The 55,053-nt window shown below is 52.4% G+C and carries 67 protein-coding genes (1 of these 67 only partly in view); 38 read left to right on the top strand and 29 right to left on the bottom strand.

Annotated features, from left to right (window positions below; genetic code table 11):
* The 4 genes from ABI361_04380 to ABI361_04365 form a co-directional block, all read left to right on the top strand.
* Positions 1–130: the final stretch of a hypothetical protein gene (locus ABI361_04380; GenBank protein MEO9319890.1), read on the top strand. Its footprint begins 479 nt before the window's first position; only the last 130 of its 609 coding nucleotides appear in the window; its start codon lies beyond the left edge, outside the window; its stop codon occupies positions 128–130.
* A gap of 28 nt (positions 131–158) precedes the next feature.
* On the top strand, positions 159–686 hold the full coding sequence (locus ABI361_04375; GenBank protein ID MEO9319889.1) for a hypothetical protein: 528 nt from the start codon (positions 159–161) through the stop codon (positions 684–686).
* A 145-nt stretch (positions 687–831) separates the two neighbouring features.
* Positions 832–1,302 carry a ferritin-like domain-containing protein gene (locus tag ABI361_04370; GenBank protein ID MEO9319888.1) on the top strand — a complete coding sequence of 157 codons (471 nt, stop codon included), beginning with the start codon at positions 832–834 and terminating at the stop codon, positions 1,300–1,302.
* A 126-nt stretch (positions 1,303–1,428) separates the two neighbouring features.
* Complete coding sequence (locus ABI361_04365) at positions 1,429–2,265, top strand: hypothetical protein (protein MEO9319887.1); 837 nt, start codon at positions 1,429–1,431, stop codon at positions 2,263–2,265.
* 32 nt (positions 2,266–2,297) lie between these two features.
* Here ABI361_04365 and ABI361_04360 read toward each other — a convergent pair whose 3' ends face one another.
* Together ABI361_04360 and ABI361_04355 are read right to left on the bottom strand one after the other, a co-directional pair.
* Positions 2,298–3,404 (bottom strand): NAD(P)-dependent alcohol dehydrogenase, encoded by a 1,107-nt coding sequence (locus ABI361_04360; GenBank protein MEO9319886.1) that lies wholly within the window; start codon positions 3,402–3,404, stop codon positions 2,298–2,300.
* 63 nt (positions 3,405–3,467) lie between these two features.
* Positions 3,468–3,635 (bottom strand): hypothetical protein, encoded by a 168-nt coding sequence (locus tag ABI361_04355; GenBank protein ID MEO9319885.1) that lies wholly within the window; start codon positions 3,633–3,635, stop codon positions 3,468–3,470.
* A gap of 97 nt (positions 3,636–3,732) precedes the next feature.
* Between ABI361_04355 and ABI361_04350 the strand changes: the two genes are divergently transcribed.
* On the top strand, positions 3,733–3,978 hold the full coding sequence (locus ABI361_04350; GenBank protein ID MEO9319884.1) for a hypothetical protein: 246 nt from the start codon (positions 3,733–3,735) through the stop codon (positions 3,976–3,978).
* Between the two features lie 421 nt (positions 3,979–4,399).
* On the opposite strand, the gene ABI361_04345 is transcribed toward ABI361_04350, so the two are convergent.
* The 3 genes from ABI361_04345 to ABI361_04335 all read right to left on the bottom strand — a co-directional run bounded on the left by ABI361_04345 (position 4,400) and on the right by ABI361_04335 (position 6,863).
* A complete protein-coding gene (locus tag ABI361_04345) occupies positions 4,400–5,020 on the bottom strand; it encodes a cysteine hydrolase (GenBank protein MEO9319883.1) in 621 nt (206 codons plus the stop codon).
* A 58-nt stretch (positions 5,021–5,078) separates the two neighbouring features.
* On the bottom strand, positions 5,079–6,485 hold the full coding sequence (locus ABI361_04340) for a nicotinate phosphoribosyltransferase (GenBank protein ID MEO9319882.1): 1,407 nt from the start codon (positions 6,483–6,485) through the stop codon (positions 5,079–5,081).
* A gap of 66 nt (positions 6,486–6,551) precedes the next feature.
* Positions 6,552–6,863 carry a hypothetical protein gene (locus ABI361_04335; protein ID MEO9319881.1) on the bottom strand — a complete coding sequence of 104 codons (312 nt, stop codon included), beginning with the start codon at positions 6,861–6,863 and terminating at the stop codon, positions 6,552–6,554.
* A 182-nt stretch (positions 6,864–7,045) separates the two neighbouring features.
* On the opposite strand from ABI361_04335, the gene ABI361_04330 reads away from it, so the two are divergent.
* The 3 genes from ABI361_04330 to ABI361_04320 are packed head-to-tail and all read left to right on the top strand — an operon-like array spanning position 7,046 to position 10,166.
* On the top strand, positions 7,046–7,978 hold the full coding sequence (locus tag ABI361_04330; protein MEO9319880.1) for a 2-oxoacid:acceptor oxidoreductase family protein: 933 nt from the start codon (positions 7,046–7,048) through the stop codon (positions 7,976–7,978).
* Positions 7,975–9,237 carry a pyruvate synthase gene (locus tag ABI361_04325; protein MEO9319879.1) on the top strand — a complete coding sequence of 421 codons (1,263 nt, stop codon included), beginning with the start codon at positions 7,975–7,977 and terminating at the stop codon, positions 9,235–9,237. The genes ABI361_04330 and ABI361_04325 overlap by 4 nt, the downstream gene beginning before the upstream one ends.
* Positions 9,234–10,166 (top strand): thiamine pyrophosphate-dependent enzyme, encoded by a 933-nt coding sequence (locus tag ABI361_04320; GenBank protein MEO9319878.1) that lies wholly within the window; start codon positions 9,234–9,236, stop codon positions 10,164–10,166. The genes ABI361_04325 and ABI361_04320 overlap by 4 nt, the downstream gene beginning before the upstream one ends.
* Before the next feature lie 6 nt (positions 10,167–10,172).
* On the opposite strand, the gene ABI361_04315 is transcribed toward ABI361_04320, so the two are convergent.
* The gene (locus ABI361_04315; GenBank protein ID MEO9319877.1) at positions 10,173–11,228 is read right to left on the bottom strand and encodes a site-2 protease family protein; all 1,056 of its coding nucleotides are present in this window, start codon (positions 11,226–11,228) and stop codon (positions 10,173–10,175) included.
* A gap of 318 nt (positions 11,229–11,546) precedes the next feature.
* Between ABI361_04315 and ABI361_04310 the strand changes: the two genes are divergently transcribed.
* A complete protein-coding gene (locus ABI361_04310) occupies positions 11,547–12,203 on the top strand; it encodes a phosphoribosyltransferase family protein (GenBank protein MEO9319876.1) in 657 nt (218 codons plus the stop codon).
* Between the two features lie 18 nt (positions 12,204–12,221).
* Here the strand turns inward: ABI361_04310 and ABI361_04305 are convergent, their stop codons facing one another.
* Together ABI361_04305 and ABI361_04300 are read right to left on the bottom strand one after the other, a co-directional pair.
* Positions 12,222–12,872, bottom strand: a complete 651-nt coding sequence (locus tag ABI361_04305) for an alpha/beta hydrolase (GenBank protein MEO9319875.1) — start codon at positions 12,870–12,872, stop codon at positions 12,222–12,224.
* A gap of 7 nt (positions 12,873–12,879) precedes the next feature.
* Positions 12,880–13,083 carry a hypothetical protein gene (locus tag ABI361_04300; protein ID MEO9319874.1) on the bottom strand — a complete coding sequence of 68 codons (204 nt, stop codon included), beginning with the start codon at positions 13,081–13,083 and terminating at the stop codon, positions 12,880–12,882.
* Positions 13,084–13,315: 232 nt separating this feature from the next.
* Here ABI361_04300 and ABI361_04295 point away from each other — a divergent pair, with 232 nt between their 5' ends.
* From ABI361_04295 to ABI361_04285, 3 genes are all read left to right on the top strand, one after another.
* A complete protein-coding gene (locus ABI361_04295) occupies positions 13,316–13,531 on the top strand; it encodes a hypothetical protein (GenBank protein ID MEO9319873.1) in 216 nt (71 codons plus the stop codon).
* Between the two features lie 94 nt (positions 13,532–13,625).
* Complete coding sequence (locus ABI361_04290; protein MEO9319872.1) at positions 13,626–14,087, top strand: universal stress protein; 462 nt, start codon at positions 13,626–13,628, stop codon at positions 14,085–14,087.
* 100 nt (positions 14,088–14,187) lie between these two features.
* The gene (locus ABI361_04285; GenBank protein ID MEO9319871.1) at positions 14,188–14,658 is read left to right on the top strand and encodes a flavodoxin family protein; all 471 of its coding nucleotides are present in this window, start codon (positions 14,188–14,190) and stop codon (positions 14,656–14,658) included.
* Positions 14,659–14,709: 51 nt separating this feature from the next.
* On the opposite strand, the gene ABI361_04280 is transcribed toward ABI361_04285, so the two are convergent.
* From ABI361_04280 to ABI361_04260, 5 genes are all read right to left on the bottom strand, one after another.
* Positions 14,710–15,210, bottom strand: a complete 501-nt coding sequence (locus ABI361_04280) for a CBS domain-containing protein (GenBank protein ID MEO9319870.1) — start codon at positions 15,208–15,210, stop codon at positions 14,710–14,712.
* 76 nt (positions 15,211–15,286) lie between these two features.
* The gene (locus tag ABI361_04275) at positions 15,287–15,703 is read right to left on the bottom strand and encodes a hypothetical protein (protein MEO9319869.1); all 417 of its coding nucleotides are present in this window, start codon (positions 15,701–15,703) and stop codon (positions 15,287–15,289) included.
* A 109-nt stretch (positions 15,704–15,812) separates the two neighbouring features.
* On the bottom strand, positions 15,813–15,950 hold the full coding sequence (locus ABI361_04270) for a hypothetical protein (protein ID MEO9319868.1): 138 nt from the start codon (positions 15,948–15,950) through the stop codon (positions 15,813–15,815).
* Between the two features lie 33 nt (positions 15,951–15,983).
* Positions 15,984–16,325, bottom strand: a complete 342-nt coding sequence (locus tag ABI361_04265) for a DUF4342 domain-containing protein (protein MEO9319867.1) — start codon at positions 16,323–16,325, stop codon at positions 15,984–15,986.
* A 55-nt stretch (positions 16,326–16,380) separates the two neighbouring features.
* On the bottom strand, positions 16,381–16,830 hold the full coding sequence (locus tag ABI361_04260) for a hypothetical protein (GenBank protein ID MEO9319866.1): 450 nt from the start codon (positions 16,828–16,830) through the stop codon (positions 16,381–16,383).
* A gap of 142 nt (positions 16,831–16,972) precedes the next feature.
* Here ABI361_04260 and ABI361_04255 point away from each other — a divergent pair, with 142 nt between their 5' ends.
* Positions 16,973–17,452 carry a hypothetical protein gene (locus ABI361_04255; protein MEO9319865.1) on the top strand — a complete coding sequence of 160 codons (480 nt, stop codon included), beginning with the start codon at positions 16,973–16,975 and terminating at the stop codon, positions 17,450–17,452.
* A 36-nt stretch (positions 17,453–17,488) separates the two neighbouring features.
* On the opposite strand, the gene ABI361_04250 is transcribed toward ABI361_04255, so the two are convergent.
* Positions 17,489–17,878, bottom strand: coding sequence for a response regulator (locus ABI361_04250; GenBank protein MEO9319864.1), 390 nt, complete (start codon positions 17,876–17,878; stop codon positions 17,489–17,491).
* 182 nt (positions 17,879–18,060) lie between these two features.
* Between ABI361_04250 and ABI361_04245 the strand changes: the two genes are divergently transcribed.
* On the top strand, positions 18,061–19,176 hold the full coding sequence (locus tag ABI361_04245; protein ID MEO9319863.1) for a multicopper oxidase domain-containing protein: 1,116 nt from the start codon (positions 18,061–18,063) through the stop codon (positions 19,174–19,176).
* A 79-nt stretch (positions 19,177–19,255) separates the two neighbouring features.
* On the opposite strand, the gene ABI361_04240 is transcribed toward ABI361_04245, so the two are convergent.
* Entirely contained in the window at positions 19,256–19,729 is a 474-nt protein-coding gene (locus tag ABI361_04240; protein ID MEO9319862.1) for a CBS domain-containing protein, read from the bottom strand.
* Positions 19,730–19,970: 241 nt separating this feature from the next.
* Between ABI361_04240 and ABI361_04235 the strand changes: the two genes are divergently transcribed.
* Complete coding sequence (locus ABI361_04235; protein MEO9319861.1) at positions 19,971–20,891, top strand: PAC2 family protein; 921 nt, start codon at positions 19,971–19,973, stop codon at positions 20,889–20,891.
* Positions 20,892–20,929: 38 nt separating this feature from the next.
* Here ABI361_04235 and ABI361_04230 read toward each other — a convergent pair whose 3' ends face one another.
* Entirely contained in the window at positions 20,930–21,235 is a 306-nt protein-coding gene (locus ABI361_04230) for a hypothetical protein (GenBank protein MEO9319860.1), read from the bottom strand.
* A 168-nt stretch (positions 21,236–21,403) separates the two neighbouring features.
* Between ABI361_04230 and ABI361_04225 the strand changes: the two genes are divergently transcribed.
* The 3 genes from ABI361_04225 to ABI361_04215 are packed head-to-tail and all read left to right on the top strand — an operon-like array spanning position 21,404 to position 23,683.
* On the top strand, positions 21,404–22,204 hold the full coding sequence (locus ABI361_04225) for a CBS domain-containing protein (protein ID MEO9319859.1): 801 nt from the start codon (positions 21,404–21,406) through the stop codon (positions 22,202–22,204).
* 4 nt (positions 22,205–22,208) lie between these two features.
* Positions 22,209–22,679 (top strand): universal stress protein, encoded by a 471-nt coding sequence (locus ABI361_04220; GenBank protein MEO9319858.1) that lies wholly within the window; start codon positions 22,209–22,211, stop codon positions 22,677–22,679.
* A 53-nt stretch (positions 22,680–22,732) separates the two neighbouring features.
* The gene (locus tag ABI361_04215; protein MEO9319857.1) at positions 22,733–23,683 is read left to right on the top strand and encodes a nucleoside hydrolase; all 951 of its coding nucleotides are present in this window, start codon (positions 22,733–22,735) and stop codon (positions 23,681–23,683) included.
* Here ABI361_04215 and ABI361_04210 read toward each other — a convergent pair.
* Positions 23,676–24,689: a PfkB family carbohydrate kinase gene (locus ABI361_04210; protein ID MEO9319856.1), complete on the bottom strand. Its 1,014-nt coding sequence runs from the start codon at positions 24,687–24,689 to the stop codon at positions 23,676–23,678. The genes ABI361_04215 and ABI361_04210 overlap by 8 nt on opposite strands.
* 99 nt (positions 24,690–24,788) lie before the next feature.
* Between ABI361_04210 and ABI361_04205 the strand changes: the two genes are divergently transcribed.
* From ABI361_04205 to ABI361_04185, 5 genes are all read left to right on the top strand, one after another.
* Positions 24,789–25,253 carry a universal stress protein gene (locus ABI361_04205; GenBank protein MEO9319855.1) on the top strand — a complete coding sequence of 155 codons (465 nt, stop codon included), beginning with the start codon at positions 24,789–24,791 and terminating at the stop codon, positions 25,251–25,253.
* Between the two features lie 378 nt (positions 25,254–25,631).
* The gene (locus ABI361_04200) at positions 25,632–26,684 is read left to right on the top strand and encodes a PhoU domain-containing protein (protein MEO9319854.1); all 1,053 of its coding nucleotides are present in this window, start codon (positions 25,632–25,634) and stop codon (positions 26,682–26,684) included.
* Between the two features lie 37 nt (positions 26,685–26,721).
* Positions 26,722–28,815, top strand: a complete 2,094-nt coding sequence (locus ABI361_04195) for a type II/IV secretion system ATPase subunit (protein MEO9319853.1) — start codon at positions 26,722–26,724, stop codon at positions 28,813–28,815.
* Entirely contained in the window at positions 28,790–29,668 is an 879-nt protein-coding gene (locus tag ABI361_04190; GenBank protein MEO9319852.1) for a type II secretion system F family protein, read from the top strand. Before ABI361_04195 ends, ABI361_04190 begins: the two co-directional genes overlap by 26 nt.
* 271 nt (positions 29,669–29,939) lie before the next feature.
* Positions 29,940–31,166, top strand: a complete 1,227-nt coding sequence (locus tag ABI361_04185) for an ammonium transporter (GenBank protein MEO9319851.1) — start codon at positions 29,940–29,942, stop codon at positions 31,164–31,166.
* Positions 31,167–31,269: 103 nt separating this feature from the next.
* Here ABI361_04185 and ABI361_04180 read toward each other — a convergent pair whose 3' ends face one another.
* On the bottom strand, positions 31,270–32,382 hold the full coding sequence (locus tag ABI361_04180) for a DegT/DnrJ/EryC1/StrS family aminotransferase (GenBank protein ID MEO9319850.1): 1,113 nt from the start codon (positions 32,380–32,382) through the stop codon (positions 31,270–31,272).
* Between the two features lie 200 nt (positions 32,383–32,582).
* Between ABI361_04180 and ABI361_04175 the strand changes: the two genes are divergently transcribed.
* The 3 genes from ABI361_04175 (at position 32,583) to ABI361_04165 (ending at position 34,815) form a co-directional block, all read left to right on the top strand.
* On the top strand, positions 32,583–33,161 hold the full coding sequence (locus tag ABI361_04175; protein MEO9319849.1) for a hypothetical protein: 579 nt from the start codon (positions 32,583–32,585) through the stop codon (positions 33,159–33,161).
* Positions 33,162–33,224: 63 nt separating this feature from the next.
* Entirely contained in the window at positions 33,225–34,334 is a 1,110-nt protein-coding gene (locus ABI361_04170) for a site-specific DNA-methyltransferase (protein ID MEO9319848.1), read from the top strand.
* A gap of 22 nt (positions 34,335–34,356) precedes the next feature.
* On the top strand, positions 34,357–34,815 hold the full coding sequence (locus ABI361_04165) for a translation initiation factor IF-2 subunit beta (protein ID MEO9319847.1): 459 nt from the start codon (positions 34,357–34,359) through the stop codon (positions 34,813–34,815).
* On the opposite strand, the gene ABI361_04160 is transcribed toward ABI361_04165, so the two are convergent.
* Positions 34,806–35,036 carry a hypothetical protein gene (locus ABI361_04160; protein ID MEO9319846.1) on the bottom strand — a complete coding sequence of 77 codons (231 nt, stop codon included), beginning with the start codon at positions 35,034–35,036 and terminating at the stop codon, positions 34,806–34,808. The two genes, ABI361_04165 and ABI361_04160, sit on opposite strands and share 10 nt — an antisense overlap.
* 275 nt (positions 35,037–35,311) lie before the next feature.
* Between ABI361_04160 and ABI361_04155 the strand changes: the two genes are divergently transcribed.
* Both ABI361_04155 and ABI361_04150 read left to right on the top strand, forming a co-directional pair.
* A complete protein-coding gene (locus ABI361_04155) occupies positions 35,312–35,791 on the top strand; it encodes a hypothetical protein (protein ID MEO9319845.1) in 480 nt (159 codons plus the stop codon).
* Between the two features lie 143 nt (positions 35,792–35,934).
* Positions 35,935–37,002 carry a CAP domain-containing protein gene (locus ABI361_04150; protein ID MEO9319844.1) on the top strand — a complete coding sequence of 356 codons (1,068 nt, stop codon included), beginning with the start codon at positions 35,935–35,937 and terminating at the stop codon, positions 37,000–37,002.
* 3 nt (positions 37,003–37,005) lie between these two features.
* On the opposite strand, the gene ABI361_04145 is transcribed toward ABI361_04150, so the two are convergent.
* Complete coding sequence (locus tag ABI361_04145; GenBank protein MEO9319843.1) at positions 37,006–37,584, bottom strand: GNAT family protein; 579 nt, start codon at positions 37,582–37,584, stop codon at positions 37,006–37,008.
* A gap of 546 nt (positions 37,585–38,130) precedes the next feature.
* Between ABI361_04145 and ABI361_04140 the strand changes: the two genes are divergently transcribed.
* On the top strand, positions 38,131–38,463 hold the full coding sequence (locus ABI361_04140; GenBank protein ID MEO9319842.1) for a hypothetical protein: 333 nt from the start codon (positions 38,131–38,133) through the stop codon (positions 38,461–38,463).
* Here ABI361_04140 and ABI361_04135 read toward each other — a convergent pair.
* Positions 38,412–38,801 carry a restriction endonuclease gene (locus ABI361_04135; GenBank protein ID MEO9319841.1) on the bottom strand — a complete coding sequence of 130 codons (390 nt, stop codon included), beginning with the start codon at positions 38,799–38,801 and terminating at the stop codon, positions 38,412–38,414. The two genes, ABI361_04140 and ABI361_04135, sit on opposite strands and share 52 nt — an antisense overlap.
* 174 nt (positions 38,802–38,975) lie before the next feature.
* Here ABI361_04135 and ABI361_04130 point away from each other — a divergent pair, with 174 nt between their 5' ends.
* From ABI361_04130 to ABI361_04110, 5 genes are all read left to right on the top strand, one after another.
* Positions 38,976–40,790: a M3 family oligoendopeptidase gene (locus ABI361_04130; protein MEO9319840.1), complete on the top strand. Its 1,815-nt coding sequence runs from the start codon at positions 38,976–38,978 to the stop codon at positions 40,788–40,790.
* Positions 40,780–41,676, top strand: a complete 897-nt coding sequence (locus tag ABI361_04125) for an arsenic resistance protein (GenBank protein MEO9319839.1) — start codon at positions 40,780–40,782, stop codon at positions 41,674–41,676. Before ABI361_04130 ends, ABI361_04125 begins: the two co-directional genes overlap by 11 nt.
* Positions 41,677–41,736: 60 nt before the next feature.
* On the top strand, positions 41,737–42,693 hold the full coding sequence (locus ABI361_04120) for an ADP-ribosylglycohydrolase family protein (GenBank protein ID MEO9319838.1): 957 nt from the start codon (positions 41,737–41,739) through the stop codon (positions 42,691–42,693).
* A 92-nt stretch (positions 42,694–42,785) separates the two neighbouring features.
* Positions 42,786–44,087 carry an MFS transporter gene (locus tag ABI361_04115; protein ID MEO9319837.1) on the top strand — a complete coding sequence of 434 codons (1,302 nt, stop codon included), beginning with the start codon at positions 42,786–42,788 and terminating at the stop codon, positions 44,085–44,087.
* A gap of 687 nt (positions 44,088–44,774) precedes the next feature.
* Complete coding sequence (locus ABI361_04110; protein ID MEO9319836.1) at positions 44,775–46,073, top strand: hypothetical protein; 1,299 nt, start codon at positions 44,775–44,777, stop codon at positions 46,071–46,073.
* 28 nt (positions 46,074–46,101) lie between these two features.
* On the opposite strand, the gene ABI361_04105 is transcribed toward ABI361_04110, so the two are convergent.
* Entirely contained in the window at positions 46,102–47,265 is a 1,164-nt protein-coding gene (locus tag ABI361_04105) for a CAP domain-containing protein (GenBank protein MEO9319835.1), read from the bottom strand.
* A 146-nt stretch (positions 47,266–47,411) separates the two neighbouring features.
* On the opposite strand from ABI361_04105, the gene ABI361_04100 reads away from it, so the two are divergent.
* The 3 genes from ABI361_04100 to ABI361_04090 are packed head-to-tail and all read left to right on the top strand — an operon-like array spanning position 47,412 to position 48,836.
* A complete protein-coding gene (locus ABI361_04100; protein ID MEO9319834.1) occupies positions 47,412–47,546 on the top strand; it encodes a C2H2-type zinc finger protein in 135 nt (44 codons plus the stop codon).
* Between the two features lie 42 nt (positions 47,547–47,588).
* A complete protein-coding gene (locus tag ABI361_04095; GenBank protein ID MEO9319833.1) occupies positions 47,589–48,335 on the top strand; it encodes a DsbA family protein in 747 nt (248 codons plus the stop codon).
* A 12-nt stretch (positions 48,336–48,347) separates the two neighbouring features.
* Positions 48,348–48,836, top strand: coding sequence for a hypothetical protein (locus ABI361_04090; GenBank protein MEO9319832.1), 489 nt, complete (start codon positions 48,348–48,350; stop codon positions 48,834–48,836).
* On the opposite strand, the gene ABI361_04085 is transcribed toward ABI361_04090, so the two are convergent.
* From ABI361_04085 to ABI361_04070, 4 genes are all read right to left on the bottom strand, one after another.
* Entirely contained in the window at positions 48,833–49,717 is an 885-nt protein-coding gene (locus ABI361_04085) for a CoA ester lyase (protein ID MEO9319831.1), read from the bottom strand. The two genes, ABI361_04090 and ABI361_04085, sit on opposite strands and share 4 nt — an antisense overlap.
* 53 nt (positions 49,718–49,770) lie before the next feature.
* Entirely contained in the window at positions 49,771–50,820 is a 1,050-nt protein-coding gene (locus ABI361_04080; protein MEO9319830.1) for a zinc-binding dehydrogenase, read from the bottom strand.
* A 113-nt stretch (positions 50,821–50,933) separates the two neighbouring features.
* Positions 50,934–51,227 (bottom strand): DNA-binding protein, encoded by a 294-nt coding sequence (locus ABI361_04075; protein ID MEO9319829.1) that lies wholly within the window; start codon positions 51,225–51,227, stop codon positions 50,934–50,936.
* 12 nt (positions 51,228–51,239) lie between these two features.
* Positions 51,240–51,695, bottom strand: coding sequence for a 30S ribosomal protein S19e (locus tag ABI361_04070; protein MEO9319828.1), 456 nt, complete (start codon positions 51,693–51,695; stop codon positions 51,240–51,242).
* A 107-nt stretch (positions 51,696–51,802) separates the two neighbouring features.
* Here ABI361_04070 and ABI361_04065 point away from each other — a divergent pair, with 107 nt between their 5' ends.
* Positions 51,803–52,054, top strand: a complete 252-nt coding sequence (locus ABI361_04065) for a hypothetical protein (GenBank protein ID MEO9319827.1) — start codon at positions 51,803–51,805, stop codon at positions 52,052–52,054.
* Here ABI361_04065 and ABI361_04060 read toward each other — a convergent pair.
* The 3 genes from ABI361_04060 to thsB all read right to left on the bottom strand — a co-directional run.
* Entirely contained in the window at positions 52,051–52,329 is a 279-nt protein-coding gene (locus ABI361_04060; GenBank protein MEO9319826.1) for a hypothetical protein, read from the bottom strand. The genes ABI361_04065 and ABI361_04060 overlap by 4 nt on opposite strands.
* Positions 52,330–52,374: 45 nt before the next feature.
* On the bottom strand, positions 52,375–53,415 hold the full coding sequence (locus tag ABI361_04055; protein ID MEO9319825.1) for a carbohydrate kinase family protein: 1,041 nt from the start codon (positions 53,413–53,415) through the stop codon (positions 52,375–52,377).
* A 101-nt stretch (positions 53,416–53,516) separates the two neighbouring features.
* Positions 53,517–55,053: thermosome subunit beta (gene thsB / locus ABI361_04050; protein ID MEO9319824.1), on the bottom strand; the 1,537-nt coding region annotated here is incomplete at its 5' end.

Below are 55,053 nucleotides of genomic sequence, written 5' to 3'. Positions count from 1 at the left end.
AGGGGTGCTGAGCGCGGTCGGAGTCATGACGCTGATAGCAGGCGGGATAGTCCTAGCTGTTGATAGCCGAAGCAAAAGACCAGAGGGAGCCACCACTACTGAGGGCGGCATTACCTACAGGAAGGACTAGTACGACAGGGCTAGATGGCGGCAAGACCATGGACAGGGAATGCGCTACTCGGACGGAAAGGGCGGCTCGCCGCGATTTCATTCCAGCATACAAGAGAGTCGGAGTAGTTGGCTCAATCTTTGTCACTACCCTGGTCTTCCTGTTCTTTTATGCACATCAGGCATGGTCAACGGGCTTTTTCACTGAGTCATTTGGTCCGCTGGAGTATGCCTTTTACGGAGCGATTTTCTGCGGGCTTGTCGGACCGCTGGCGCGAGCAATAACGGGAAGGAGAAATACCTCCAGGATTCCAGAGATAGCGGCATCGATCTTTTGGATATTATGTTCAGTCTGGCTGCTTCAGGTATTCCCGTTTGACTTTAGCCATTTCGGCGACGTGCTCCCAAGCTTTATGCGGTTCATGGTCGCCTGGATTACGAATGACATTGCCAGGGTCTTTCTAGCAATCGGCATCGTTGCAACCAGCATTTTTGCGATTGTTAGCGCTGCTATCTACCTGAGCGTGCGAAAAATATTACTGTCATCGGAGGCCAAGAACCAAGGACAGGTTCCATAGACCTGGTGGTTGCGACACCAAGGCGTCCTCACAGCCAAACATCAAAAGGACGTCTGCAATCGTCAAACCACAAGGTCTAATAATTTTTCAAATAATGTAGTGGAATCCCGCTAATGGTTAAATTGATTAAGATCAGTTCATTGTCATGTCGAGAAACGAGAATTCCCAGCCAGCTGATGCTGCAAAGGCATCGCCGTCTGAAATCCAGGAAATTGTAAGAGGGCTAAATGAAGACCTTGCCAGAGAGTACAAAACCATTATCCAGTACGTGGTCTTTAGCAACACTCTCAAGGGGGCGGAATACGGGGACATTGCGGAGCAGCTAAAGGCTCATGCTTCAGAAGAACTTGCTCATGCACTTGAAGTTGCGCGTCAAATCGACTACCTTGGTGGCAAGCCTACGATGAAAAGCGCCGAGGCGCAGTTTTCCGAAGATTCGAGAAAGATGCTCGAGATTGACCTGCAGGCAGAGCAGGAGACGATCAGAAACTACAGAGAACGCATTAGGCAGGCCGAACGTGCTGGCGAGTTTGCCCTTTCGGAGAAACTCCGTGAAATCATTGCCGAGGAGCAAGACCATGAGATAGATCTAAAGGATGCACTGGGCCTGGATTAAGCTGACATTTTAGCTTGGACGTCTGCTAGAAGCGATTGGCTGGTGGCAAACGCGATCGACAGTTTAAATTGTCACTAGCCGGCCTTACTTGCTGACTCGAATGGCAGTATCAGTAGGAGAATGGCATTGAATCTGTCATCGCTGACAATAAACCAGGCGGCTCCGCAAATATTCCGCCGTCCAGTGCTTTCAGTCGGCCTCGACGATGAACTTCCGCTTGCAGCTACATTCATGGCAGTCGGCCCGCAGATCTACGTTGACGGCCTTGTTGTCTTGGACTCTTTTGGCAAGATTGCGGGTCGCATCGGCAACCAGTACATCATGTACCACATTCTTGATGCCGGCGGAAAATGGCTCAATACCAAGGTTTCAGAGTTGCTGAGCCTGGAGGACGCAATATCGCTCGAAGGCTCATCATATCTTAGCGAAGCGTTCGACCTCTTTGAATCGAGCCACTTTGCATTTGTCCCAGTCACGCTTGGCGGCAAAATCGCGGCGACTCTTTCGCTCCGCGACCTTCTTCCGCTTGTCTTTAGATCTAATGTCAACACCCCAGTGCGGGATGTCGGCTCGCCCATAATCACCATCCCGTCAAAGAGCAGTTTAGGCGATGTCTTTAGAACCATCACTGATCGGCAGATAAGAAACGTCGGCATCACTTTTGAAGGAGGAGGGAAAGGCGACATTAGCATTATCAACGACCGCAAGATTCTGGAATTCCTCTCAAGCCATGAGGGCCGCCAGGCACTCGCAGGGCATCAAGAAGACGGCATAAGGCCGTTAGACAAGATCCCTCTCGAGACTCTAAGCTTGCTTCAGCCCAAAAAGATTAGCTTTGAAACGGCAATCAGTTCTGCGGCGCCACTGCTCGAGGACGTAAGTGCGCCGTGCATTCTTTCCGACGGGCTGATAGTAACGCCCTGGGACCTTGTGATAAAGGGGCTGCGACGTACGTCGGTCTGAAGACGGCCGGGCCTCAAAAACCCCGAGGGCGCCTAGGGGACTATTACTGCCCGGCCCGTTATCTGTCCGTTCCTTAGCAGATCGATTGCCTCGTTGATTTTGCCAATGGGGTAAGTCCTGTATGCGTGCTTTACCTTGCGCTGCGAGGCAAGCTCGATTACTTCTCTCAATTCGTTGTAGTTGCCCCACAGAGATGGGATAACCTGGTTTTCATTTATGACTGACGCTACAAGCGGCATCTTTATCGTGCTGCTAAACAGACCGACTAGGACCAGCGCCCCTCCTTTGGCAAGTATCCGAAATGCCGCGTCAGCGGTACTCTCTGCGCCAACGGCATCCAGGACGACGTCCGCCCCTCTTCCCCCTGTCAATTGAAGGACTTCCTCCCTGATGTTTTTCGAAGTCGACATGTTTATCGTATAGTCGGCGCCAAAGTTTTCCGCAAGTGTGAGCTTTGACTCGCTTCTGTCAATTCCGATTACAGTGGAATGGGGGGCAAGCAGCCTTGCATACTGCACCCCGTAGGATCCAAGACCTCCTATGCCAATGACAGCTATGCTTGTGCCGGGCCCAAGCATGTGCCTAACCTTCTTCACAGCCCTGTAAGGCGTAAGGCCTGCGTCCGTCAGCGGCGCAAGCTCTTCAACAGTCAGCTTTTCCCTTCCGTCTGGATTTCCTTTTACAAGGAAGCGATATGACGGCACCATGATGTATTGGGCATAGCCTCCATCATAGGTTGAGAGACCCGGCCACTGACCAAGCGTGCACATCTGCTCGTCGCCTCGCTTGCAAAAAAGACAGATGCCGCATCCCCATCCGCCAAAGACTGCCACTAGCTCTCCCTTTGAGAAAATGTTCGGGGGTACAGACTCGCCCACTTCTTCCACCCAGCCCGCGACCTCGTGACCGGGCGTCTTTGGAAGGCTTATCGGTACCGCGTCCTTCCATTCTCCGCTTATCAGGTGAAGGTCACTGTGGCAAAGCCCTGCAGCGCCGACTCTGACTATAACCTGCTCGCCAGTTGGCCTGGCGGGCTTGGGCACGTCCTCAACGACCAGTGGCTTTTGATATTCGTGGAGTCTCGCAGAAACCATAGTTCCGCTTGATTGATATTTTTCTTCTTTCTGTTCGGAATACATCAGAAGGTGCGCTGTCACCGCAGTATATAGGAAGGCGGAATGCACTGGCGTGCATTGCAAACGCTATGGCGAATAAAACGTCGCTTGAGGGTCGCCACTGGACAGCCCAAGAATCTCTGCCACTTCCGGGTCTATACTGGCAACTTTCCTTCCGACGTCCGCAGAATTCGCTTCAGCTACTGTAAGGCTGACTTCAGTTGGCTGACTCTTTTGTTTTTGCCATTGTGTCATAACCTCGAGGCTGAAAAAGGTACACAAGTTCTCTGAATGCAGTGCAATGCACAACATTCCTCGTGTTATAATACCATGCGAACAGTATAGATGCTGTATGACACTGGAGGTCGCTGATGCTATCAAGTCAGGCAAGGCCAACAAGGCGGAAGAAGAAAGACCGGCTCTTGAGGCAGCTCCGAATGAAGCAGACTGGATGAAGTATTTCACAGACTGCACTATCGATATTGTAGTCCTGTCTTCGATATCGGTTATAGTATTCTTTTCCTACCTTGCTTCATTCAATCCGTTCATGTGGAGCTGGCCTGCCTCAAAGCAAGGGCAGTCCAGATCTTGCAAGTAATCGAAATTTGTCTTAGTAAGCTGAAATTTCTCGATGATCATATTTGTGTGATCGTCGCTTCAGGTGATGCTAGCTATTCTTAGTTTCTGAAAACGAAGCAGCGCTTAGGAGAGCAAGACAAGAGTGCACAGCGTTGCAATGCGGACATAGATGCTAAATAGCACGGAGACGATGTGTCTGGTAGGAAGTCGCAATATGGACGGGCGGCGATTGCCTGGTCAGCGTCGCGAATCGGGTAGTGACTCGATTCGTAGCCGAAGAACGAACGGACGCTGGCATGCCTGGAGTGACGCAGGGAAAGTTGAAGCAATGCAAGGCATGAGACGCAGGCAAACGCGATCGGTGTCTGTAAGCCTACTCAGGACATCTTACGCCAAAGCCGCCAAGTTGCGACTTCCTTCTCCCCGCAAGGCAACCGCGATTATTGGCCGCCAAGTTCTTTCACAATTTCCGAGACTGTCCTTATCTTCGCGCCATATACCCGCTTAAGGTAATCCAGGCCTGACACGTGGTCGCCTTCGGTAAAAGCCTCGACCGCGTCCTCGGGCACAACAATGTCCAAGTTCCGGACGAAAGCGTCGTATGCCGTGTGCCTGTCGCAAATGTTGGTGTGAAGACCGGTGATTATCACGGTGTTGGCGCCCTTACCGTCGTAGACTCCCTGCAAAGCCTTGTCAAGCCCGGTCCCATCAAAGGCGCTGTAAGTGCGCTTTGGTATCACATAATCAGACTTGTGCGGTTTTAGACTATCAATCACCATGGCTCCCTTTGTCCCCTTCATTGCATGCTTGCCCCAAAGCTTCATTTCGTAGGAATCAATGGGAAGGTGTTCGTCGTTGCAGTAAAAGACGGGAACGTTATTCTTGCGAGCAACGCCACGAAGCGTCTTGATGTTTGGAATTATCCTTGCTGCCCTCTCGCACTTGAGCTTGCCATAGACAAAATCGTTTAGCATGTCAAGGATAAGTACGGCGTACCGCCTTTGGTCCTGACCAAAAGAGTGAATGCGTCCGGACTCCGGCATCTGCGCGGCTGATGACATGACAGTTTTTCAGGCCAGCCACTAATAAAACAATACCAATAGCTAGGCAAAATGAGCACTAGAAAATGCCGAGCTTTTCTGCAAGCGTGCGCAGCTTTGCACTGAGCTGGACCGGGAATTTGTCAACTGTCATGTCAATCCGCCTGAACTCTGCTGGCAATGCCTGCACCTGAAAGGCATGCTGTTTCTGAATGTCCTGAAGTGTCGGAATAGTCGTGCAGAGCCTGCCTCTCTGGACGTACCTTTGCAGAAGTGGGCTGGAATTTTCTGGAGGGATTTCGTCATCCAGGGCGACAGTGTCAAGCTTGATCGTTCCGCTGCTCTGGTCAACTGTGCGGTAAACCTGCTTTGGCCCAGGATACGTTGCCTTTCCCTGGCTGGTCTTGGATTTGTAAATGACTTCACCGGCTTCGCCTACTCGATGCGACCTTATCGCGACTAGTTTGTAAACGCCGTTCAGGGCCGGGTCGTCTCTTGATGTCACGAGTTCGGTTCCAACCCCGAAAACGTCTATCGGTGCCCCCCTTCTTACGAGGTCGCTGATGATGTATTCATTCAAGTCGCCGCTTGCCATTATTAATGTCGAACTGTAGCCCGCCTCGTCAAGGATCCCTCTTGACTTTACGCTCAAGTCGTAGAGGTCTCCGCTGTCAAGCCTTATTCCACTGACCTTTATGCCGCTTCTGACAATGCTTCCAACTGCCGCAAGGGTGTCATAGGTGTCGACCAATAGCATCCCCTCAGGGAACACCTTGACAAACTCCTTGAACGCTTCAAGCTCAGTTTGAAAGTTCATGACAAAAGAGTGCGCCATTGTCCCGAATGCCGGTATGCCGAGCCTGTTGCTTGCAAGGATGTTCGAAGTTCCCACGCAGCCGCCGATATAGCTGGCCCGAGCGGCCAAAAGCGCGGCCTGCGGTCCGTGGGCGCGCCTTGACCCAAACTCGACAATGGCCTTGCCCTTGGCGGCGTTAGTGACCCTTGATGCCTTGCTTGCTATGAGGCCTTCAAAGTTTATTATTGAAAGAAGGAAGGTCTCTATTATTTGGGCCTCGATAATGGGAGCCTCGATCCTTATGATAGGCTCGTTTGGGAAAAGAACGGTTCCTTCCGGTACCGCCCAGACATCGCCGGTGAACCTAAAGTCCTGAAGATATCTGAAAAAGTCTTTCGCTGCAGCATTTTGGAAGGCCTCGTTTAATTTCAGAGACTCAATCTGGGCATCTGTGAATTTGAGATTGATAAGGAAGTGTACAACCTGTTCCAGGCCGGCACACACCAGATACGAGCGGTTGTGGGGCAGCTTTCTGATGAATGCTTCAAAGACGGCGATGCGGTCTGCCTGCCCTGACGCCAGATAAGCGGCTGCCATTGTCAGCTCGTACAGGTCTGTGGCAAGCGCAGTGTCGTTTTCTGAAATGAGCAGTCCCTGAGGCTTGACACTGTTTTTCACCTTGTCGTTCATACTCTGGCTACGAGATATCTCCATTATGTATCGATAAAAATTTTCTTTGGGAGTTCGTGGCCGACCTCACTTCGAATCAGGCTCTTTCAGCCGATGGTTGACCGCAGCGAGGTTATGCTCCAGGAACTTTTTGTACGCCAAAAGGAGCTTCTTCTGGTTCGCTCTTGAAACGTCGTCTATTCTCGAAAGCATTGACTCAGTTTCGTGGGATAAGTGGTTAATCTGGTCCTCAATTGCGATCTTGTTCTCTATGTTCATCCCGATCGACATTATCAGATCCTTGACCGAATCGGCGGCAGCTCTTGCCTTTCTGGCTATTGCCTCACGGTCATAGTCCTTGGACGTTGAAAAATCGGTTTCCTTTTGGCTCTGTACCATAGGCATGGGGTGCCCGCTCGAATAATTAACTTGGATGCATTTTCTGCAATGCAGTGCATTCATGTCTATAGCCCCAGAGATGGTGAAAACGCTCTTTCGAAATGCGAGCCTGAAAGAGTGCAATGCAATGCACAGCATTCGTCCTGAATTAATGCTTCTTGCTGCCTACGCTCCATGCTGTAATGATTACCCGAGTTTCCTTGATAGGCAGGGGAGGTCAGGGCATCAAGTCTGCCGCTCATATCATAGGCACCGCTGCCTTTCTTGCAGGATATGCAGTTCAGGATCAACCTTTATACGGCGCAGAAAGGCGGGGCGCTCCGATAACGGCGTTCATACGCATTTCCGACGAGCCCGTCATCCTTGAAAGAGGTCACGCAATCGACCCAGCAATATTGGTTATCGCCGACGAATCACTTCTTGACGATACTCTGGCGGGGTCAGTCGAAACCATGTTATCTTCTGAAACTGTTCTATTTGTAAGCACCGACAAGACAGCCGCGGAGCTTCAGGCAAAGTATAGTTTCCTTGGGACCCTGGCCGCCGGAAATATCATTTCGGCAAACCTTGCCAGACGTTCAGAAGAGATTCTGGGAGCCGGGGGCTTGGTTGCCTCTGCCGTCTCCGGCGTCACTGCAAAGCTTCTTGGACTCGGCTATGCCGAGCTCGAGAAGGCTGTCAGATTCGAGCTCTCAAAGCTGGGTGTTTCAGGCGAGAGGCTCGAGGGAAATGTGAATCTGGCCAGAGCCACCTACCAGTCTGTCCAGACTTTGCCCGAGGTCACAGGATTGCAGCCGCCTCGCCGTTCGGCACGGCCAGAAGAAATCATAGCGCTTGGATATCAGGGTCCAGCCCTTTCGGCCTGCACCATAACCGCGCCTGGAAATACCGCGTCAAGAAAAGTGGGAAACTGGAGCCTCTACAAGCCGCTGATAGATTATGACCGATGCACCAAGTGCATGATTTGTTTTGTGTACTGCCCAGACAGCGCGATTTCAATCAGGCCTGCGGACAGGCTTCCAAGCGTAAACTACAATGCATGCAAGGGATGCGACATCTGCTATACTGAGTGCCCCGTCAAGGCGATCTCGCTAGTCCGGAGGGAGAACGCTTGACTTTTGAAAAGGAACTCCTCACAGGAAACGCCGCGGTCGCGACCGCGGTCAGGCTTGCCGGCGTCGAGTATATCCCGGCGTATCCTATAACCCCCCAGACGGAAATAATCGAGCTTCTCTCGAAATGGATAGACGAGGGGAAAATGCAAAGCCGAATAGTGCTCATGGATTCGGAGCACTCGATGATGTCTGCTGCAGGCGCCGCCGCGGTAACCGGCGTGAGGACTTTTACTGCAAGCTCCAGCCAGGGGCTGCTGTACGCGTTTGAGATGCTGTACAACGTGGCCGGCTGGAGAGCGCCTATCGTACTCGCAAACGTCTCACGGGCATTGGCAGCTCCGATAACGCTCGAGCCTGATCACAACGACGTGTTATCTGCCAGGGGCAGCGGGTTTATACAAATCCACTGCGAGACATGCCAGGAAGTTATCGACTCAATCCTTATGGCATACAGAATAGCAGAAGACGGCAGGGTCAGGCTGCCCGCAATAGTAAACCTTGACGGCTTTTACCTTTCCTATACTCGAGAGCCGGTCCAAGTGCCGGACCAAAAGTTGGTCGAAGAGTTTCTTCCAGAATATTCGCCGCCGGAAGGCTACATTTGCGCCTCGAATCCCATGTCCGTGGCTTCCGCGGTTCTGGACGGCAGGGCATATTCGTATTTCAAGTACCAGATGCATCTTGCTTCACTCAATGCGCTGGAGGTGCACGAACGGGCTGCATCTGATTTTGAGAGGCTCTTTGGAAGGAAATATGGCCTAGCCGAAGAGTTTATGCTGCAGGACGCCGACTATGTCCTGGTCACAACAAACTCGTTCTCGACGATGGCCAAGGCGGCCGCTGTGGATCTTAGAAAGGCCGGCAAAAAGGTCGGCATACTCCGCATAAGGATGGTCCGCCCTTTCCCAAGGGCTGCAATCGCAAGAATGCTGGCCGGCAAAAAGGGTGTCGCCGTTTTTGACCAGAACATCTCGGTGGGAAGCGGGGGGATACTCTATCCGGAAATCCTTGCCGCACTCTACCACCAAAGCGACAGGCCCAAGCGGATACTTTCGTTCATTGGAGGACTGGGCGGCAAGCGGCTGAGCTCTGCGGAATTTCGCCACATGCTCAGCGCGGTAGCCTCTGAAGCCGAGCAGGACTATTTGCACATGCAAAGCGTCCTTCTTTTTACGGACCAGGACTGGGGGTCAGTAAAGGGGATGCTCCGGATCGCCGGCAAAGCTGTCCCAGAAGAAACCAAGGAGGATGCACATTGAGCATCAAACAGCACAGGACTATAAGGGACATCCCGCTGGAGGAAAGCCTTACCGCCGGCACGATGCTGTGCGCGGGCTGCGGTGGCGTCCTGCTTGTGCGAATTCTTGAAAAGATGCTTGGGCCTGCAGTCGTCACCGTGAACGCAGCTGGCTGCATGAGCATGATTTCGGTGTATCCATACACGCCGTTCAAGTCCTCCTGGTTCTATGTGGCAATGCCAAGTGCCCCTGCGGCGGCGCAGGGTATTCGCGATGCCCTCGACATCCTGATTGAGAAGAAAAGGATCTCTCGGGAGCAAGACCTTAAAGTGCTTGTGGTTACAGGCGACGGAGCTGCCGCGGACATTGGCCTTCAGTCCACCTCCGGGGCACTCCATAGAAAGCTTGACTTTTACTATCTGGTCTATGACAACGAGGCTTACTCGAACACCGGCTTTCAGGCATCAGGGTCGTCTCCATACGGGTCAAACACCAAGACCACTTCGCCGGGCTCGATGGCCCCGCAGGGGCTGTCTCTCGATAAAAAGGACCTGTTTGAGATATGGCGTGCCCACAGGCCGCCATATATCGCAACGGTCTCCCCGGCCCATATTGCAGACATGATGCAGAAGATAGAGACAGCATCTCAGTTCCGCGGACCCAAGCTGTTCATTGCACTGTCTCCCTGCCCTCCAGGCTGGTCAATCGACTCCGACAAGGTGATCAGGGTCTCTAAAATGGCCGTCGAAACGGGCGTCTGGCCGCTCAAGGAGGCTATTGACGGGAGGGTAAAGCACACTGTTATGATGCGCAGTAACCGAAGGCCCCTAGAAGAATACCTAAGGATGCAGGGCAGGTTTGAACACCTCTTTGAGCCAGTCCTCCAGGAAAACGTGCTAAAGGAACTTCAAAAGAAGGTTGACGACTACTGGGCTTCGGTGTCCGGATAAAGCGCCCTATCTCTTGAGCTCATGTGCCAGCTCCTGCCTTTCCATCTCCACTCCCAGTATGTCGGTCTTGCTTACAAGGCCAATCAAGGAGCCGTTCTCGTCACACACAAAGATTTTGCCAGCCTTGCTCTTTGACATTAGGGCAAGGGCTTTGTCAGCAGGCATGTCCGAGGTTGCAACTGCAAGATCCTCTAGCGGGATCATTATGTCAGAAGCGGTGACTGTCGGTCTGTTGTGCTCAGGTACATCCTGAGCCCTCTTGAGCGTCACCATCCCAAGCAGCTTGTTTTTGTCAGCGCCATCAACCACCGGAAATGCGCTCTTAAAGTAGACCGCGAAATATCGGCTAATAAGCGCATCAACACGTACAATGGGGCTCACCCAGACTACGTTGGTGTTCATGATGTCACGCAGCTTTATCGCACCAAGGGTCGCAGAAATCTGCATCTGAGAGAGGTATGACTGAGCGCCGCTCATCATGAACCAGCCTAGAAGCAATATCCAAAGCCCGCCCACAAAGTCGCCTCCAAACATTGCAAGAAAGCCAACCGCAATCAGCCCATACGAGATGGCAACGCCTACGTGAACTGCCGTCTCGGTAGCCTTCATGTAGTCCTTCTTTGTCCGGACAAGCATCGCTCTTAGGATTCTGCCGCCATCGGATGGAAAGGCAGGGATGAGGTTGAAAGCGCCAAGGACCAAGTTTACGAGCGCGCTGTAAAATAACACCCCTTGCGCCATTTTGGATACCACGCCACCGTTCATTCCCCACGTGGTTAGGAAAAGAAATCCTAGGCCAAATAGGCCTGCAAGTACAAAGCTGGTAAGAGGTCCCGCAAAGGCCATCTTGGCTTCTTTCTTGTAGTCTTTGATCTCCTCGGAAATGTCCGATACGCCTCCAAAAAGAAACAACACTATCTGTCGGATCTGGACGCCATATCTTTTGGCAAGTCTGGAATGGGCGAGCTCGTGCACGAGGACGGACACGAAAAGAATCGCAGCTCCGATGCCTCCCATAATCCAGTATTCGAGTGTGGACAGACCTGGAAGGTATTCCGGCATAAAACTTGCCGCAAGGCTCCATGAAATAAGCAGAAAAGCAATTAGCAAAGTGAAATGAAGACGAATCGGAATCCCATCTATTCGGCCGATCTGGACAGACATCTTTCTATTCGGCTTGACTTTTCAGCTCTCTGCTAATAAGAAGGGCGAATGCAGTGCAATGCTTTGCAAATCCAACCGCCGCCTGCTTGCCAGCCATTGGCAAGAGCCGGCCATACAATTGCGCTCTTGATTGTAGTGCACTACAGTGCAAACCTGAAGCACAAATAGGCTAGGGTCAAACACAGTTCATTGGGATTGCTCGACCGAGACCGAAGATTGCTATTTTCTGACAGACGGGAGGCAGGACTTGAGCTTGCAAATATGCTCGAGCAGCGCTTCGGAAGCGCGCTTGTGAACAACAGCGAATCGGTCGTGATCGCCATCCCAAGGGGAGGGGTCGAAACAGGAGATGCCGTCGCCCAATACTTGGGAATAGGGATGGATGTTGTAGTTTCACGAAAAGTTGGCGCTCCGTACAATTCCGAGCTTGCAATAGGCGCTGTCACGCCAGATGGCAGGTTCTATGCGAACGAGGACCTCATTGAAGCCACGGGCGCGACAAAGGCTTACATTGAAGAGCAAGTTGCTGTGCAGAAAAAGGAGATAGAGCGCAGGCTGTACAAATTCCGCGGAAGCACAGAGTATAACCTGAAAGGCAGAACAGTGGTGCTCGTCGACGACGGGGTGGCAACCGGCGCAACGATACTTGCGGCAGTCGAATGGCTGAAGAAGCTGATGCCAAAGCGGCTGATAGTTGCGGTTCCTGTCGGCTCGATTAGCGCTATGGAGGCACTGAAAAGTGCAGTTGCCGATGTGGTATCTCTGTATACGCCGGCTTCGTTTGAAGCAGTCGGCCAATTCTACAGCGACTTTGCCCAGGTCGAGGACGATCAGGTAGTGCAGATCATGAAGAAATACAGGCATCAGGACTAGGTTACTGGCAACGATATGCTAGGCTATGTGCTCGGAAAACCAGACACATGCCAGACTCGAAACCTCTTCTAGCTTGCCGGGCTCCTCAAAAAGGTGTGTTGCCCCAGGCACAATGACTAGCTTCTTCTCTTTAGCGTTCTTCATTAGCTCCAAAGCCTGCTCGTTTAGAGCTATGACATCGCTATCCTCCCCGCCTACAATCAAAAGCGTTGGCGCCATGACGCTATGAAGGAATGCCGCGCCGGCCAAATCGGGTCTTCCACCCCTGCTGACTATCGCCCTGACAATTTGAGGTAGCCGAGCGGCGGCAACAAGGGCAGCCGCGGCTCCCGTGCTTGCGCCGAACAAGCCAATGCCCAACTTGGGATGGTGGTCAGACAGCCACATTAGTGCACCCACAAGACGCTTCGCTAGAAGCGGGATATCAAATCTCAAATGCATTGTGTAGGCATCAATCCTCTCCTCGTCAAGGGTCAGCAGGTCTATCAGCAGAGTGCCGATTCCTGCATCATGAAGAACCCGGGCGACGTACCGGTTCCTTGGGCTGTGCCTGCTGCTGCCACTTCCATGGGCAAAAAGGACCAGACCCCTTGCTCGGCTGGGGATAACCAGATCGCCTTCGAGCTCGACGTTCCCTGCATTAACCGAGACCAGATAAGTTTCAGCCATCGTGATTCTAGCCCCTGTCGACGGGATAAAAGCCCGCCATTCCATCAAGAATCATCAGGTGGCTTTCTTTTGAGCAGCAATCGCAGCCTTTCTTGGCGCAGTCCCGCGCAAGCTCGTGATCGCAATCCCTGCAACTGCAAATGTTCTCGGCGGGGAAATCCTTTCGCTCGCCCTTCGATTTGCTTTTTGAGGCCATTACTTTCTTTGCCAATGTCATTATTCAGCTAAACGTGCATAATTGCGGTAGGCTTGCTGTGCAATGCACTGAAATTGCGAACCGCAAAACGAGATTGTGAAAGGCCGCTTGGCTTGCGAAAAACGAAGCTTCTTACGTTGCGCCAATTCATCCGGCGGGGCAGTCACTTTTTGGCATTGAACATCGAAAACCTAGTATTAGCGGGCGCCGCATCTGAAACGTTTCGCAGGAGGCAAGCAGAGGGGCGATGAGCTATACCGGTGTCACCAATCCAAATTCGCCAGTCTCCATGGCGCTAAAGCTGATTGCCGGCGGCGCTTTTCTTGTGCTTGGCGTCTTGTTTATTTTCGACCCCGGCAGGGCGGCGGAGGGAGCGGTACTTGCAGCCGCTGCCTGCGGGTGGCTGTTTTTCATTCTCAGGAACTACTCAAAGCATCGCGCTGACCTAGAATCCCTCCGATAACGCCTCGGGTCCCATCAAAGTCCTCGGGCCCATGCTTCCTTTGCATTGCACTGCATTCTTCTCTTTTAAATAGAAACCATGAGAAAAATTCCTAATGTCAGTTGAAGCTTTTCACAAGATTGTAGTTCCGATAGACGGCTCCAAATACTCTTTTCGGGCCGCATCGACTGGGATTGGCATAGCCAAAAAGTTCGGTGCAGAGCTGATCCTTGTGCATGTTGCGGCCATAAACCAGAATCTGCAGATGTTGGGCGTCTATGGCACGTCTCACCCCGAGTCTGTGGCAAGTCGAATAAAGGCCGAAGGGGAAGATGCTGCTTCGTGGTTCGCGTCCATAAAGGATGAAGCATCTGCCCAGGGTGTAAGCGCAAAATCTGAAGTAATCGATGGTCCGCTCTCTACAGTCGGCGAAATTGTGCAGTATGCCGAACAGCGCAAAGTCGATCTTATCGTGATCGGGAGCAGGGGCAGGACCGGATTTAAGAAGCTAGTACTAGGAAGCGTAGCCTCAGGCGTCGTGACTTATGCTCCCTGCGCAGTGCTCGTGGTAAAATAGTCCTTCGCAATAGCGGGCGCTTCGCCAACGACATGTGCAATTCTGTGTCTTGCAGTGAATACGTCCTGGTTATATGCAATGGGACCCCAGGCTGCCGCACATGAAGGCACTAGTCTTGTTCGACACCATGACCGGGAATACAGAAAAGATAGCAAACGCACTGGCCCGCGGCCTGAAGCAGCATGCCGCAACAGACTGTCTTAACATAGACAAAGTGACTGACCCTCACTTACTGGAATCATATGACGCGCTGCTGATAGGCGCGCCGACGCATTTTATGACCGCTCCGAGGCACATGAAGCAATTCCTCAAGACCCTGAGGGAAGCAAGCCTCGCAGGAAAGCAGGGCTTTGCGTTTGATACGCGGCTCGAATCACGGTTCTCCGGAAGCGCTGGAAATTATATTGAAAAGGAACTCAAAAAGGCAGGGCTGAAGATAATACGGCACGAGGGCTCGGCACTTATCGGCAACAAGTCAAACCAGCTAGAGGTCGGCATGGAGGAGCTCTTTGAAGGCATTGGAGACGAGATAGGCAGGATGCTTGTGGCTACAACAGCCGCGCCTGCATAGCTGCAACCAGCCGGAGGCTCAACGACTCCAAATAACCCTACTAGTCGAGGCTCACCAAAAGAGCCTCTCGCCCTCTGTTTCCGTCGGGTATATGGCTTCCATGAGGCGGGATTCGGCCTCCCTTGATACCAGCTTTTGCTTGAGATATCTAGCAATATCTGAAGCCGACATTATCCCGACTATTTCACCTTCGCCGACACCCTTGTCTGGACTTTCCCTCACCACAAGGTGCCTGACCCTATTTTTTACCATGGACTCTGCCGCCTCTTCAACCGACGCTGCTCTTGAGATCGATACTATTGGACGGGACATCAGCGATCCTATGGTTACGCCGTCGAGAGGAACGTCCTTTGCAGCAATTTTGACAATGTCTCGCTCCGTAGCTATCCCTACTGCCTCATCGTCCCTAGTGACAACTACTGAGCTGACAGTGTTTTCCACCATCGTTCTTGCCGCGTCAGCAACGCTCTTTTGGTAGTCGAGCATGACCATGCGATCGTTCATGAAATTCTCAACTGTTATCCTCTGAGATGATGATTGCTTTCTAGCCATTCATCCTAAGCAGTCCAATAACCACGATATATGCAGGAGGAATGCAGTGCACTAGCCGTCAAGCGCAATTTTGCGCCTAGCCCGAAAACGCAATGTCCAGACTCCGGATCCTGCTGCAATCGGGATCCGCTGGGTCGTACCCGCCCAACTTTATCGTTACGAAAATTCTGCACGATGCATCCTCCGAAAACATGAAAACTGCCGAAATCTGCCTCCATACCGAGTGCTGGCAGCTGCAAATGTGGAACTCGCATTTCATATTTCTGAAAAACAGAGATGCCAGCCTCAGAAAATCCAGAGCCTCAGACTTGCCACAGAGCGTCTGAGCCTTACTAAACGGCTCACTTATCACAACGTCGTCGGTCAGCAGTCCCAGAAGGCGCCTGATCCTGCCGTGTGAGAGCAGGTTGGCCAGTTCTATCAATACGTCCTCATCGTCAAGGCGCTGCCGAATGACGCGAGGCTTGATTGCAACTAATCGAGGTTGTTCCAAGGATAGTCTATGCACGTCGGAATCGCCTTTTGACCTGTAGGAATGCAGTGTAATGCAAGTTAGTGCTGTTCAAAAAGCCTGCCAACGCCGAAGAAAACGGCGCACCGAGTTACTCACCCGGCTCGCGCTGGTAAAACTTGCCGCTGCACATTGCCCCGCAGATGCTGCACTTGTAGTACGCGCCCTCCAGAAGTTCATGGTGCAGCTCGCCGTGGTTGCAATTCTGGCAGAGTTTGTCAGCGGTCACTTACAGCATGAACCCCGCTGTCCGAATTAAGCATTATCCTGATTTCTTTTCAGCCGTGCGCTCGACTTCAAGGGTGCATCGGGTAACGAGTGCTGCAATGACTCCTATTGCCGCAAGCCATGGCGCCAGCGCCAAGGTCAGAAGCGCGCCAGCCGCGCCCCAGGTAACCGGTATGGAGAGGAGCACTTTGCCCTTGTCATCTTTGATAACAATTCTTCTTACTCTGGCATCGTTAATCACTTCTTTAACCTTGCCAACAAGATTTTCCGAAGAAACGTGGTAGATGTCCTTTTCAAGACCAAGCTGCGTCCCGCAGTTCGGACAGAACTTGGACCCTTCAGGAACTTCAGCGCCGCACTCTTTGCAGTTTGCCATTGTCGGTTCCAGTATTAGTAAGCTTTGGTATATTATTAAGCAATTCTGGCAGCTTTTAGCCTAGCTTGTCGATTGGCTGTGCCAAGCGCGCTATTGACTCGCGAATGGATTTTCGGACTTCCTCGATAATCTCTAGAAGCTCCTTTTCGCCGGAATCTCTCTGCCGTTGCTCGATCTCACTATTGTAGTACTTCATCCAAGAGTATGTATGTTGAAGGTTTTCAAAAAGCTCGAAAGGCAAAAGCGTCTGCTTTCCTCCCAAGATTACAGCATCCCACATGTCCGTAAAGAAAGGCTTGTAGTCTTTGAAATTAATGGTGTCAGCAATAAAGTGTAACTTGTCTTCTAGGTCCTTGCGCACAAACCTGATGATCTGGTTTCTGTATTGAGCGTCATCGCGCTTTTTCTTGCGAGCTGCAACCCAGTTCTCCACGTATATCGCACCATAAACCATGGCCGCAAGCAGGGTCATTTCGACCAGCAGGTAGTCCCAGTCAATAGCCAACTGTAGCTAACCATCCATTCCATAGTTATTATGTCAGTTGATTGCTTTGCAACGCACTGTATGCATTTTCTGGCTGCGCGGCAGCCGAGAAACCACTCGGAGTACGAACTTTTTATTAATGCATAAATGCTCACGGTAAACATTGTCGCAGTCCGTCGATTTTACCTCTATCGCGTCGCTGCTGATTTCAATCTCTGCGTTTGGGATTTCGCTTGTAAGATTCAGAAAAGAGAGCAGGCTGCAGACGCAGGCAGACTTGGTAACTGCGCTGACTGACATTGTCAGGCTTATAGATAACGACAGGGCCATAGAAGCGAGAGGAATCCTCCGCGACGATCCAAGACTAAAGGAGCTGGAGGGTAAAAAGATTGCAGAATCGGATATTGACGAAAAGACCTGGGAGGCGGCAAGGTATGTTGCGACGACGTATGACAGGCTCGGCTTCATACTGAAGCACGATCCCGCATTAGAAAAGGAGATTCTAGAATGGCACGGCGACGTCATAGCAGACATGTGGGAGGTCACGGGGCCGCTTGTAATGGAAAAGTGGCGCAAGCGGAATCCAAACTACGCGAGGGAATTCGAAAGGCTGGCGCAAAACGCAAAGGCGGATGGCTGGTAGCCTTTGCTCATGACAACGAGAAACCAGATTCGAGAATTAGGCAACCAGGGAATCAATCCGTCTGCTGAGGTCCTCGAAGGCCAGGCCTTTTGTCAAAAAGCAATGACTCTTCAGGCTTGGCATGAGCACCCTGGCCTCCTGCTCGTTTATTTCAAATTCGGACAAAAAGCAGACCTTCAGTCCGGGATTTGCCCGCCATAATTCTCGGGCCAATTCAAAGCCAGTCATCTGGGGCAGCCGCACTCCAAGAAAAGCCAGGCTGCAAGCCTTGACATCGTACTCACCCAGTACATCTGAAGGCAGGTTGTAAACATCGACCTGAAAGCCATGCTGTGAAAGCCTGATCATGAGCGAATCAATCAGCTCTCTGTTGTTGTCGACGATCAGCGCTCTGATGTCCGCAGTGCCATCAGCTTGCGATGTCACAACTCAGTATGAAGAATCTACTATTTCTCATTTGTGACTCGCAGATCCGTCTTTTGCCTCTAGAGGGAGATTCTGTTTTTTACCGAGCAGAGTGCTGACTGGTTCATTAGGCTTTAGCAGGTCGTGCCTTCATGAAATGCTTATTTGGACTCTTGCAACAACCGAATCGTAGCTAGAGTCACTTGCAGATAACAACTGATAAGGTAATCGCAATTGCCGCTATTTCGGCCGTCGCGTCATCTGCCATAACGGCCTCGTTGTTTCTCGTTGCTTCGCAATCCATCCCGGTAAAGACCGGGCCCGGCAGTGCAAGCCTTTCTGGAATCGCCGCATCTGCTGGAACAGTGCATCGCATACTGCTAATTGCTGCTGAAAAAACTGCCCAAGTCGCGCCCGATAACGGCCTGTACCCCGGAGGTCTGTGGTACAATGAAATGGTGTTCAATGGAACGGTGCCGGGGCCTCTTATAGAATCTAACCAGGGGGATACCATCCAGATAACGTTGAAAAACGAAGGCAAGCTGGTGCACAGCCTGAACTTTCATGCTGGCTTTGGGCCAAGTCAGGCGCTGTCCGGAGTTGTAAATCCGGGACAAAATAGAACATGGAGCGTCACAACAAAATATCCCGGCGCATACCTTTACCACTGTGATGGCGACAACCTGAACGGCATCTGGGAGCACATCGCCGATGGAATGTACGGCGGAATAGTTGTTCACAGCAGCAAATGGCGATCCTCGCATGAATTCTACGTCGCATTCAGCGAGCTTTATGACACCGCTGGCCATCCGCCCCTATCTGGAAACCAAACCGCCTCTGCAACAAATGCATCAGGGAACAGCGCCGGCGACTTTGATATCGGCAAGTTCGTTTCCCGCAAGCCAGATCTTGTACTTACTAACGGACTGGCGTTTCGGTACATACCGCAAATCGGTGAAACTGCCAAAATTACGCTAAACAGCAATGCCGAGGTCTTTCACGTCAAAGCTGGAGAGCCAACACGCTGGTTTCTATTCAATGCAGGGCCTAGGAATGGGATCGCGTTTAATTTCGGCGCTGGACTCATACGCGAGGAAGTCCCTACCGCTACCGAAGACAATTCAAGCGGTATTGCAGCAAGCAACGGTTCGCAAATCACCAGCGACGGCACTCGCGGGTACAGCTCAGTTTCGTACCTGCCGCCCGGGGCTGGCGCCGTATTTGATACGGTTTTCCCTGAACCCGGAGTCTATTTTGGAAACGACCACGATGTCGGAAGCATTCTGTATGGTGCAGGGTTCGAAGTAATTGCTAGCTGAACCTGAATTGCGACGCGACGCCTAAGAGTCTATCGGAGATTTCGAAAACGTGGCCGCTGGCGTTTCCAAGCTGAGCGGGTCAGAAATAGAACCTGCCTTCGCTCTCAAGAGCATTTAGCACTTCCTTGTCGGCCTGCTTCATGTCCGCGCTGTTTTCTTTAAGGCTTGCAACGATGTCAGTCGCACTTATTATGCCAACCGGCTTTTTCGTTTGACTGCCTTCTACGACCAGCAGATGCCTTACCCTGTTCTGAATCATAAAGTTCGCGGCTTCGCCGATTGGGGTGGCTACGCCAACGGTTCTTACCGGAGCAGACAATATCTCGACAATTTTTACGTCAGAGCTATTCTTCCCGGCTGCACATATTCGCCTTACAAAATCTCTCTCAGTCACTATCCCTGCGGCGGTTCCGTCGTCATTAAGTACCGCAAGAGAACTTACTTTCTCCTGCACCATCTTGTTTGCAGCTTCTTGCGCCGTGTCGACGGCGTTGATTGTGGCCAAGCGCTCCGTCATTATGTCTCCAACGGTTACGAGAGGCGATCCCACCATTTGTTTATCACCTAATGTGCGTAGCCTTGCTCATTATCTTTTCCTGTCGCCTCCGCATTCGCGCCGCGGCCCGCTTCAAACGCACAATTGCGCACCGCAGCTGGTTATGCATACAAGAATGATTCATGGAAAACAAGCACTGAATGCACAGACAACGGCTATCTCTACCTGCAATGCACCGGGTAAAGCTCCAATCCTTCCGCAATCAGAGATAATAGTGACTTGGGAGCTCAGCTTCAGCATGAAAAAACAGCCATCAAACTCTTCAACTTTTGAACCTTCAGCCAGCGAATCAACCCAGATTCTCCCTCTTCCAAAGGCAAAGCAAATCGCGCTCAAGCGTCCGACCTTAATCGTGGGCTTTCAGGACAGCGGAATGGTAGGCTCGCTTTCGACGAACCACCTTGTCGAGCAGCTCGGAATGCACCAGATTGCCTTCGTCGAGTCTCCCTATGTCATGCCGGCAGCCTTTTTTATCGCAGGCAAGTTCAGGCACCCCTTCAGGATTTACTCCAACAAGTCCGGCACACTTTGCGTCCTGATGTGCGAGGCGCCTACGACTGCCATGGGAACGTACTCGATCGTCAGCGCAATACTAGGATGGTGTGCAGACGAAGGAGTCAAAGAGATAATGGTGGTGGGAAGCATCACGCCGGACAGCTACACGGCTACTCTCCAGGACGTCAGGCGCGCACTTCTCCTGGAAAGCAGGGAAGACGGTCAAGCCGGCTCTGGCGGCATATTCGGAAATATTACACATGCACTGAGAAGAGGAAATGCCGATGGCATTGCCTTGCCCGCAGCGGGGCTGCAAAATGAGCCCGAGGGCGATTCATCGGTCATAACCCCCAATACCGCCGTAATAGTGGGTCTCGCCGGGGCACTAATCTCTTCAGGCGTAAACCAGAACCTCCTATGCAGGTGCCTGCTGGTTCCAACGCTTGCAAACATCCCTGACCCAGAGGGCGCAGCGATTCTGCTTGAGGCGCTCGGCAAGGTCATCCCCTCAGTCCAGACGGACGTCTCGGCTCTGAGAACTCAGGCGGAGGCAATTCGTAAAAATATTGAGGAATTTGTAAAGATGCGCCAGGCAAGCTTGCAGGAGTACGAGCGGCAGCATGGAGCTAGCGGAAGGCCCGGAACCGAAACTATTTACAAGTAATCCTGACTCTAAAAGCTCACTCACCGCCGGCGTGCGGGCTATCTCAATGGCTTTTTTCTGTCAAACCTTATGGTAACGCCGCGGCGCTCGTCATACTCTATTGAGCAGACCTCATCGATCCTCATTGGGATAAAGGACACCTCTTTGCCGCAGTCGGGACACTGCCTAATGATTCCTCGCTTGTTAAAGCATATTAGTGACCAGTGGCAGCCGTCGCACAGTTCAAGGATGACCTCAGGCAGCCTTTCACCGGAGATTTCCTTTTGTATGGTGTCCATGTCCTCGTTTGGAATCACGAGGCTCTCGGGCGAAGAACTTTCAGGCGGTCCCCTGTTTTCCTGCATTATTCACCATTGATGCAATAATTGGCCGCGTATTTATGTTTCAGCCGGCTACATACCGGGAATTTTCTTAATTTCTTACGCAAATGCGGCATGTAGTTCGGCTTGCTTTGCATTGCACTGCAATCCTCATGCTTTTCTTGGCGGATTGATCTCGCGCAGGGTATGGGTGTGACAACAGTCCACAAACCGACAATGCAGGTAGGAAACTACATGAGTTTTCCTGTAATTACCGGGGAACCAAACATGACGCTTGCAAACGCAGCTATAGTGATGGGCCTCAATAAGATAGGAAACCTCGTCATAATGAAAGGAAACACCGCTGATGGGCGTGTCGAAGGAGTCCTGACGGAAAGAGAGATTCTCGACGTGGTCGCCCGCAAAAAGTCGATCCCTGATATCGCTGTAAAAGACGTGCTGGTCCAAAAGTATGAGGCGATACCCGAACAAACAAGAATCGCCCAGGCAGCAAAAATCATGATAAGAAAAGGCAGGCGCCTACTTGTATACGGCAGAAAAAGGTCTGGGCTTGACAAACTGTCCGGCATTATCACGGCATCAGACCTGATGTATGCATTCCAGCAAACAGACAGAAATCCACCCATTGAGACTGTGATGTCCAAAAGGCTCGTCAGGGTAAGCCCGGAAAACACCATTCTTCACGCCGTCAAGGTCATGGTCAAAGAACGCATTGGAAGCGTAGTTGTCGGTGAATTTGCGAATCCCATTGCCATCTTTTCCGAGCGCGACATGATGTTCAGAGTTCTAGCAGCGGGCGTCAGCGTTGAGGAAAAGGTCATGAAGTATTCGTCACAGCCGCTAATCATTGCAAACGTTGGAATAGGGGCAAGCGATGCGGCAAAAGTGATGCTAGAGAACAACATAAAGAGACTCCCGCTTGAGAGAGACGGACGCCTCGAAGGCATAGTCACTGCCCGCGACGTTGTCGAGGCATTTCAGAGGAGGCTCTAGCGTTTTGTCGCAGTCAACGGCCGCCGGTGCGCTTCCAAACATCAAAAAGATAATCGTGCCCCTTGACGGCTCAGAATTTTCGTTCGCAGCAGCCAGGTATGCAGTCTACCTGGCAAAAAGGTCTGGAGCGGAGATTGTCTTCATGCACTCCATTGTAAACCCGCCCTACGCCGACTATTCATCAGTGGGCCTGATGCTGCCAAGATATCTTGAGGAAGCCAGGCTCAAGGCCGAAGGCTGGTTTGCAGAGGTGAGGCAGATTGCAATGCGCGAAGATGTCAAGATGAGCACCGAGATTATACTTGATGTCGTATCAGTGCCTTCCTCGATAGTCGAATTTGCGGAAAAGGAATTGGCGGACCTTATAGTTATCGGGACAAGGGGCCAGAGCGGGATAAAGCGCTTCCTGCTTGGAAGCGTCGCAAGCGGAGTGGTGTCGCATGCGCACTGCTCGGTACTTGTGGTGAGAAAGTAGGCCGCCAGAGCATACTGATTTATTGAAGGCCCAGGGGCGAATACTGCATCAGTTTGAAAAGCCAGCAGCAGGGCGTGAAAAAGAAGGCTATCCTTGACATGGACCCGGGCATCGACGATGCCATGGCTCTGCTTCTCGCGCTCAACTCGCCGGACCTTGACATACTTGCGGTCACGACCGTCAGCGGGAACGTAAGTGTTCGCAGGACGACTGCCAATGCCCTGAGAATAATCGAGGCTGTCAACAGCAAGGTCCCGGTACACCCCGGTGCCAGCAGGCCAATCAGAAGCGGCGAGACGATTGACGCCGAGTTCATACATGGAAGGGACGGCCTTGGCGACACAGACCTGCCGGAGCCAAAATCAGCCCCGAGCACCGTAGGTGCGGTTGACGCAGTGTCGGCACTGCTCAAGGCCCACGGGCCAAAGGAGATTTCAATTGTCGCGACGGGCCCGCTTACCAACGTCGCGATGCTCATTGAAAAAGATCCCTCCCTTGCATCCAGGGTTGACAGGATTTTCGTCATGGGAGGCACGTACGACCCTCTAGTGCGCGGCAATACCACGGAATACGCCGAGTTTAATTTTTACTGCGATCCAGAGGCTGCAGCAATCGTCTTTGATTTTGCGGCGGGCAAGGTCTCGGCTCCCGCGGTTGTCGCATCGGGCCTGGACGTTACGAGCTCGGCGGATTGTGCAGTCACAAGCACTTCCCTGTCGACAATATGCTCGCTTTCAAGCAGGCCGGCGAAAGTGGCCTGCAAGATATTGCAGTACCCTGTCAAGACTTATTCTTACTTCAACCTCCACGACGTGTTTACTCTGTTTTCGCTCCTGCACCCAGAGGTGCTCAAAATCGAAGAATGTGGCGGCATAAGCATCTCTTTAGACGGCGCATTTAGAGGAAGAAGCGTCGTCAAGGCGGGAGAAGGAGGCAACGTCGCCGTATGCCGCCAGGTCAATTCCCAGCGGTTCAACCAGCTGGTCGTAGATGGGCTCAGGTGAGCTTCACTGAGTCTAGCAGCATCCGCATCTTCGGCTGGCCGGCATAGTATTCTATCATCTCCTTGTCCGGGCTCCCCCTGGTCTCCTCCCTTGTGGTCTTTAGGCCCGCGGCAATGCAGGCCCGAAATAACGACTCTATGTCGTCAAGCCCCTCAACCTTAAAGGAAGCGAAGGTTCCAACCAGCGTGTCGCCTGCTCCTACTGTGCTGACAACCTTCAGTCCAAAGTAATCCAGGTCGAGCGGCGGAATCAGCGCTTTTTTGTCGCCGGAAAATAGCGCACAGCCTCTGCTTCCAAGTGTAATAACCACCCGTTTTCCTCCAAGGAGCCTTGACAGGCGGCTGCCTGCGTCAGCGATGGAATCCGGCGCTGCCGGCGATTGCATCAACAGCCCTGCCTCCTGCTCGTTTAATACCACATAGTCCGCCTTTTCTAGGTACGACCTGAGAGTTCCTAGTCCCAGGTTTGTCAGGAGCGCCGGCGAGAGGACAAGCAACTGATCTTTGGATTTGGAACCGGCCAGCCGGCTTGCGACTTCAAACGGAGGGTCAATTACAATTATCATTTCTGCCCCGGAAACGGCCTCGGCAATTCTGGCTGCTGCCGCGTCCTGAAAATGCTGCGACGGGAAGAAAAAATCCGGCTGTAGCAGGTTTGCAGCCATGTGGGTGAGAATCATGTTCTCGCCTGTCTGGTTATCAACTACAATGTAGGCCTGGCCGGATGCCATTTTCCTCTGAAAGATTATGCAGCCAGTATCAACTCCCTCTTTTTCCAGAACCTGAATCTGGCGCTGCGCCACATCATCGTCGCCAAGCCCAGCTACAAGTGTCACCTTGGACGGTCCTAGTATCCTAGCAGCCGTAACGGCGGTGTTGCCTCCCTTGCCACCGGGAACCGAAATCATGCGCCTGACCTGCATTTCCTCTCCCGCAGAGGGGAGGCGGTCAACGAACAGGGTTGTGTCCCAGTTTATAACCCCGCAGACGAGCAACCTTGAAGACATGCCTTGCATTTCCGGCGGTTTGTTTATACTCTTTGTGCCTATGACAGAGCATCACGGCGTCGTGTTTAATAGCATGAACTCAATAGTCGTCTGAGAGGCATGAGCGAGACAGACGCTTTTTCAACAATAATAGTCCCTCTTGACGGATCAGAGCAATCGATGCGGGCTGCTAAATCGGCAGTCATGGTAGCTGCAAAGTACGGTGCATCCGTCACGGCCGTCTACGTTGTCAACATCGACCAATACCTCCAGTCATTCGGGCTTTACCGGCTGTCGTACCCAGACGTTGTCAAGAAGAAAATTGAAGAGGCTGAAGCCGAGGCAAAGGGATGGTTTGCAGAGATCCAGAACATCGCGGACAGAGCAGGCGTCAGCTTCAGTCACCACGTTATCGACACGCCGCACTCAGTCGTGGCCGCGATTATAGAATACGCCGAAAACGAAAAAGCCAGCCTGATAGTAATTGGAACCCGCGGCAGATCGGGATTTAAAAAATTGCTACTTGGCAGTGTCGCCAGCGGTGTGGTAACCTACGCCACCTGTCCCGTGCTGGTCGTCAGGTAGGTTTTGATGGGAAGGGAACCTTCAAAGCTTGTGCAGCTCCGCTCACCTCAGCTGATTACTGACCTGCGGGCAAGTTAGATTCTTCGAGGCCTCATTTCCGGAAAATTGTAGCGCCCCAGATTAGGCGACCACCGCAAGGAGCTCCTGATTTCGGGAGGATTCAGAAGAATTATTGGTTTCAGTAACTCAAATGGTTAATAACAATCGACTGTGGGCGGGGCTTGTACACCATAGAGGTATGTAGTTCACATAGTTCACCTTCTTAATTGTTTTATTCAAGCTGATTATTCTCGAACAACGTTATAGGAGATATTGTATATGCCAAATAGTCAAAATTTTGAACTGAGAAAGGTGCAATTTTCAGGTCGCACGTCTTTCATGCTAGCACTCCCGAAAAAATGGGCGCAGGACATGGGCCTCAAGCAGGGTGACAAAGTCATGATTGCCAAGCAGAACAACACCTCTCTGGTTGTAATGGCACGGAACTCTCCGACCGGAGCATCCGTGGAGAAGAAGGCAGATGTTGTAATCGATCCAGCATCGTGCAAGGAAGACATGGGGCAGGTGCTGAGGAGGATTATCTCGTACTACCTCAAAGGCTACAGCAGGATTGACATTGCCGTCGCAGGCGGAGGCCGGCTTACCTCGACCCAGAGGACCGTGATTAAGGAACTCGTGAGACGATGCCTTATGGGCACAGAGATAATCAGCGACTCACACGAAGTAATTTCACTGCAGGTTCTTCTGGGCCATGCCCAGCTGAACGTCCAAGACGCAATAAAGCGAATGTACCTTATCACCGCCTCGATGCACAGCGACGCAATCAGGGCATTGAGCTCAAGAGACCATGACCTCTCCGATAATGTCGCAAGAAACGACGATGACGTTGACAGATTTAGCTTTTACATCATGCGCCAGCTCGAAATTGCCTTACAGGGCGAGGTTGATTACTCAAGCCTGGGGCTTGGCGCGGATGCCGACCTCTTGCGGTACATGCTTGTGGTAAACGTTGTCGAGCGCATCGCGGACCTTGCATGCAAGATTGCGGCCGACTCGACCAAAATAAAGGAGCCCGTTGACGACTATTTGGTAGCGAGAATCAGAAGGTTGAGCGAATCAGCTACGGGTTTCGTAGCAGACTCTATCCTGGCACTTTTTGAAGAAGATTACAATACTGCCGACAGAGTCATTCGTGCCACCAGAATGTTTGCATCAGAGATGGAAAAGGACTTGGCGGTAATCGAAAAGAACGAAGGGCTCGCCAAGTCCCCGGCATCTATACCTGCAAGAATAGTTCTAATATTTGAAAGCATCAAGCGCACCGCCCAGCACGCTAGCGAGATTGCTGAAGTAGTCCTCAACATGACCGTCGAAAAGCCGCAAGTTCAGACAGCCACAGTCGCAGAGAAAGTTGCCCTAGCAGCAAGATAATAATTAAAAAACCGGTGCAAGGAAAGAGAATTAACGCATGAAACTGTTTTCCGGTAAGAAAAAAGGCGAAGACGCCCAGGCGCCGGCGCCAGTTTCTGCACCATCGCCGGTGGGTCCTGACGGCGAACCTTCGGCAGGAACTCCTTTGGCAAGCAGGGGTGAAACCGCGAGCCAGTCGCCCACGGTGAGCGGAGATTCCAAGCCAAAGAAAAAGTGGTCCCTTGGAAAAAATGACAAGCTAAGCGGCGATTCTGCCTCAGAGCAGTCACAATCGCAAACACACTCTGCGGCTAGCCACGTGGCATCAGAGCCAAAGGAATCCCGGAAGGGTTTCTTTGGAGGCAAAAAAGAGGACCGCCACGTCCCGCAGGTAGAGCCGGTAGAGCTGGCCGAGAAGGCCAAGACCGCAGAAGTATTTGCGCATGAAAAACGCGAGCTCACACCAGAGGAAAAGGCTGCGGTTGAAGAGTATTCTCGCAAAAAGACAAAGAAGCTCAAGAAAGGCGGCGGCTTTTCGCTTTTTAAAAAGGCCAAGTTAGTCGATACCGAGCCCGCGCCCACGGCAATCACCTCGATTCCCGGCAAGCTCGTCGACGACCCCACGTATGCGCTACTTCAGGAATACAAGAACATAACATATCCTGTCAAGGAGCCGTTCCAGTTTGTAAACATCGTACATGAAAACGGCGAGACCACTTACAACGTTATTCAGCCGCAGCTCACTACCAAGGAGCAGAATATTCTCAAGAGCATCAAAAAGACCTACGATATGCTGGTCAACAGCGAGCGCGTGCTTGTCGATACTACAGACAAGATCGAGTTTGTAAACGAAATTTACAAGGAGATTCTGGACATACAGGGAGTCAAGCTCAGTCCGCTGGAAAGGCAGAGGATTCTCTATTACCTGCTTCGAGACTATGTCGGCTTTGGGGAAATAGATGCGCTGATGAACGACAGGATGATAGAGGACATCAGCTGCAATGGTCCTGACACCCCGCTCTATGTCTATCACCGCGTCTACGAGTCAATCAAGACGAACGTGGTCTTTGAGGAGATGGCGCTAAACAGCCTGCTCCTGAGGCTTGCCCAGATTTCAGGCAGGCACATTTCAATTCTTCAGCCAATCAGGGATGCGGCGCTTCCTGACGGGAGCAGAATCAACATGACCATGGGCCGCGAGGTCACCAAGAAGGGTGCGACATTTACAATCAGAAAGTTCAGGAGCAGACCAATTTCCCCGGTAGAGCTCATAAGGCTAAACAGTGTTGACACGAGGATCTTTTCGTACCTGTGGCTTCTTGTGGAATTCGGTAGCTCCATCTTAATCTCTGGCGGAACAGCAGCCGGCAAGACGACTCTGCTAAACGGAATATCGATGCTTATCAAGCAGGAGAACAAGATAGTCTCCATCGAGGACACCCCAGAGATCAACCTCGCTCATACTAACTGGATCCAGGCAATCACCAGAATCGGCTTTGGTGAGGCGTCATCCTCAAGCAACGTGTCCGGCATTTCAGGCGTCTCCGGGAAAGGCCGCTCCGCGGGAGACGTGAGCCTGTTCGACCTGCTTGTCGCGGCGCTGCGACAGAGGCCGGAGTACCTCATTGTGGGTGAGGTAAGAGGTGAGGAGGCCTATACTCTGTTCCAGGCCATATCTGTGGGACACTCTGCGATGGGGACCATCCACGCGGCCTCGATGTCGGAGCTTCTTGCCAGGGTGGAGTCGCCACCCATGAACGTTCCCCGCGTCCTTCTTTCAAACACCAACCTTGTCATTTTCGTAAACGCAGTCCGAAAGGGCACAGAAAAGGTCAGAAGGGTCAGGGAAATCGTCGAAATACTCGGCCTTGATCCGGAGACAAAAGAGCTTGTGACAAACGTTGTCTTTAGGTGGGATCCGTTCACGGACACGTTTGAATACGGGGGCAGAAGCTTTTTGCTTGAAAAAATAGCCGACAAGCTGGGCCTCGAAAAGAGGCAGCTCTACGAACAGCTAGAAAAGCGCGCGTCAATATTCGAGTACTTGATATCAAAGAGTGTAAGTGACTACCGAGAAGTTTCGGACATTATCAGAAACTATTACAAGGACCCGGCAGGGATATTAAATGCGATTCAAGTCAAGCAAGTATAAGCGCCTGACGTACAGGTTCTTCCGCTGGGCGGACGCTAACCCGAGCCCCTCCATGCTCAACACAATCTACCAAGCCGACATCAACCAAACGCCGGGCATGTTCCTTGCAACGATTTTTGGCATTGCAATGATTGCCACGCCTGTTGTATTTGTCGCGTGCATGATTGTCTTCACGTACTTTGTGCATGGGTTTCCGCAGGCGGGCCTTATCACCCTGGCGGTAACGCTTGCGACCTTTGCTGCGTCTACCGGAGGACTATACTTTATTGCTGTGAACAAGATCTCGTCAAAGCGCGTAAAGATAAATTATAACCTGCCGTTTGTCATGTCGTACATGGCGACGCTTTCAAGCGCCGGCATGAACCCCGTGCAGACCATACGGCACGTCGCCCTCAAGGAGTTCGGGCCGGTCTCCAAGGAATTCTCAAAGATTGTCTACCGATTTGACATTCTTGGTGAGGACGTTATTACTGCCATTGGCTTTGTAGCGGCGCATACCCCTTCGGACATGCTGAGGGCGGTGCTGCTGGGCATCGCCAACGTCATAATTTCCGGCGGAAGCCTGCGCGACTATTGCGAAGAAGAGTCAAAGGAGCTTATTGCGCTCAAAAAGGCCAAGCTCAAGGGCTTTATCGACAGCCTCGCGATGGTGAGCGAAGGGTACCTCGGGGGAGTCATAGTGTCTGTCATCATGGGCGTAATTGGCATTTTCGTGGCAGGCTCGCTTGGCTTTCACATACTCGACTTTACGACGCAGAACCTTTTCGACATGCTCGTGTTTGTCATGGTACCGCTCATGAACATGGTATTTCTGGCCATGATTGAAATGAAATTCTCCTCGGGCGAATACTGAAACACGTGCTTTTCTGCGCCCGTCGCACTGCAGAAATTGGGCTGAAGTGATTTTAGTATGGCCAGTCTTTTTTCTTTTTGGAATCAGGTCTTGCATGTACGGGCTGCTTACCTGCAAAACTCGTGGAGTCGCTTGCCGGTTCTCCCATAACGGTATTCCATCTCAAAATGTTAAAGAAACAGGGCATATCATCATAAAAATTCAATATTAGATTATAATCGCAAATTAGTAGGGTTTTTATATGAACCGTTTATGCAAATAGTGGCGGGAAATGCCGATCGACACGGGAGATACCACATGGATGCTTGTCTCTACGGGCCTCGTCATGATGATGACGCCTGCTCTGGGCTTTTTTGAAGCCGGCCTTATCAGAAGCAAAAATTCGCTTTCAATTCTGATGCAGACCTTCTCTGGCCTAGCGATCCTGTCCACACTCTGGTTTGTTCTGGGGTTTAGCCTTACATTTGCGCCGTCAGACAACGGCTTTATCGGTGGTTCACAATGGCTGTTCTTCAATAACGTTCCAATGAACCAAGGCGTCGACTATGCCCCCACAATCCCTGGTGTGACCTTTGCTTCCTACCAGATGATGTTCGCGGTGATCACACCCTTGCTTATTACAGGCGCCTTTGCAGAGCGCCTCAAGTGGAGCTCATTTTTCGTTTTCATTATTGCCTGGAGCATTTTCATTTACTACCCGCTTGCGCACTGGATCTGGGGAGGTGGATGGCTTGCCAAGCTCGGTGTGTTCGACTTTGCAGGAGGCATTGTAATTCACACCAGCGCCGGTCTAGGCTCGCTGGCCGCCGCGCTTGTCCTTGGCAGAAGGAAAAACTTTGGCCCGGATATCATGGTGCCGCACAACATCCCGCTTGCGGTCATTGGTGCAACTCTCCTCTGGATTGGATGGTTTGGGTTTAATGCCGGAAGCGCGCTGGCCTCAGGCTCTCTGGCAGGAAACACGCTGCTTGTAACCCATATCGCATCGGCTACCTCTGCCATGGTATGGATTGGCCTTTCATGGAAGAGGTCGGGCAAACCCTCAACGACTGCGGTTATCAACGGTGCTATTGCGGGGCTCGCCGGCGTCACACCTGCGGCAGGCTACATCAGCTCCCAGAGCTCTTTCTTCCTTGGGATCGTGCTTGGGTTCGTATCGTATTACTCTATCCTCTTACTGAAAGAACACTTCAAGATCGATGATGCCCTCGATGTCAGCTCTGTACACGGCATGACAGGAATTGTGGGTTCGCTTGCAATAGGATTGGTTGCAACCCAGCTTGTTAACCCCGCGGGACCAAACGGCGCATTGTTTGGCAACCCGATGCAGTTTGCGATTCAAGCTCTCGGTGTGGGCGTTGCAGCCGTCCTGGGCTTTGTGGGCACCGTCGTTATCATGAAGATAATCGACAAAGTAATTGGCCTGAAGGTCAAAGAGGAAGAAGAGGACATCGGGTTGGACATCACGCAGCACGCAGAACGTGCGTACGTCCAGTAAGCATCGGCTTTGAGCCACGGGGAATTTTTTCCCCACCTGGTTCGCTAGCAGGATGCGCCCTGAAATTAGCAGGGGCGCGTCTGCGCAACCCGCACGACCGGGGCTACTTAAGACTCGCCAAAAAGCTGGAGGCGATCCGGTCTATCTCGGCTTCTTTGACACCTGGATGTACCGGAAGCGAGACGACGTGGCTTGCGCACCATTCTGTTGCGGGAAGCCTTGTGCCCGGTGCCAGCCTCATGTAAAAAGGCGTCTTGTGGACGGGGGGGTCATAATACACTGTCGCGCCGATGCCGTCTGAAATCATGGCGCTCTTTGACCTCTCCCGAGAGCCTTCCGCTATGCATGCTACTGTATAGAGATACCAGTTGTATCTCTTGTCAGCACTCTCCTCGGGGATTGCAAAACCCTTGCCCTTTGCAGAGGGCATCAGCAGCTTTGAGAGCATCTGCGCGTTGCGCCTCCTCATTTCAAGCATCTTTTCAAGCTTTTGCATCTGGACCTTGGCGACTGCGGCCGAGAGTTCCGGCAGCCTCAGGTTCAGTCCCAGCACACGAGTGTCGTACCCCTCGACCATCCCGTGGTTTCTTATCATCTTGATATTGTCTGCCATTTCATCGCTGTCGGTGGCAACCGCCCCACCTTCCCCCGCGGTAAGCACCTTGCTCGCGTACATGCTAAAGCAGCCCATCAGGCCAAGCGTGCCGGTCTGCTTTTTCTTGTATGTTGAGCCAAGAGACTGGCAGGCGTCTTCAATAACCGCGAGAGAGCTGCTGCGCGCAATCTCAGAGATTTCGTCCATGTCTGCAGGGTGACCGTAAAGGTGCACCGGAATCGCGGCCTTGGACTTTTTCGTAATCTTTGCCTTCAGATCGGCCGGGTCCATGGTATAATCGCTCTTCTTGATGTCGACGAAAACCGGCTTGCCCCCCGCCGCCACGACGGCGTTGGCGGTAGCCACGAATGTAAACGATGGAAGGAGCACCTCGTCGCCTTCCTTGATGCCTATCGCCATAAGCGCTGCTTGAAGCGCTGCCGTGCCAGAGTTGACCGCAAGAACATGCTTCACATTCAAATACTTCTGCATGAGGGACTCGACGTCGCGGACGCGCTTGCCGCCATCCCGTGCAGCGGTGGTCAGAGCGTTTTCGTCAAGAACGCTTGCGACCTCTTTTTTTTCCTCCTCTCCAATCCAGGGCCTGTTGATAGGAATCATATTCTTCGCTAGAGTATGTACAGTCAACGGCTGGAATATAGTGTGATCGCTAATATGGGTAGGTGAGGCTGGCAGACGACATACACCTGCCGCAGGCTGATGCCGGTCGACTATACCGCAGAGCATTAGACAGTTAACGAACAGTATGCTAGAACGGTTTTAGCAATGCCTATCAATGATAACCCCCCGGAAGCCTGTATATGGCAAAGAAGAAAACCGCCGCGGCGAGAAAGTCCAAGACCGCAGCTTCCAAACGCGGGAATCCGCGCACCAGTGCATCGGGCCGAAAAGTCAAGCAAAGCCGGAGCAAGACCGCGGGACCCAAGAGTGAAAGTCCAAAGGTGGACATTGTCATAAGGCGCTCGACTGGAAGGACTGAAAGGTTTGACAGCGACAGGATGGCGCAGACCGTCAGCAGGTCAGGCACGCCCTTCATGCTTGCAAAGGACATTGCAGAGAAAGTCTCAAGGCGGGTCAGGACCGAGAGCAACGAGATCGCTCGGGAAGTCGAGAGCAACAAGGAGCACCCGTCATTCAGGGGCATCGAGCCGAGAACTATCGAAGTTGACGGCGCCGACGTGAGGGAAATGGTGGCAGAGGAGCTCCGGGAGGCAAACCGGCCTGAAATTGCCTTGTCATACTCTGGAGAAAGAGCGGAAAACGCAGGGGTGGCAAAGGGAGAAATTCTTGACAGTTCAAAGGAGCCACAGAGCGGTTCTCAGGCAGCAAAGCACAGCAAGCTGGTTTACGACTCTACAACACAGTATGCCAAGCACTAACTAGCAGTGCATGGGCGCGGCGAAATGCTGATTTAGAAGGGGGCATGCACCTGAGGTAGCAGCTTGGACAAGACTGCAAAACGCGCTGACGTTTCCAGCGCCGCGCAATGCCCGCCTGAAATCAAAGGCAAGAACTTGCTGTTTCATTGCGATAATCTGGATTGCATGAACTATCTCCTTGAGGCTGGTCTTGAGAATTCGATAGGGCTCGTCTACATCGATCCTCCTTTTCTCTCCGGCGAGCGCTATTACCGCAGAATAAAGAACGACATGGTGGCCGCTTTTGACGACATACTGACTCGGGACAAATACTTGGAGATGTTGCAGCCGAGGCTTCATGCCATCCGGCGCCTGATGTCGCCCTCCGGGTCGCTGTTTATCCACCTCGACTGGCACGCAGTGCACTATGTCAAGGTACTTTTGGATTCGGTATTTGGCCCTGCAAACTTTAGAAATGAGATAATCGTAAAACGCGGCCGACGCAAGAATCTGCAGTACCAGTTCAGTTCAATCGACAGGATGCACAGCGGTTTTGACTCGCTACTCTGGTATTCTAAGTCAAGGCAGGCCAAGTTCGCGCTCCCGCTCGGACCCGCGAATTCCGAGGCAAAGTGGATGGGCTTCTGGAGCAATGTCAACAGGCCGACGATGCGATATGAGATATTCGGCTACCGCCCAGAGAGGGGGCAATGGAAATGGGCAGAGGAGAGGGCCAAAAAGGCAATAGAAAACTACAATCTATACAGGTCCTCATACGGCCACCTTGCGCTGGAACAGTACTGGGAAAAGACTGGCAAGGTCCTCGAATTTATCCGAAAGAGAAGCACGTCAAAATACCCCGAGTACTGGATCCCGCCAAGAAAGTTCAGGCTGCTTGATAATATCTGGCTTGATATTGAGGCTTACAATTACTCGACAGGCTATGCTACAGAGAAGCACGCCGAGCTGTTGGAGCGGATCATATCCCAGTTCTCAAGGCCGCAGGACATCGTAGCCGATTTCTTCTGTGGTTCCGGGACTGCTCTTTATGTCGCGGAAAAGCTCGGCAGGACTTGGATAGGCTGCGATTCTTCCACAGAGGCCATTTCCGTCACGCAAAGGAGAATCCCGAGCGCCGAGGCGCAGTTGAAAAGCTTCCGAAATTCTCCTCCGCGGGCAAGCAACATAAATTAATCAGAATTGCAAGAAAACCTGCGTGAGTTCTAACACCGGCACTGAGGCTCCGCACGCTCAAACGGTTCAGGAGTACGAGCCAATGCTCAAGCGCCTGCAGGGCAAGCTTGGCGGAACTGCCAAAAAGGCGACATCCAGGCTTGAGATCCCAGTTCCCCAGATCATCTGGGTCGGCAAGAATACTATTTTTCGAAACTTTATGGATTTTCCAAAGGCCCTCAGAAGGGATCCGGAAAAGATCCTGCTCTACCTTAACAAGGAACTGGCATCCGCCGGCTACATCGCCGGTGAGAGGGTGATATTCCTTGGCCGCAAAACGCCTTCCTCATTCCAGGCGCTCCTTGATCGCTACATAAAGGAATACGTGCAGTGCCCCGTTTGCGGAAGCCCTGATACCCGCACCGAGAAGAACAAAACGCTCGGCTTTCTTATCTGCGAGGCATGCGGCGCCAAGTCATCAATCAAAGGCAACTACGCCTGAGATTCCCTCGACACTGCGTCCTTGGCATATAGGCCGGTAATCCATACCTGCAATACCGACCTGTCGTCATTCTCGTAGGTGCGCCGAAGAAGTGAATTCATCTCATTGTACTCGGCCACCTTTTTCTTTATGGAGTGATTCCGGCTGGCCAGATGGGCGGTTATGCTGGAGTGACTGAGTATCTCATCGCAGATGTTGCAGCGCAATTGAGAAGAATCCATTGCGCACCCGAGCATGGGCAAGGCTATCAACAACCATACCAGCTGCCGTTCGCATTCTCGTGAGCTTTATTTGATCTTGGTAAGAGTCGTATCCCCGGACCCGGCGGGAGCAAAATCAAGCTCACTTCCAGCTCAGCAGAGCTTGAATAAATTTCGCTCGCGGAATTAAATCCGCGGCCGGCAAACTGCAAGCAAACAGATAGCAATGCACAACCCTACGAATCGTCGCAGTTTCCGCTTACGCGTCCCAAAAGCGGGAAGGGAGGAATAGTTCCATGGCGGGCGGAGCAGCTGCATTTGCAGCCGTTGTGTGTAGCGTACTTTCAATAAGGCTCATGATGGTTCTTGAGGGCGCGCAGATCATGGTCGCCGGGACTGTGGGGCAGCAGTTCAAGACTCAGCGACTCATGGCCATGGCAATGGGCGCTCGCAAGCTGTTTGTCATAAACCTGAGCATTGCATTCTTTTCGAGAATAAGCTATCTCTTGTTCTGGCTGGAAGGGATGCAGACAGAACGTGCCGTTCACACGGCAGCGGTTACCATGCTAAACAGCGTGCTTATCTCAAACAAGGTAAGGCTTGCAGCCAGACAAACAAGGCACGCTGCTAGAAATGTCAGAAAGACGGCGTCTTCACGCGCTGCCACTTGCGGGAATAATATCCGCTCAACGGTGAGGCGCAAAAGCCACAAGTCAAATCGAGTAGGTGCGCTTAGCAGCATTTCCGATGCCCACGCGGCTGCCCGTGGGAATTAGGCCCGATCAGTCGATGTCAGGTAGTATTGCTATAATACCCACAAACATTAAACGTTCTGGGTGCAAACTCTAGGGAGGCCACGTTTCCCATGCAGGATGCTCTCAATTCTTTTTGTTCATATCTCAGGAGGTCGAACTGAGCCATGCGGACCGCGGGTTACGCGGCCATCGCTGCGGCTTTTGTATTCACCTCATTTATAGGACTTGTCTTCCTCTACCCTGGAATCGTAAACAACGTAGCGTCAAAGGTGCTGGGCGCAAAGGACCTGCCGGTCAGCGTGCTCCAGCAGGTCGGACCGGCTCCAAAATCAGTACCTCAGTCTGAACTTGTCCAGGACGCGCTTGCCCAGATAAACCTGGACAGGCACAAGTACGGACTTGGACCCGTAAGGCTCAGCTCGAACGAGGCAGCCCAGGTCCACGCGGAGGATGTATTTTCGACAAAGCAAATCTCTCACTGGATGACTGACGGCGAGAAGCCGTACATGACCTATACAAGGTACAACGGCACAGGCAATGTCCATCAGAACGTCGCAATAACCGGCTTTACTCTGGCCGAGTACTCGCATTGCGTCTCTCTGCAATCAATATGCGAGACAATCGACCCGGTCAACACGATAATTGACCTGGAGTACAAGATGATGTACGACGATGAGTCATGCTGTGCCAACGGCCACAGGGAAAACATCCTCGATCCCCACCACACTGATGTCAGCATTGGCATAGTCTATGACAGGTACTACCTTGTTTTCGTTGAGAACTTTGAGGACAATTACGGGCTGACGACCTCGGTAAATGATGGCACTGTCAACGTCAGGGGCCACCTGACCTCCGGAACCCTGAGTCAGCTCCAGATAACTTTTGACGAACTGCCCACTCCTGCAGTGTACGAGGCGAACAAGAACAAGCTCTCTTACTCTTCCGGCACCACGGTTGCAGTCGTGGCAAGGCCACTTGGGTTTGGCTACTTTTACGAGCAGCCGCATGGCTACAAGATAGTCGAGGCCGACAGATGGGATGTCGACAATGCAACTGGAACCGTGGACATTTCCTTTTCGCTAGCCAAGGCAGTATCCAAGGACGGCGTTTACACCGTGTCAGCAGTGCTAAACGACGGTAAGTCGGCGTTCGACGCAACCTCGTACTCGATTTTCGTAAAAACCGTCAGTTCAGTAGCCGCTGCCCCGACCCAAAAACAGTCAAGCTCATGACAATTAGAGGCCCGCCTGTAGCCTCCGAACGTACCTGACCTCGTCAACCCACCTGCCATCCTTGCGGGTATTGCTTGGTAACTCTTTCTCTAAGCTAAAACCGCATTTCTCAAGCACCCTGATTGAGGCAAGGTTTTCCTTCATTACATATGCATGAACCGAGTGGAGGCGTAGCGCCGAAAAAGCATAGTCTACGACAAGAGCTAAAGATTCACTGGCGATGCCTCTATTCCAATAGCTGGCGCCTACCCAGTAGCCGACTTCGGCTGCCCCATGGCCGCCCTCTGTCGCCTTGGCAAGCGCGACAATTCCTACCAACTGGATATTTGCCGCATTGCAGTACTCTATGCCAAAGTCAAATTCAATCTGTTTTTGGAGCAGGAGGTGGCTAGTTTTTATAAAATCCCTTGCATCCTTTAGCGTGTACGGGTTTGGAATGGCCCGCAGATATTTTGTAACCTTTTCGTCCTGGAGGTAGTTGAACAGGGATGCCGCATCAGTCTCCCTAAGAGTCCGCAGATTGACCAGCCTGCCCGGAATAAACACCGAGGGAGCTCGGGAAGCACTCCTGATGCCTGGCACATGAGCTGTTGACATTGCCGGGATAAAAGCAAACGAAAGACAGCACGGAGAAGGAAGGCATTATCATGCACGCCATCTGCGGCCAATTCGCCCCCGGAGCGTACATATTGTTCGCCTAACCTTATTCGTCCATGCTGAAACTCGCCATAATATGCGAGCATTCATTCCTTGACATGGCGCCTATTTAAGCAAATTGTGTATATTTTCCAGTTAAATCGTTAGCTCATTTACACAAACATAGACTCCATACTCGGGATACCTCTCATCGGGGGGTCAGTTGACTATATAGAACTGGAAGAACTCCGTCAGTTTTGGCTGATTGTTTCGGGGCAACGAGTTGCTCTGGCAACTTGAGGCTCACCGAGCGTTCGACTGATTGGATTGCGTAAAGTCTTGGTAATTGGTGATTGCTCCCCGAGAAAAAAATTTCTCCTACCGCTGTCTTTCAATCTAATTAGCAAGAAGAATTTACTGTGATAACCCACTTATACTATGTCTCATATTATAGAACAATCTCAAATGACAATCCCTGCTAAGAGTGAGAGGATGAAAACAACTAGGCCTTTCTGCCAGACGGCTGGCTGCTTCGAGCAAGCGGAAGTTTATGTCGTTCTCAAGGAGATGGAAGTCGAGGAATACTGCGCCAAAGGCACGTACAGCGAGGTTTGCGCCAAAAGCAATTTTGCGCCGCAAGATAGGTCCTTTGAAAATGAGGAGAAGTCGCTGGCATTTGACGGCTTTAAGCTCATTTTGTATCTCTGCTCCAGGCACGATAACGACCTGCACTACCTCCTCACCGGAAGCGAGCTTCATATCTCAAAGCGGTGCTATCTGGAGGCGGCTGCGGGGTTGAGGCGCGTCCAGCCGTCAAGCAAGTAAAAAGACAGCGCGAACCTTCCTGTTACAAACTCCCCGCCAGATTCGGGTTCATGACTGGCCGCATTTGGCTGGAGTGTGGCCACGACCGGACTTGCCCCATATTTCTCCGCCATGCCCAGCAGCCTTTTCACTTCGCTGCCTTTTAGCCTTGGCAGGCACGAGCTAGCCTTCACCTGAATGAGCCATGTTGCGTTGTCCGCCTCCCTGCACGCAGTAATGTCTGCGGGTCCCCTGCTTCCTTTTGACAGCCTTACGCGCCAGCCAAGCGACTTTAAGTAGAGCGCGGCAACGTATTCTGCCTCTCTTCCAAACTTACTCCAGGAATAGGTGGCTTCCAAGGGTTCATACTCGGGCGCCAACCGACCTTATAGCTGTTTCCGCGCGCAACAGTTTACCACATGAAAAGAATCGAGCGCCAACAGTCTGGCATTTTTTCGCAAGAATTACATACTGCAGCACTCGCTCAGCACTAGGGATCTTTTGATCATGCAAAAGAGTACGGGGATTTCTCGATGGCGAAATTAGAGTACGCGGGCCTCAAAGTAGGCGGCTGGAGCCTGTCGGAGCTTGTCAGGGATCCAAAGAGCGAGGAGTTTTCTTCGTATCTTCGTTCGATAGAGGACAAGGTCGGGCGCTTTGAGTCTGCAAGGCAGAGCTTGAAAAACGGCATTTCTTCCTCTGAGTTTCTTGCCCTGCTAAAGCAGGCCGAGGATATAATTGAAAGCGTCAGCATCGCGTCCGGCTACGCGCATCTCCGGTACTATGCCGACACTTCGTCTAATGAAGCCTCTGCACTTGTAACGCAGATGGAGCAGGTTGCCACCGGCATCGGAAACAGGATGCTGTTCTTTGACCTCTGGTTCAAGAAGGAACTTGACGACCAGAACGCAGCGAGGCTGATCGATTCATCGCCCTTGGTGTATAGGGAATACCTGAGCCACAAGCGAAAGGTTGCTAGGTACTCGCTCAGCGAGCCGGAAGAAAAGGTGATTAACATAATGTCCGTCACCGGCATAGGCGCCCTTGTCAAAATTTACGACAGGCTGACGAGCGGCCTTGAATTTACTATGAGGCTAAAGAAGGGCCGCAAGCTCGTCATCAGGAAATTTGACAGCCGCGAAAAGCTCGTCACCCTGGTTCGAAGCCCTGATGCGAACGAGCGCGCGGCTGCTTACCAGGCACTGTTTGAAGTATACAAAAAGAACAGCGGAATTCTGGGCGACATTTATCGAAACGTCGTAATACAGTGGCGAGACGAAGCTGTCAAGCTTCGCTCTTATGCAAGTCCGATATCTGCGCGCAACATCTCAAACGACCTTGACGACGAAACGGTCAACTCGCTTTTGGCCGCATGCAGCAAGAATGCAGGCGTTTTTCAGGACTACTTTAAAGAAAAAGCGAAGATGCTTGGACTCAAGAAGCTGCGAAGGTACGACCTTTACGCCCCGCTCAACACCAAGACCGGCGCAAAAAAGTTCACCTACGGCAAGGCTGTCCAGTCAGTCCTAGAAACCTTTGAAAGCTTTGAGCCGCGATTTCGCTCAATGGCCGAACGTCTGTTTGACGAAAAGCATGTAGACTCGGCAATAAGAAAGGGCAAGCGCGGCGGCGCATTCTGCCATACGGTCACGCCCAAGATAACGCCCTACGTCCTTTTGAACTTTGACGGGCGCACAAGGGATGTCTCGACTCTGGCGCACGAGTTTGGCCACGCAATACACAGCATGGCAGCTGAAGACAAGCCGGTACTAGTCGCGCACGCACCGCTTCCCCTTGCCGAGACCGCATCGGTGTTTGCCGAGATGCTGCTTAACGAAAAGCTTGCGGAAGACCTCTCGCGGAAGGAACAGAGGCTGCTGCTTGCAGAGCAGATTGACGACATGTACGCGACAATAATGAGGCAGGCATACTTTACCCTCTTTGAGGTCGAGGCTCACAAGGAAATTGGAGAGCACGGCGCTACAACGGACGAGGTTGCGGAACATTACGAGAAAAACCTGCGGGGGCAGTTTGGGGGGTCGGTGGCAATCTCCCCGGAGTTCCGGTGGGAGTGGACGTACATACCTCACTTTTACCACACGCCGTTCTACTGCTACGCGTATTCCTTTGGCAACCTGCTCGTGCTCTCGCTTTACAAGCAGTACAAGCAAGAGGGCAAGTCGTCGTTTGTCCCCAAGTACTTTGAGATCCTTGCGGCCGGTGGCTCAAGGAAACCCGAGGAGCTGCTGCTAGAATCCGGCATCGACATCACAAAGGAGCAGTTCTGGCAGCAGGGCTTTGACTTTGTCAGGGAAATGATAAAGCAACTGAAAGATCTTGGCTCGTAGGCAAGACTCTGTACTTGCCGCGGCGCTTGCCGGCTCGATGGCCGCCGGAGTGCTCCTCCCGAAAGCAGGACTCGTCCTTGCGCCATACCTTCTGGTCTGGCTTGGCGGCCTCCTTTTCTTCAACCTCCTCCGTCTTGAGGCAAAAGACGTCGTTGCAACTTTTTCAAAGCCGCGCCGGCTTGCAGCCACTGCTGTGATAAAGCTCGCCGCTCTCCCGCTGCTAATGTACGCAGTTGCGTACGTACTCTACAGGCCTTTTGCCCTTCCTGTCTTGTTACTGTCAGGGATATCTACAGGGCTCGGGGCCCCTTTTGTCGCAAATATTGTTGGCGCCAGGCTTGCACTGATCGTCGGAATGATTGTCGTGACATCGCTAGCGGCGCCCTTTACGCTTCCTGCGCTGACTTACCTCTTGGCGGGCTCGCAGTTCCAGATACCTATCTTGAACATGATAACCCTGCTAGCTGCGGCGCTTTTCATCCCACTTGCCGCAGGCTGGGCTGCAAAAAAGCATTTGCCGCGGCTCTCAGGTTTTGCGGACAGGAATTCCTTCCCAATGTCCATAGTCTTTGTTGTTCTAATCAATTTTGCAATGTTTGCACAGTTTTCCGCCTACTTTTTTTCGGACCAGATCTTCCTCATCCAGACAATCGCCACTTCATTTCTTTGCTTTGGTGCCTACGCGCTGGCTGGATACCTTGCCGGCTCCATCAGCTCAGGCGATTTGAGGCAGGAAAGACTGTCGGGGCTTATTTCAATGACTCATGTCAATAATGTTCTAGTTTCAGTATTTGCAGGTCAGTTTTTCGGAACTCAGGTCGCAGCTCTTGCAGCGCTATACAATATTCCATACTATGTTGGGATATTGTTGATTAGGCTACTTTGAGGGATGTGTCGGCTGTATCGCATTGGCACCAATTCAAAGAATAAGAGGCTGCAGACAAAGATGGACACTAGCTTGAGCACCAATCATGCAAGACTCTTAGACCGTTATAGGGGGAGTCTGGTCGGGCTTGCAACTGGTGATGCTCTCGGCGCGCCTCTCGAGTTTAGTCCGCCGAATCTCTCCAGCCGGGTTAGGGACATGGCAGGGGGCGGAGTTTTTGAGTTTGAGCCGGGACAGTGGACTGATGATGCCTCCATGGCACTGTGTCTGGCAGACAGCCTCATTTCCAAGCAGGCATTTGATCCAGTAGACCAACTGGAGCGGTATTCGCGCTGGTACAACCACGGCTATCTTAGCTCGAATGGAGCGTGCTTTGACATTGGATTGACCATCAAAGCAGCACTTGACAAGTTCGCAGAAACCCGCGAGCCTTTCTGTGGCCCGTCAGACTACTATAGCGCCGGGAACGGCTCTATTATGCGTCTTGCCCCGGTCCCGCTATTTTTCGCAGCAAATCCTGAAATGGCAGTCTATTTCTCGGGGCAAAGCTCGAGGACGACCCATCAGGCCATAGTGGCGGTTGATGCATGCAGATATCTGGGGACGCTGATAGTCGGGGCTATCAGGGGAGCAGACAAGGAAGAACTTCTCTCAGAGACTTTCAGTCCAACAAGGAATTACTGGTCATCACAACCTCTTACCAAGGAGGTTTTGAAAGTCGCCAACGGGAGCTTTAAGACAAAAGCTCCGCCGCAAATTCGGGGTAGCGGCTATGCAGCCCAGTCGCTTGAAGCAGCATTGTGGAGCTTTTACAACAACGACACCTTTGAGGAGGGGCTAATTGAAGCGGTCAATCTGCGGGACGATGCAGATACTACAGGCGCAGTATACGGTCAATTGGCAGGCGCCTACTATGGACTCGCCGAAATCCCCGCGAGGTGGACCTCCAAACTTGCAAAGTTTCAGATAATTATCAATTTTGCCGACCGGCTCTTTGAACTGGCTTTTGACAAGTAGTTACACTCCGGTCTCTCCACTTGGCCGAAACCCGGAGCTACCGTGGCTGCTTTTTTATTATACTAGTCTGCAAGCCATATTGAGCAGCCAAAATATCAACCTCTGGCACTATTTCGAATAGAAGGGCCGGCCTTGCAACGTTCTCACTGATTGCGGCCAGAACGATTTACGGCGTAAACTGGTTTAACATAGCCGCAATATTTCCGCTGATTGCCCTGCAGCTCAACCAGGATATTTTTCTGCTCGGTGCGGTATCCACCGCATTTTTCATAGGAGTCGGGTCGTTTCAAATCCCTGCAGGAATATTTGCCCTGAAGTTTGGTCCAAGAACCTCTGCCATCACCGGAATAGCTGTGTCTTCTACCGCCGCGCTGTTTTGCGGACTGGCATCGGAACCCTTCCAGCTGGTCCTGCTGCGCTTTATCGTCGGCGCCGGCATGGCGTTTTTCTTCAGTTCTAGCATTACGCTAATCGCGGATTATGGCAGGGCGAAATCAACCGGGCTTTCGATTGGAGGGCTAAATGCGGCTCACTCTGCAGGAGGCATAATCGGAATATTCGGTTGGATTCTTGTTGCATCGGCCACCGGTTGGAGACAAAGCATCCTGTTGAGCGGCGCGATAGGAATCCTGAGTGCATTGTTCATGGTTGTCGCGCTGCCGCGGGATCTGCACTTAAGTGACAACAAACGTGGTTCAGAATCAATGCTAGTTGGTGAAAAGAGCATCGCTGGTTCCGACGACAAGAGCAGGCATCCGCCCGCAGCGCCGGGCCTGCTCCGTAACACCCTGCAAATACTCTCAGACGCAGGCCTTGCGCGGATCGGTATATTTCTCATTGGAATACAGGGCGCATGGGCCCTGGTACTGACCTATCTCGTTGTATATCTTCAAAGCCTTTCCGTGCCGGCTCAGACGGCCGGAATCATCGCCAGCCTGCCACTAATCTCTGCAATAATCTCTGCTCCGCTTCTCGGCAGGCTTTATGACAATACAAGAAAAGCAGCGCGCATTATGGTAATTTGCGGAATCGGGATAAGCCTCACACTCGTATTCGCAGCCTCAGGCTCTATTCCCATTATAACTGCCGCTGTAATTCTTACCGGGGTTTTTTCAGGGGGCGGGTTTACCGTCGCGTATGCCAAAGCAAGATCACTCCAGATAACAACTTTTGGGAGAGCGGGAGACGGCATTTTGAGCCGGGACAGCCACGATTTCAGATATGGAGCTCTAAAGGTTGCGTGGATTAATGGAATATCGCTTGTTGGAGTCGTGTGGATGCCCCTATTGTTTTCTTACCTTGCAAAACAGTTTGGCTACCAGTGGGCGTGGCCCCTGTCTGCTGCGATGGTGATTCCATTCGTGGCAATACTATTGACAGCGAGACGCAACTAGGGCGTCGGCATGCCGTGCATGGGATCAAAGGTTTATCGAAACTTAGGTTAGGGAGCGAAACTTCTGGCTAATCGACAAACCAAAGCCTCGAGTCTCATAGGAGCAGATAAGATTACGTCAAAAATCAACACGTGACTCCCCTGTTAATCCCTGTGAAAAAATGTTACCCCTCTGCGCCCTCCGTGCGCATTAGACCATAAGATGCATGTGAACTGGAGTGACATCATGACCATGTCAAAGACCTGATACCCTGCCTGAACAAGCTCGACTAGCTCCAGCGAACTTTCCGTTGACGCCGCCCTTTATCGAAAATGTCAGGAACTGCTCAAAGCCAGTTGTGAATTTTTCAGTATGTACCAGAAATTCAGACGATAATGACTGACACATTTGCCTATACTGGACCGCTTCCCGGCCAAAAGCTCGAGAACTTCAGCTAATTTTCGGAACTCCTCCCAGACCGTGGAATTGGCGACCAGCCAATCACTATCGCGCATTTGCTCCGGCGTACCTGTGCCGAACCCGTTGTGTATGTACGCACAGTGACAGGCGGGCGAATAATATCCTGCCGGGATAATCCTTGCAGCAAAGGATCAAGCGTGGCCACTTGTCTTAGAATCATTCAGTTTATTCCAGAGTACTACTTTGGCAGGGTAGAAACCTTGCCAGGAAAGTGTTGATCCATTGCATGTGTTTGGCGTGATAGCATCCGTAATTCTGGCTGCGGGTCTGGCGGGAGGGGCTGCGTGGTTTGCAAGCAACAATCCTGAGGCAAGGCAGTTTATCGACAAGGCGTCAAACACCGTGCACATCCAGTTTCCGATAGGGAGCATAGGCCAGAGCTCATCGCACCAGCAGAATGCATCACAGGCACCACACCAAACGAATGCGACTGCCACCACGCCCGTCAACAAGCCAATAATTCAAATGCCAAACCCTGCGGCGCCTTCGATCAAGATTGTCGATTATCAGATTTTCAGCCACTATGCCTCCTTTGTGACAGTCAGCAATTCCGGGACAGAGCCGGTAGTTCTGCACACGGTAACTCTTGGCCAGTTCAATTCAACCGCAGGAGAGCTGGTCCTGAAGCCCGGACAGCAACAGAAAATCGCACTCTCGGCCTTGCCCGGGACCGTGGGCTCGTCATATGTACTCAAGGTTACGGCGTCCGGAACCAGCAGCGGCAAAACGACAAGTGTGTCTGAAATAGTCAGCCTTTTAGAACCGGTTTCTCGCCTAGGGATCGTTAACCCGTCGCTAACCTTGGCCCATGCGCAGTACCCGCACCTGTCGCTTACCGTGGTAAATAACGGGATGGATACAATCACTTTATCAAACGTAAGTCTCGTTCGCCCGATACCTTCAAGCCTTTGGCAGTCCGGCGGAAACCCGGTTACCATCGGGCCAAACGGCTCTGCTTCGCTGAGCTTCCAGCTTGACTCGTATGATTACCTCAACGCGACAAAGCGCGTCAGTTCGGACGGTACCGCGATAACCTACATATTCCCTGCGTCAGGCACGCTTGAGCCTGTCCAGGTCGGGGGCAGATCCTCTAGCGGCCACGACGTCACAGCATCAGTCCGCGTTCCGTTTGTGAATGGCTACCAGCAGGTGGTCAACGTTGCAAATACAGTGATTGACATCCAGAAAGCCACAATCAACGTGCACGTGTTTAGCGGTGGCGGCACGACGGCGACACTGACGTTCAAGAACAACAGCACCCATGCGGTGGTTATCAAGTCCATAACGATTGGCGGAATGAACACGCCGCCATCAGGCTGGAGCATGCCACAGAACTTTGTAATAAACATCAGCGCGACTTATACAGTCACCATCACAAACCCGCCGGGAATATCTGCGCCAGACATTGGCTCGTGGAAGATGGTCACTGCAACTGGCGAGGTCTTTACTGGCAGCGCCCTGGATAATGGCAGCGCAGGGGGCAACTTTGTCTCTGCTAGCACGCTTGCCCCGGTCACAAGCGACTAGTCCCTTCTGATGACTTGCAGACTAGAGGTTACTGTGGAGCGCTTGCATACACGGAATAGGTAAGTGCGGGGAAAACGTCCCGCCCGCCTTCTGAGGTCAGAAATGCCGTGAGCGTGTACATTCCCGGGCCATCCTTTGAAACTGCCCCGGACATGTCAAATCGCACATCAAAAACCGCGCCCGTGTCCTGCCAGCGCCCTGCTTCAAGCGCAAAGTGGTCCGGCATGGACTGGTAGTGATAGCCAGGCGGAGCCGGCTTTTGCACCGTGGCCAGGAGTTCGCCGCTGCCGTAGGAGTGTTCATTAAAGTTTTCCTGGTATGCGGCATGAGATGGAGCCTTGTCAAAAGTGATTGTAATTCCCGCAATTTGGTAGCCGGACCTGATATAACTGCCCGAGATCTCGATCGACTTGTTGTCCCCGGAGGAAATCGCTCGGTCAAGAGCAAGGTATCTGTTTTCAAAGTTCTGCACCATCACCACAGAGTTATTGCTGTACGCTATCCCTATGCTGACTCCTGTATGGTGGGCGTCAAGAATGTTCATCCGGTGACCATTGCTGCAGCAAGCCAAGTCGTCATTTACCATCCCGTCTTGCTCGACCTCGATCGCCTGCTTGATGTCGCTTGCAGTAAAGAAGTGGCCGGAAAGTACGCCGTCTGATATTGCACTGTGGTTTGCCTGCTGCGCATAACAGCAAATGGCAGCATTCTGGGATACGTAGCCAGTCCCGCCGTATCTTGAATAAGACATGTATGGCTTTTCGCCGTCTGTCATCCAGTGAGAAAGGTGGCCCGTGGCGACAATGTCGTCTGCCTGAGATTGGGCCGCGTAATTATCTGTAAGCGTGACTGGCGGCAGCCCTGCAGTGGCCCTGTCTGAGTTAATCAATTCAAGCGCATACTGTCTGAGTCCCTCTTCCGATGGCAAAAGCGACACCTTCACCGGCTTCAAGGCGCCGTCCAGACTCTCCAGTTCGGGCGCAAGCGAACTTGTCACGGTTTGTGAAGAGTTGTGCACAAAAGGCTCAGAGACTGGCTTTTCCGTAATACCGGAGACTGTCTTTATGGAAGTTGAAAAGTACGAGGACAAAGACGGGACTGCGCTGTTAAGCAAGTATCCCGCGGCGCCGAGGATTGCAAGGGCTGCAAGAACCGAAGTTGTCGCTACCCAAACTCCTCTCCTGGCGCTCATTGGCCTTGTACATCCGGCGATTCTTTTCGGCGTCGATAATAACCCGAGTACGAAGTTGCTTCCTACACTTCCGCCTTGAGATCGTTTTTTCTAGTGTAATTTTCTGTGAGGTAGGCTTTTCTACACCCTGGCAGTAAATGACACCATTGGCCTTCAAGTGCAAAAAGTGCGGCAGTGAATTTGCCGACGAGGCTCACCTCGAGAGGCACAGGGCAGTTCACGGCAACAAGCCCAAGATAAGCGAGTCCGGCTCGATGGACTTTGACAAGGTAGGCTTTTAGCTTCGAAACCTCTTTAGCAGTCCTGAGAGAAATTCACTATGCTTGAAGGACAAACCCAGGACTGGCCGCAAGACAAAGAGCAAGGCCACAATGTACGTGCTTGTCGCAATAGTAGCCGCTGTGCTTGTTGGTTCTTTTGCGCTTGCAGCCTCAAAGATTCCGGCTAGCAATCCGGCTCTGTCGAGCAGTTCCAGTCAGTCGAGCAACAACACTGGCACCAGGAATCTGTCCCTTGCAAGCCTAATTGCCTCCGGTTCCGCGTACAAGGGGGGGACTAATGCTCCGGTTACGCTGGTAGAATTTGGCGACTTTCAGTGCGAGTTTTGCGACAGGTACGCGGCCGCCACCGAGCCCCAGATAGACCAACAGTACGTCACGGCAGGCAAGGTCGCGGTGGTATTCAAGCACTTTGCCTGGTATGGCCCCGACTCTGTAAGCGCAGCCCAGGCGTCCCAGTGCGCTAACGAGCAGGGCAAGTTCTGGCAGTTCCACGACATTCTTTACAAGAACCAGAAGGCGATAAACTCGGGCTGGGCGGGCGTTGGCAATCTAAAGTCATTCGCGCAGCAGATCCCTGATCTCAACAGTGCGCAGTTCGATACCTGCCTTGACAGCGGCAAGTACCTGTCACAGGTGAACAGCGATATCGCGCTTGCCAAGTCGCTTGGGTTTCAGGGGACTCCCGGGTTTGTTGTGGAAAAAAGCGACGGCAGCTCACCTGTCCCGATAGCCGGCGCATATCCTATTGTCACCTTCCAGCAAGCAATTGATAAAGAGCTTGTGAGCTGAGAGATTATGGGTATGATAGCCTCTGCAATGAGGATGGCCTTTTCAAAGCCGGTCTACATTGTCATCGCCGCGGCAGTCGCTGTCACGTTCTGGATGGTCTTCAACACTTTTGACCAGCTCCTGTTCTTTTCGCCTGTCCTTGCATTCTACGTTCCCACCGGCGCCGTGCTGGGCTTTGTCGTCTCTACGGTCACCGCGGTATTCCTTGGCCTTGTAGCCGGCATGAATGCGTTCGCGCTGTCTAGCATGCGCGCAGGGAGAAAGGTCGGCGCCGGCTCCCTCCTGTCAGGGAGTTCGCTTGCAACTCTTTCAAGCGCATGCGTTGGCTGCTCGTCGGTTGGGCCCGCACTTGTTTCTGCGCTTGGGGGGACCGGCCTTGCCGCGACTACGATACTCTCGGTCTACCAGATACCGCTCCGCTTGGTCTCGCTGGCAATCCTCGTCTGGGCGTTCTACTCGACCAGCAGAAAAATCACGGGCGCCTGCGCCCTCGGTCCCTAGCTTCCGGACTCATCCAGGATGGCCTTGGCCTGCTTGTAGTGCACCGCGTCAACCATTCTGCCCTCAAGCCTCACTGCCCCCCGCCCAGTGCCCTTTTCGTTTGCCTCTGCCAGCGCCTTTACCACCTTGCGCGCCCACTCGACCTCGTTCCGGCCGGGCTTGAAGATAGAGTGCACGGGCTCTATCTGGCTTGGGTGAACCAGGCTCTTTCCCGAATAGCCCAGCCTCCTTGCAATCTCGGCGTCCTTTTTCAGACCATCAATGTCATCAACCTTCTGCCATATCGCGTCAATGGCTGCCACGCCGGCGGCTCTCGCGTCAACCGGAACCTTTGCCCTTGCATACTTGTAGCCTGACGGGTCGTGCTCGTCATAGTCAAGCTTCATGTCGTAGAGATAATCAAAAACTCCAAAGACGAGTGCCTGTATTCGCTTGTCGGAGCGGGCAATTTCATATGCATTTACGACCCCGCTTGCCGTCTCTATCGACGGAATTATGGAAATCAGGCTCTCTCCGGCTTGCTCGCCTTCCTCGATGCCATGCGACTGCTCAAAAGAGGCGATGGTCTGTGTCACCTCGACAAGCTCCTCCGCGGTGTTGACCTTGGGCACCACTATCCCGTCGATTCCTTCCTTGAGCACGGCATTGAGGTCGGATGCTATCAGCCCGGAATCCGGTGCGTTCACCCTGACATAAACTGGCCTCGCATACTCTTTCCTGTGCGACGCTATGGCCTCTGAAATTATGGCCCGCGCGTTTTCCTTTTCGTTGGCCGGGACTGAGTCTTCCAGATCAAAGCAGATTACATCTGCAGCAAGCGTCTTGGCTTTTTCCACGAATCTAGCGCTGACTCCGGGAACAAAGATCAGGCTTCGGAACATAGATTGATGGTGGGAAAAGTGGCAAGAAAATAAAAACTAAACAAAAAAGTGAGTTAGAGCTTTTGAGGGCTCGTCAGAATTTTGCCGAATTGCTTTGCCTCTGCCATCATGACGTGGCCCTCGACCATGTCGCTGAACGGCAGCTTGGAGTCAACTACGACCTTTATCTTGCCCTTGCCTACCCAGTGTATCACGTCTTCCAGCTCTGCCTTGGTGCCCTGCGTAGAGCCAAGCAGGTTGGTGCCCTTGAAGAACAGGTACCTGAGGTCTATAGTCGAGTCGTAGCCGGTGGTCGCGCCTGTTGCAACAAGCGTGCCTCCCATCTTGAGCAGGCCTACTTCCTGCGGGAATACCGACTTGCCAATGTGCTCAAAGACGACGTCGACACCCTGCTTCTTTGTTATCTCGCGCACCTTCTTGTACCAGTCAGCCTCGCGGTGGTTGACTGCAAAGTCTGCGCCAAGCTCAATGCACTTGTCCATCTTGTCTTGTTTCCCTGCGGTGGCGATAACCGTGCAGTTGTAAAGCTTGGCGATTTGGATGCCGACCATGCCGACACCGGAGCCGCCGCCCATGATAAGCACAGTCTGACCCGGCTTTATCTTGGCCCTGCCGACGAGCATGTGCCATGAGGTCATTCCCACCATGGAGACCGCGGCCGCATCGTCAAATGAAACCGCGTCTGGAAGCTTGACAACGTTTACTTCTGGCAGGTGCGTATACTGCGCAAAGCCTCCCCAGAGCGGGCCTGTCTGGAACCCCCAGATCTGCCTGTCGTTGCAGTCATATTCCCTGCCGGAGGTGCACATATCGCAGACGCGGCAGCTCATGTTCGAGTGGGAGACGACCCTGTCGCCTACCTTGAGCTTGGTCACGTCCTCGCCTGCTTCAACTATGGTGCCTGCCACGTCGCTCCCCGAGATGTGCGGGAGCGGCGTCTTGACCGGCTCGCCCCATATCGCCCAGAGGTCGTTATAGTTGTAAGAGGCTGACTCGACTTTTATCATAACTTCGTTAGGTTTCAGTTTCGGCATGTCAATATCTTCTATTTTGACAACTTTTTTTGGATCTTGATTATATTCTCTAAATACCGCGGCCTTCATTGCAACAAACAGGACATGACTGTGACCTTAAATATTTAACTCATGAGGCGACCGGCGTATACACGCCTATCAGTAACCGGACTGATTAAATGCTAGAATTTAGCCTCTGAAGGCTACCGTCTGTTTACCCTGAAATCCCGCTTTGGCTGCTGTAGCTGGATGAGAATCTGCTTCAGCTCCTCGTCGGTCAACATCCTGTTAAGCCTGCCGGATGAAGCGGCATTTATCAAGTAGTTCTCCACGGCCGCGGCAAGGTCTGGCTTGACCAGTTTTATGTTCATCAGCCGCTGTCGGGCCTGCGGATCTAGCAGTACATTGAGCACGCGTGCTCGCATCGCTGCGGCCTCTGCCTCTCTTCTCCGCGCTTCCTCGTCGTTTGGCTGCGCTTGAGAATATGGAGAGGACATGCTCAAAAAGGCTCAGGCGTACCGCTGGAGCTGCGGTACGGTCTTGATCATTTCCTTGTGAATTTCGGTAGCCAGTCTGTCCATCTTCTTCATGCCTTCGCTTGAGATAAGCCGTCCCTTGCCTTGCACTTTCACGATATACCCTGCAGCCTCGAGCTGCTGCATGGCCTTGCGGATGATTGCGCCGCCAGCATCTCGGTGGTGCGACAGGTTGTAGCCGACCTGCTTGACTCCGCCATATGCAACCTTAAGGTCCGAAACACCGACAGGGCCGTGAAGGTAAACCTTTCGTAGAATAGAAGCGCAACGCACATACCACCAGTCTTTATTCTGGGGAATTTTTTCGGCATGAGCGCCCGTCTTGACAAATGCTGACCATGCAGGAGGTTCTATCCTCTTTTCCTTTCTCAACTGCTCGGCCAGTTTTTCAATGAGCTCGTCAGCCGGAACGTCGTAAACCTTGGCCATTTAGTATTTTCGGTGAATCGGTGATCCCTTATAAATCCTTATTCTGCCATCCCCGATCTGCAGTTCTGCCGACGATCTTTATATTGCAATCAAGCGCTGACTCCGGCGTGAGTTCGATAGCAACGCAATATTATCAGAGAAAGTTTGGCGATGACAAAAACGCAGCGTTCATTCACCTGGTACGCGAAATTGGCGAGATTGCGTTTGGCCTGGAAAAGAACAATACGGATTTGGCAAAGATGGAGATCACCGAGTCTGCGGCGCTTCTCTACTTTCTTGCGTCCAAGTACGGATTTGACCTTGAAGCAAACATGGCGGCGGTTTATTCGAAGAAACTCGAAAACCTAAAGTCTACCTAGGCCTTGCCAGGATTTCCGCGGAGCGCCGAGTCGTCAACTTGACCCTTGCTTTTCTCCACCCATTGCTCATACATGCGCATCAGCTGGTCAACGTCGCCGGCTGCCTCAGAGTAAGTGATAATGACCCCAAACGTCCCCTTGCCGTCATGCCCGCGCGCATAATACCCCCAGAAAGTATCCGGCAACTTTTGAAAGTTTGATTTTGCTCTGGAAAGCTCTGCTAGGTTCTTTGAAATTGCATCTACAACGCGAATAGCGTCGACTGGCTCTATCACTGCCTGAAAAATGCGCCAGCCACAATAAAAACAGCAGTACAAGCTCTACTGCACGCGTTCTACCAGCTCAAATATCCTGGTCATTTCAGGGGGCTCGCCGCCTGCATCGCGGATGTAGAGCGACGACGCGCAGTTGGCAAACAGGATTCTCTCCCTTGGCTCGAGCCCGGCAAGATAACCTACCATGTCTGCCGCATCCCAGACGTCTCCTGCTCCAGTCAGCATCCTTGCGTCAACCTTTATCGAGTGCACAAACTCTACCTCCCTTCCGTTGGACCATGCCGCGCCGGCCTTTGTGTGCAGGTCGACGCTCAAACCAACCTTCTGGGCCAGGCTTTTTGCTGCATCCGCAACCTCTTGGGGGTTGAATGTCTCGCCCAAAGTTCTCTCTAGGCTGCACGCCTTGGACAGCAGCCTGCACTCGTTTTCGTTTATGCTAAGGCAATCGACTTTGCCCGCCAGGTTGGCCGTAAGGGCGCGCAGAAATTCGTCCTTGCGAGTTTCAATATCTGCCGGGTCAAGCATGTGAAATGCACTTGGCGAGCTGGAAAATGCAAACTCGGCAAGCTCTGTACCTTTCAGGTTGCTTGCCCAGTTTACAACCATAACGCCGTCTGCATTCTTGAGAATTGCCCTGTCCTGGTCCGCACTGATGCGGTCCGGCCCGAAGTCCGAGTTGTCCAAAATGTCGCTTACCATCACGTTGACCCGCGTCCCCTGGTGGGGAAACTCGAAGGACGTTGTATAGCCGTGCCTGCCCGGCGAGATGCGAAGGACAGCTCTGTCTCCAAACTTTTGAAATGACCGCCTGATAAGTTCCGCCCCGATGTCGCTTGCCACGGTAAAGAGTGTAACCTTGAATCCGAGCCTGGCAAGGGCATAAGCGACATTGACGGCGTTTCCGCCCTTCACATCCGAAGTCGGAACGCCCCTGACGCTTCCACCTCCGCTCTTTGCCTTTTCGTTTAGCGCCTCAAAGAGCATTTCCTTTGACTCAAGCCGTACAATCCTGTCAACAAAAAAGTCCGGCATCACCGCAATCGAGCCGACTATTTTTAGCTGCTTTATCTTTGAAACAATGCTCATGTGCTAGCCAGCAACTGCGCCTGCATTACGGCAGAACCGAGTTGTATTTGGGTATTTTGAAATTGCAAGAATAAACAAAAAGAAAGGAAAACGGCGGACTTTTAGTCCATGTCGCCCATTCCGCCCATGCCACCCATACCTCCCATTCCTCCGCCACCGGGTGGACCTGCGGGCATCTTGGACTTGTTTGCTGCAATCACGTCGTCAATCCTCAGAAGCATCGAGGTGACTTCTGTGGCCGACTTTATAATCTGCTGCTTGACGCTGACTGGCTCGAGAACTTCCTGCTTTAGCATGTCGGTAACCACCGTGTTTCTGCAGTCAATCCCGACCCACTTGCTGCCCTTGCTCTGCCTTGCGCGAAGTTCAGTCATTGTGTCAATCGGGTCCATGCCTGCGTTCTCTGCAAGATTCAGCGGGATGGAGTCAAGCGCGTCGGCGAACTTTTGAACCGCCAGCTGTGCGCGCCCTTCCTGGGTACTTGCCCACTGTCTCAGCTCATTTGCAAGATATGCCTCGGGTGCTCCGCCTCCTGCGACGATCGCTGGCTTTTCAAGAACATCCTTCATTACCATCAGTGCATCGTGGAGCGACCTGTCAGCCTCGTCGACTACCCTTTGAGAGCCTCCTCGCACAAGTATCGATACTGCCTTTGGATTCTTGCAGCCCTCGACAAACACCCACTTGTCAGTCTCTACCTTTCTCTCCTCGACCAGGTCAGCACTGCCAAGGTCCTTTGCTGTCAGGTCGTCAAGGTTGTTGACTATTCTGGCGCCAGTGGCTTTTGACATCTTGGTCATGTCGCTTTCCTTCACTCTTCTGACTGCAAGTATGTTTGCCTTGGCAAGGTAGTGCTGGGCAATGTCGTCGATTCCCTTCTGACAGAGAACGACGTTAGCTCCTGCAGATTTTACCTTCTCTACCATCGATTTGAGCATCTTGTTTTCTTCTTCGAGGAACATCTGCATCTGCTGCGGGTCTGAGATGCGGATCTCGGCACTCATCTCGGTCTTTTCAATTTCAAGTGCAGAGTTTATGAGGGCTATCGACGCCTTCTCGATGCGCTTTGGCATTCCGGCGTGGACGACTTCCTTGTCAAGCACTATGCCCTTGATAAGCTTGGTATCGCGGATGGAGCCGCCTGCCTTCTTTTCCACCTTGATGTTGTCAAGATCGACCTTGAGCCCCTCACCATCGCCCTTGTCTGCGATCTGCTTTGTGGCGTCAACCACTATTTGCGCCAGAACCGGGCTGTCGTCAGAGACCAGCTTGGAGTCCATACTGGTCCTTGCTATCTTGAGGAGAGTCTGCTTGTCGCTCGGCTCGACCTTGATCGCAATTTTTTCAAGAAGCTTGAGGGTCTGCTCAGCCGCGGCGTTGTAGCCGTCAACTATTACGGATGGATGAACATCCTTGCTAAGAAGCTCCTCGGCCCTTTCCAAAAGCGCGCCAGCAAATACTACGGACGAAGTTGTCCCGTCTCCAACCTCGTTGTCGACTGACTTGGCAACCTCGACCATCATCTTTGCCGCCGGGTGCTGCACGTCTATCTCCTTGAGTATCGTCGCTCCGTCGTTTGTTATTGTCACGTCGCCCAGAGTATCCACAAGCATCTTGTCCATTCCTCTTGGTCCAAGG

Source organism: Nitrososphaera sp., from assembly GCA_039938515.1.
Taxonomy (GTDB): Archaea; Thermoproteota; Nitrososphaeria; order Nitrososphaerales; family Nitrososphaeraceae; genus Nitrososphaera.
Note: the sequence above shows the minus strand (reverse complement) of the source record. Positions and strands in the feature narration are given on the sequence as shown.

What these genes read in the sequence shown, in the direction of transcription:
- ABI361_04180 (MEO9319850.1), bottom strand. Translation starts at nt 32,382, where the DNA reads ATGATTCCTATCAACAGGCCCTGGATTGGAGAGGAGGAAAAAAAAGAG.
- ABI361_04080 (MEO9319830.1), bottom strand. Translation starts at nt 50,820, where the DNA reads ATGAAGGCCGCGGTATTTAGAGAATATAATCAAGATCCAAAAAAAGTT.
- ABI361_04055 (MEO9319825.1), bottom strand. Translation starts at nt 53,415, where the DNA reads ATGAGCATTGTTTCAAAGATAAAGCAGCTAAAAATAGTCGGCTCGATT.
- ABI361_04335 (MEO9319881.1), bottom strand. Translation starts at nt 6,863, where the DNA reads ATGGTACAGAGCCAAAAGGAAACCGATTTTTCAACGTCCAAGGACTAT.
- ABI361_04280 (MEO9319870.1), bottom strand. Translation starts at nt 15,210, where the DNA reads ATGGCTAGAAAGCAATCATCATCTCAGAGGATAACAGTTGAGAATTTC.
- ABI361_04140 (MEO9319842.1), top strand. Translation starts at nt 38,131, where the DNA reads ATGAAAACAACTAGGCCTTTCTGCCAGACGGCTGGCTGCTTCGAGCAA.
- ABI361_04190 (MEO9319852.1), top strand. Translation starts at nt 28,790, where the DNA reads ATGCGATTCAAGTCAAGCAAGTATAAGCGCCTGACGTACAGGTTCTTC.
- ABI361_04090 (MEO9319832.1), top strand. Translation starts at nt 48,348, where the DNA reads ATGATAGCCTCTGCAATGAGGATGGCCTTTTCAAAGCCGGTCTACATT.
- ABI361_04350 (MEO9319884.1), top strand. Translation starts at nt 3,733, where the DNA reads ATGACACTGGAGGTCGCTGATGCTATCAAGTCAGGCAAGGCCAACAAG.
- ABI361_04285 (MEO9319871.1), top strand. Translation starts at nt 14,188, where the DNA reads ATGAAGGCACTAGTCTTGTTCGACACCATGACCGGGAATACAGAAAAG.
- ABI361_04355 (MEO9319885.1), bottom strand. Translation starts at nt 3,635, where the DNA reads ATGACACAATGGCAAAAACAAAAGAGTCAGCCAACTGAAGTCAGCCTT.
- ABI361_04340 (MEO9319882.1), bottom strand. Translation starts at nt 6,485, where the DNA reads ATGAACGACAAGGTGAAAAACAGTGTCAAGCCTCAGGGACTGCTCATT.
- ABI361_04265 (MEO9319867.1), bottom strand. Translation starts at nt 16,325, where the DNA reads ATGGCAAACTGCAAAGAGTGCGGCGCTGAAGTTCCTGAAGGGTCCAAG.
- ABI361_04185 (MEO9319851.1), top strand. Translation starts at nt 29,940, where the DNA reads ATGCCGATCGACACGGGAGATACCACATGGATGCTTGTCTCTACGGGC.
- ABI361_04290 (MEO9319872.1), top strand. Translation starts at nt 13,626, where the DNA reads ATGTCAGTTGAAGCTTTTCACAAGATTGTAGTTCCGATAGACGGCTCC.
- ABI361_04360 (MEO9319886.1), bottom strand. Translation starts at nt 3,404, where the DNA reads ATGTATTCCGAACAGAAAGAAGAAAAATATCAATCAAGCGGAACTATG.
- ABI361_04175 (MEO9319849.1), top strand. Translation starts at nt 32,583, where the DNA reads ATGGCAAAGAAGAAAACCGCCGCGGCGAGAAAGTCCAAGACCGCAGCT.
- ABI361_04085 (MEO9319831.1), bottom strand. Translation starts at nt 49,717, where the DNA reads ATGTTCCGAAGCCTGATCTTTGTTCCCGGAGTCAGCGCTAGATTCGTG.
- ABI361_04160 (MEO9319846.1), bottom strand. Translation starts at nt 35,036, where the DNA reads ATGGATTCTTCTCAATTGCGCTGCAACATCTGCGATGAGATACTCAGT.
- ABI361_04195 (MEO9319853.1), top strand. Translation starts at nt 26,722, where the DNA reads ATGAAACTGTTTTCCGGTAAGAAAAAAGGCGAAGACGCCCAGGCGCCG.
- ABI361_04370 (MEO9319888.1), top strand. Translation starts at nt 832, where the DNA reads ATGTCGAGAAACGAGAATTCCCAGCCAGCTGATGCTGCAAAGGCATCG.
- ABI361_04155 (MEO9319845.1), top strand. Translation starts at nt 35,312, where the DNA reads ATGGCGGGCGGAGCAGCTGCATTTGCAGCCGTTGTGTGTAGCGTACTT.
- ABI361_04240 (MEO9319862.1), bottom strand. Translation starts at nt 19,729, where the DNA reads ATGGTGGGATCGCCTCTCGTAACCGTTGGAGACATAATGACGGAGCGC.
- ABI361_04230 (MEO9319860.1), bottom strand. Translation starts at nt 21,235, where the DNA reads ATGCAGGAAAACAGGGGACCGCCTGAAAGTTCTTCGCCCGAGAGCCTC.
- ABI361_04235 (MEO9319861.1), top strand. Translation starts at nt 19,971, where the DNA reads ATGAAAAAACAGCCATCAAACTCTTCAACTTTTGAACCTTCAGCCAGC.
- ABI361_04295 (MEO9319873.1), top strand. Translation starts at nt 13,316, where the DNA reads ATGAGCTATACCGGTGTCACCAATCCAAATTCGCCAGTCTCCATGGCG.
- ABI361_04120 (MEO9319838.1), top strand. Translation starts at nt 41,737, where the DNA reads ATGGACACTAGCTTGAGCACCAATCATGCAAGACTCTTAGACCGTTAT.
- ABI361_04375 (MEO9319889.1), top strand. Translation starts at nt 159, where the DNA reads ATGGACAGGGAATGCGCTACTCGGACGGAAAGGGCGGCTCGCCGCGAT.
- ABI361_04200 (MEO9319854.1), top strand. Translation starts at nt 25,632, where the DNA reads ATGCTAGCACTCCCGAAAAAATGGGCGCAGGACATGGGCCTCAAGCAG.
- ABI361_04075 (MEO9319829.1), bottom strand. Translation starts at nt 51,227, where the DNA reads ATGTCCTCTCCATATTCTCAAGCGCAGCCAAACGACGAGGAAGCGCGG.
- ABI361_04345 (MEO9319883.1), bottom strand. Translation starts at nt 5,020, where the DNA reads ATGTCATCAGCCGCGCAGATGCCGGAGTCCGGACGCATTCACTCTTTT.
- ABI361_04070 (MEO9319828.1), bottom strand. Translation starts at nt 51,695, where the DNA reads ATGGCCAAGGTTTACGACGTTCCGGCTGACGAGCTCATTGAAAAACTG.
- ABI361_04305 (MEO9319875.1), bottom strand. Translation starts at nt 12,872, where the DNA reads ATGGCTGAAACTTATCTGGTCTCGGTTAATGCAGGGAACGTCGAGCTC.
- ABI361_04105 (MEO9319835.1), bottom strand. Translation starts at nt 47,265, where the DNA reads ATGAGCGCCAGGAGAGGAGTTTGGGTAGCGACAACTTCGGTTCTTGCA.
- ABI361_04315 (MEO9319877.1), bottom strand. Translation starts at nt 11,228, where the DNA reads ATGCCGGAATACCTTCCAGGTCTGTCCACACTCGAATACTGGATTATG.
- ABI361_04210 (MEO9319856.1), bottom strand. Translation starts at nt 24,689, where the DNA reads ATGTCTTCAAGGTTGCTCGTCTGCGGGGTTATAAACTGGGACACAACC.
- ABI361_04205 (MEO9319855.1), top strand. Translation starts at nt 24,789, where the DNA reads ATGAGCGAGACAGACGCTTTTTCAACAATAATAGTCCCTCTTGACGGA.
- ABI361_04150 (MEO9319844.1), top strand. Translation starts at nt 35,935, where the DNA reads ATGCGGACCGCGGGTTACGCGGCCATCGCTGCGGCTTTTGTATTCACC.
- ABI361_04330 (MEO9319880.1), top strand. Translation starts at nt 7,046, where the DNA reads ATGATTACCCGAGTTTCCTTGATAGGCAGGGGAGGTCAGGGCATCAAG.
- ABI361_04130 (MEO9319840.1), top strand. Translation starts at nt 38,976, where the DNA reads ATGGCGAAATTAGAGTACGCGGGCCTCAAAGTAGGCGGCTGGAGCCTG.